Origin of the sequence: Mycobacterium sp. UM_WGJ (genome assembly GCF_000455125.1) — a bacterium.
In the GTDB taxonomy this organism is placed as follows: domain Bacteria; phylum Actinomycetota; class Actinomycetes; order Mycobacteriales; family Mycobacteriaceae; genus Mycobacterium.
Genome location: NZ_AUWR01000005.1, coordinates 1 through 48,445, shown reverse-complemented (window position 1 = coordinate 48,445; position 48,445 = coordinate 1). Strand labels below are relative to the sequence as shown.

Genomic DNA, 48,445 nt, shown 5'->3' with positions numbered 1-48,445 from the left:
CCGCGCTTGCGATCACCAAGTGTCGAAGTGCGCCACCTGCTCGGCCGGCAGTCGCTTGGCCGGCTTGAAGTCGGTGCCCAAGGTGTAGGCGATGGGGAACAGCCCGCCCTGGCTGTAGTTCTCGTACGGGATGCCGAGCACCTCGGCGGCCTGCTGCTCGCCGTCCCCGAGCAGGTGCAGGGTCGTCCAGCAGGAACCAAGTCCGCGGTTGCGCAACGCCAGGCAGTAGCTCCACGCAGCCGGGAACAACGACGCCCAGAACGATGCGCCGAACCCCAGCGACCCGGTCTCGGGCTTGCCTTCCAGGCACGGGATCATCAGCACCGGCACGTCCTGCAGGTTCTCGGCCAGATACCTGGCTGAGCCGCTGATGAACTCCATCCGCTCACTGCGCACGTCGCCCTCGCCGTAGTCAGGCTTCATCCGGTTCAGGTACGGCAGGGCGTTCGTGCGGTAGATGTCGGCGAGCGCCTGCTTCTTGACCGGGTCGGTGACGAACATCCACTGCCAGCCCTGAGCGTTGGATCCGGTGGGTGCCTGCAGGGCGATCTCAAGGCACTCCATCAGCACCTCGCGGGGAACAGCCTTGTCAAGATCGAGGCGTTTGCGGACCGATCGCGTGGTGGTCAGGACTTCGTCGGCGGACAAGTTGAGGGTCATGGATGGAGGTTACCGTCGGGCTTGCTGCGGCGGTCCAGCTTCGGCTCTCCTGCGCCGAGCCCCCGCTGACCGCCGGGGTACTACCGAAAATCGCGGGATCGCGAACTCACCGCCAGCTCAAGGGCGCCCAACCGATCGGCCAGCACGGTGATGGCCCCACTGGCGTTCTGCACCCGCCCGCGGATCAGCAACGCTGTCGCCGTCTGCGCCAGCCGGCGATGCCGCGTCCACACCCCGGGCGTACACAGCACATTGACCATCCCGGTCTCGTCTTCGATGTTGACGAACGTCACCCCGCGGGCAGTGGACGGCCGCTGCCGGTGGGTGACCGCCCCGGCCACCAGCACCCGGGTGCCGTCGGGAACCGCGGTCAGCCGCACCGCCGGAATCACCCCGAGCGCATCGAGATCGGCACGCAGGAACTGGGTCGGGAAGCTGTCGCAGGACACCCCGGTAGCCCATACATCGGCCGCCGACAACTCGATCTCACTCATCCCGGGCAACACCGGAGTATGCGTCGCAACCCCCACCCCCGGCAGCCGGTCCGGCCGCTGCCCCGCCGCAGCCCCGGCCGTCCACAGCGCCTCCCGGCGTGACACCCCGAAACCGGCGAATGCGCCGGCGGTTGCCAACGCCTCAGTCTGGGGAACTGAAAGCTTTACCCGCGCAGTCAGATCCAGCATCGAAGCAAATGGTCCGTAGGCCTCACGGTCGGCCACCAACCGCTCGGCGAGGTCGGTACCGATGCCACGTACAGCGCCCAGCCCCAGCCGGACCTGCGTGCCGACTTCGGCCAGTGTGGCGTGCGCCAGGCTGGCGTTGACGTCCGGCCGGTGCACCACAACCCCGTGCCGGCGGGCGTCGGCGACCAGTGACTGCGGCGAATAGAAGCCCATCGGCTGGGCGCGGAGCAGCGCGGCGCAGAACGCCGCCGGGTAGTGCAGCTTGAACCAGGCCGAGTAGAACACCAGCGACGCGAAACTCATCGCGTGACTCTCCGGAAATCCGTAGTTGGCAAAGGCTTCCAGCTTCTCGTAGATCCGGTCCGCCACCTCGCCGGTGATGCCGTGGCACTCCGCCATGCCGCTGTAGAACCGGTCACGCAATCGGCGCATCCGCTCCGGTGATCGTTTGGAGCCCATCGCGCGTCGCAACTGGTCGGCTTCGCCCGCGGTGAATCCGGCGCAGTCCACCGCCAGCGTCATCAGCTGTTCTTGAAACAGCGGGATTCCCAAGGTTTTCTCCAGCGCCCTCGCCATGCACGGATGCTCATAGGTCACCGGATCGATACCGTTGCGGCGGCGGATGTAGGGATGCACCGATCCGCCCTGGATCGGCCCGGGGCGGATCAGCGCCACCTCCACCACCAGGTCGTAGAACACCCGGGGGCGCAGCCGCGGCAGGGTGGCCATCTGCGCGCGCGACTCCACCTGGAACACTCCGACCGTGTCGGCGCGGGCCAGCATCTCGTACACCGCCGGCTCGGACAGATCGATCGCGGCCAAATCCACTTCGATGCCGCAATGCTGCGCCACCAGATCGATCGCGTAGTGCAATGCCGACAGCATTCCCAGCCCCAGCAGGTCGAACTTCACCAAACCTATTGCCGCGCAGTCGTCCTTGTCCCACTGCAGCACGCTTCGTCCAGGCATCCGGGCCCATTCCACCGGGCATACGTCGGCGATCGGGCGGTCACAGATCACCATGCCTCCGGAGTGGATGCCCAGATGCCGCGGCAGGTCGGCGACCTGGTCGGCCAGCTCGATCACCTGTTCGGGGATGCCGTGCAGATCGGAGTCCTCCCGGCCAGGCCGGCCCCATCGGCTCAGCTGCTTGCTCCAGGCGTCCTGTTGCCCCGGCGAATAGCCCAGCGCGCGGGCCATGTCCCGCACGGCGCTGCGACCCCGGTAGGTGATGACGTTGGCCACCTGGGCGGCGTGGTCTCGGCCGTATTTGTCGTAGACGTACTGGATCACCTTTTCCCGCTCATCCGATTCGATGTCGATATCGATGTCGGGTGGGCCATCGCGAGCCGGCGACAGAAAGCGTTCGAACAGCAGCCCGTTGGCCACCGGGTCCACCGCGGTGATCCCGAGGGCGTAGCAGACCGCGGAGTTGGCAGCCGATCCCCTGCCCTGACACAAGATGTCGCTGCGCCGACAGAACTGGGTGATGTCGTGCACCACCAGGAAATATCCGGAAAAACCCAGTTGAGCAATGACTTCCAGCTCGCGTTCGATCTGGGCGGAGGCATCCGGCATGCGCTCGGGCGGGCCGTAGCGCCCGACCGCGCCGGCCAGGGTGAGCTGCCGCAGCCAACTGTCCTCGGTGTGACCGTCTGGAACGGCAAACGGCGGCAGCCGGGGGGCGATCAGCGTCAACGGAAAAGCGCACCGCTCACCGAGTTCGGCCGCCCCCGGCACCGCCGTCGGATGTGCCGCGAACAATCGGGCCATCTCTGCGCCGGAGCGCAGATGCGAGCCGCCCAGCGGAGCCAGCCGGGCGGCGGCGGCGTCCAGTGACTGTCGGGCCCGCACCGCGCCCAGCGCCATTGCCAGCCGCCCCCGGTCCGGCCGGGCGAAATGCGCGCCGGTGGTGGCTACCAGCCCCACCCCGAACCGGGGCGCCAGGCCGGCCAGCGCCGCATTGCGTTCGTCGTCGCACGGATCGGAGTGCCGGGTCAGCTCCACGCTGACCCGCGCGGCCCCGAACCGGTCCACCAGGTCGGCCAGCGCGGCGGCGGCCGCATCCGGGCCCCCGGTGGCCAGCGCCTGGCGAACGTGGCCCTTACGGCAGCCGGTCAGGATGTGCCAGTGCCCGCCCGCCGCCTCGGTCAGCGCATCCAGATCGAAACGCGGCTTGCCCTTCTCGCCGGCCAGGTGCGCGGCGGCGATCTGCCGCGACAACCGCCGATAACCCTCCGGGCCGCGGGCCAGCACCAGTAGGTGCGGACCTGGTGGGTCCGGGTCATCAGTGCGCGCCACCCTCCCCAGCGACAACTCGGCGCCGAACACCGTGGCCATATCCAACTCGGCGGCCGCCTCGGCGAAGCGCACCACTCCGTACAGACCGTCGTGATCGGTCAGCGCGATCGCCCGCAGGCCCAGCCGGGCAGCCTCGGCAACCAGCTCCTGTGGGCTGCTGGCCCCGTCCAGAAAGCTGTACGCCGAGTGTGCGTGCAACTCGGCGTAGGGCACTACCCGCCCGGCTGGCCGGAGCGGCTCGACCTGCGGGGCCGGCGGGCCGTGCTCAGCAGACATACCGGCAGGAATACCGGTGTGACGAGGCTTACCATCGAGCACCCGCTCCATTTCCGCCCAGCTCGGCGGCCCGTTACCCCAGCCCATACCCTCCAATGTATCGAACATATGTGCGATAAAACCCTGGGTGGGTGCGAAAAAGAAGTTTGATGCACTAATCTGTGTCAGATTCCGGCACGATGCGAAAGGCCACTGCTTTCATGTTCGGCGCTGTCAGACGTGCGTGGTTGCCCCTACTCATCATCGCCGTTCTCGTGGTAGGGGGGTTCACGGTGCAGCGAGTCCGCGGTTTCTTCGGAGCCGACGACAGCGGCTCAGGGTCCACCCCGTTCGAGGACACCAAGCCGTTCCACCCCAAAGTCGTGGTCTACGACATCTTCAGCCCCGACGGCACCTACGCCGACATCAACTACCTGGACCTCGATGCCACGCCACAGCGGGTCGACGGCGCCGGCCTGCCGTGGTCGCTGACCCTGTCGACCACCAACCCGGCGGTGAGCCCCAACATCGTCGCCCAAGGTGACGGCACCACCATCGGCTGTCGGGTCACCATCGACGGCGAAGTCAAAGACGAACGCATCTCCAGCAGCCCCGTCAGCGCCCAGACCTTCTGCATTGTGAAATCCGCATGAGCAACCACACCAGCCACGACACCCCCACCGACACGCTGCCTGCCGCGCAACCACCCAAGCGCACCGGTATCCCGGCCTGGATCCGGCGGCTCGCTGTGCCCATCATCCTGGCCTGGGTGGCGCTCACGGTCCTGGTGAACGTCATCGTGCCGCAGCTCGATGAAGTCGGAAAGATGCGCGCGGTGTCGATGGCCCCCCGCGACGCTCCGTCGATGATCGCGATGATGCGCATCGGAAAGGTGTTCGACGAGTTCAAGTCGGACAGCTCGGGCATGGTCGTGATCGAAGGCGACCAGCCCCTGGGCGACGACGCGCACAAGTACTACGACCAGTTGGTCGCCAAGATGGAGGCCGACCCCACCCATATCGAGCACGTCCAGGACTTCTGGAGCGACCCGCTGACCGCAGCCGGATCCCAGAGCCCGGACGGCAAGGCCGCCTATGTTCAGGTGTATCTGGCCGGCAACATGGGCGAGACCCTGGCCAACGAGTCGGTCGAGGCCGTCCAGCAGATCATCGCCGACACCCCGGCCCCCGAGGGCGTACACGCCTACGTCACCGGCGGGGCCGCCCTCAACGCCGATCAGCACATCGCCGGGGACAAAAGTCTGAAACTCATCACCGCGCTGACGTTCGTGGTGATCATCACGATGCTGCTGAGTATCTACCGGTCCGTCGGCACCGTGCTGTTGGTGCTGGGCATGGTGGTCTTCTCGCTGAGCGCTGCCCGCGGCGTGGTGGCCGTGCTGGCCTACTACAACATCATCGGCCTGTCGACGTTCGCGGTGAACCTGCTGGTGACACTGGCTATCGCCGCCTCGACGGACTATGCGATCTTCCTGCTCGGCCGCTACCAGGAGGCCCGATCACTCGGCGAGGACAAGGAATCGGCCTTCCACACCATGTATCACGGCACCGCGCACGTGATCCTGGGTTCCGGGCTGACCATCGCCGGGGCGACCTTCTGCCTGCACTTCACCCGACTGCCCTATTTCCAGTCGCTGGGCGTCCCGCTGGCGATCGGCATGTTGGTCATTGTGGTGGCCGCTCTCACCTTCGGTTCCGCGGTGGTCACGGTGGCCAGCCGCTTCGGCATGCTGGAGCCCAAGCGTGCGATGCGGATCCGCACCTGGCGGCGCATCGGCACGCTGATCGTGCGCTGGCCGGGGCCGGTGCTGGTGGCCACCACAGCGGTCTGCCTGGTCGGGCTGCTCACGCTGCCTGGGTACCAGACCAACTACAACGACCGGGAGTACCTGCCGGACTACGTGCCGGCCAACATCGGCTACGCCGCCGCCGACCGGCACTTCTCCCAGGCCCGGATGAGCCCGGAACTGCTGATGATCGAGACCGACCACGACCTGCGCAACCCGGCCGACTTCCTGGTGATCAACCGGATCGCCAAGCGGGTGTTCGAGGTCCCCGGCGTCGGGCGGGTGCAGACCATCACCCGGCCACTGGGCACGCCGATCGAACACACCACGATCCCGTTCGCGATCAGCATGCAGGGCACCACCCAGCAACTGAACATGAAGTACCAGCTCGACAGCATGCGCAACATGCTCAAGATGGGCGAGGACATGCAGGTCTCGATCGACAGCATGAAGCAGATGCTCGAAGTCACCCGCGCGATGTCGGAGACCACGCACAGCATGGACCTCAAGATGCACCACATGCTCGACGACATCCAGAAGATGCGCGACTCGATCGCGGACTTCGACGACATGTGGCGCCCGATGCGCAGCTACTTCTACTGGGAGCCGCACTGCTTCGACATCCCGATCTGCTGGTCGATCCGGTCGATCTTCGACGTGATGGATGGCCTCGACCAGATGACCGAGGATTTCGAAAAGGTGCTGCCCGACATCGACAACCTCGACCGGCTGATGCCCCGGATGCTCGAGATCATGCCGCCGATGATCGAGACGATGGAAAACATGCGGACCACCCAGCTGAAGATGCAGTCCACCATGGAGGGCCTGCAGCTTCAGATGGAGAAGATGATGGAAGGCCAGAACGCCATGGGCAAGGCGTTCGACGAGTCCAAGAACGACGACTCGTTCTATCTACCGCCCGAGGCATTCGACAACCCCGACTTCAAGCGCGGCATGAAGATGTTCCTGTCCCCCGACGGACACTCGGTGCGGTTCATCATCTCCCACGAGGGCGACCCGATGTCCGAAGAAGGCATCTCACACGTCACGCCGATCAAGCACGCCGTGCACGAAGCGCTCAAAGGCACCCCGCTGGAGGGCTCGAAGGTCTATCTCGGCGGCACCGCAGCCATGTTCAAGGACATGAAAGATGGCTCGCACTATGACCTGATCATCGCCGGCATCGCCTCACTGTGCCTGATCTTCATCATCATGCTGCTGATCACCCGCGCGGTGGTGGCCTCGGCGGTGATCGTCGGGACGGTGCTGCTCTCACTGGGCACCTCGTTCGGGCTCTCGGTGCTGATCTGGCAGCACATCATCGGCCTGCACCTGCACTGGATGGTGCTGGCGATGTCGGTGATCATCCTGCTGGCGGTCGGCTCGGACTACAACCTGCTGCTGGTCTCCCGAATGAAGGAAGAGCTGCACGGTGGGCTGAAGACCGGCATCATCCGCGCCATGGGTGGCAGTGGCTCCGTGGTCACCTCAGCGGGCCTGGTGTTCGCGTTCACGATGATGTCGATGATCGTCTCCGACCTGAAGGTGATCGGTCAGGTGGGCTCCACCATCGGCCTGGGCCTGCTCATCGACACCCTGGTGATCCGCTCCTTCATGACACCGTCGATCGCCGCGCTGCTGGGTCGCTGGTTCTGGTGGCCGCAGCGGGTGCCGTTGCGGCCGACGCCGGCGGCGCAGCAGGTCGCCACGCTGCGGTCGTCGTCCGAGCCGGTATCGGTCGGCTGACGCCGTCGTCAGGTCGGTCGGACCACGGCGACCGGCGCGTGCGCCGACTGCACCACTGCCTGGCTGACCGAACCCAGCAGCATGCCGGTGAAGCCGCCGCGGCCGTGGCTGCCCACCACCAGTAGCTGAGCCTCCTGCGATTGATCGACGAGTTGGTCGGCCGGCCGGTCATCGACCACCACGCGGCGTACCGTGACGTCGGGGTAGCGCTCCCGCCAGCCCGCCAGTCTTTCGGCCAGGGCCAGTTCGCCTTCGGATGCCATCGCCGCCGTGTCGATGCCGGGAAAGTCCAGCAGTCCGGTGTCGTGCCAGGCATACACCGCGACCAGTTCCACCCCGCGCAACGAAGCCTCTTCGAACGCCAGCGCGGTTGCGGCCTCCGACACCGGAGAGCCGTCGATACCGACCACCACCGGTGCGGTGTCGCGACGCAGATGGTCTTCGTGGATGACCACGACCGCGCAGTGCGCGTGCCGCACCAGCGACGAGCTGACCGAGCCGAGCAGCAGCCGGCGCATCCGCCCGTGCCCGCGCGATCCGACCACCAGGCGGGCGGCCTCGCGACTCATGTCCACCAGCATCGGCACCGTGGAGCCCACGACGGTCTCGGCTGCGACCTGCGTCGCGCCGGCCGCCTCGGCGATCTCAACGGCCTCGCGCAGGTAGCGTTCGCCCTGGTCACGCTGCCACTCGGTGTAGCCGGACGGCATCGGGGTCTCGGGAAACGTCATCACCACCGGGGAGGCCAGCACGTGGACCAGGGTGAGCGGCAGGTTGTGCAGCGCGGCGTCACGCGCCGCCCAGTCGACCGCCGCTACCGACGACGGCGATCCGTCGACACCGACCAGGATTCCGGGAGTGGACGACACGGGGCTCTCCTTGTGTTCGGGGAACTCTCTAGACCCCTACCACGCTAGTAGGACCGCGGCTGTGGCACCGTGGTGGACATGGTTGGCATGTCGGTCACAATCGACCCGCGCCGGCATGACGCGGTGCTGTTGCGGCTCGACGGTGGCGCCGACACGACAGCACTGACCGAACGGCTGCGACAGGCCGGCGTGCGGGTGGCCGCGGTGGCCCCCGATGACTCCGACGGTTCAGGCGCCGAACTGGTGGCTGCCGCCGCCGGACTGGCGATACGGCCGGGCCGCTGCGTGGTGCTCACCGACTCCGAATCGCAGGTAATCGCCGCTCGCAGTGCCGGATTCGCCCTGGTGATCGGCGTGGGGTGCGACGGCGGCGACGCGGTGGTGGCTGACCCGAGCGCGGTGCACGTGCGTACCGGCGACCGGCCGATGTCAGCCTTGCCCGATGCGATGACGGCCTTGACCGTCGGAGCGTTGCGTGACCTCGATCACCCGGCGGTGTTCTTCGACTTCGACGGGACCCTCTCGGAGATCGTCGACGATCCCGACGCGGCGCGGCCGGTGGCCGGCGCGGTGGAGGCGTTGGCCGCGTTGGCCGCCCGATGTCCGGTCGCGGTGCTGTCCGGTCGCGATCTGGCCGACGTGCGGACCCGGGTGGGGCTGGCCGGGATCTGGTATGCGGGCAGTCACGGCTTCGAGCTGATCGGGCCGGACGGCGCCCACCACCAGAACGACACCGCCGTCGATGCGGTGTCGGTGCTGGCCGACGCGGCCGGTTCACTGAACGATCAACTCGGCGCGATCCCGGGAATCATGGTGGAACACAAGCGTTTCGCCGTCGCCGTGCACTACCGAAACGCCGCCCGGGATCGGGTCGGCGAGGTACTGGCAGCGGTGCGCGAGACCGGTCGGCGCCGCGGACTGCGGGTCACGACCGGGCGCGAGGTGATCGAACTGCGCCCCGAGATCGACTGGGACAAGGGCCGTACGCTGCACTGGCTGCTGGATCGAATGGCCGGGGTGAGCACACCACTGTTTCTCGGCGATGACATCACCGACGAGGACGCGTTCGATGCGGTCGCCGAACTGTCGGGTGCCGGAATTGTGGTGCGCCACAATGACGACGGCGACCGTGCAACCGCCGCCCGTTACGGGTTGGACAGCCCGGCGCAAGCCGCCGAGTTCACCGAACGGCTGGCGCAGCGCCTGGCCCCCTGAGCACAGCGCCGGGATGCGTTACGGCCCGAAGATCGGGCCCGGCCCCCACAACGGCCCGGGCCCGCCGATCGGCCCCGGGCCACCCGAAAGCAGGCTGACCAGCACGATGACACCCAAGACCGCCCCGCCGGCCAGTAACCACGGCCGCAAGCCGGCCGCGTCGTCGTGGTCTGCGCGGCGGTGGGCACCCAGCCAGTAGGCCAGGGCGGCCACCGCCGCGAGCAACAGCACCATCACCATCACCAGGTCAGCGCGGCGGTCCCGGCGGTGCCACGGGCCCGCCAGGAGGTGGTGGTGGGCCCCACCCCGGAGACGGCGGCGCTCCTGGCCCGGGAGGTTGCGGCGCTCCCCCCTCCGGGGGCTGCGGCACTCCTCGCCCGGGGTGTGTCGGCGCTCCCCACGCCGGAGGCGGTGGTCCCCACGCCGGAGGCGGCGGTCCCCACGCCTGCGGAGGCGGCGGCGGCCCCGGCGGCAACGGCGGAGGTGGCGGCGCCGGCCAAAGCGGGGCTGGGGCAGCGAGCGGGATTGGGGCAGAGGCCAATCGGCCAGGACCGCCCACGCCCAGCAGCCCCGCAGAGCCCGCGACGACAAGGCCACCGACGATCAGGCCGCCGAGACCGGCGACGGCCGGGGCGAACCATGGGCGATTGGTCACCCGCCGCCCCGGCTTGCCGAGAGTGGGCGTCTGGTTAGGTGTCGCGGTAGCACTGGGCACTTCGATGTGTTCCGGCGCTTCGATGTGTTCCGATTCAGTCATGGTGTCCTCCGTGAGTCGCGCACCACTGCAATGCCAAGGTTTGTACTGCGCCACCAACGTTGCGGCGCAATGCTGAAGCCCAGCTGAAAACATGGGCCAGGACCCCGTTTGCTCAGCTCTGCTTCAGCGACCGAGCGGTCACAATGGCAAGGTGCACAACAACAGCGCACCCCGGGTGCTGGTGATTGAGGACTCCGACGCGATCCGCGAGACCGTGGTGGCGGCGCTCGCCGACGCCGGATTCGTCAGCGGTGGACGAGCCGACGGCCGCGGCCTGGAGGACGTATTGCCCGCGTTCCGCCCGGACTTGGTGGTGCTCGACGTGATGCTGCCAGGCCGGGACGGGTTCGCTCTGATCGATGTGGTGCGCGGCTACGGCGACACCGGAATCATCTTGCTCACCGCCAAAGACGCGCTCGAGGATCGCCTGCGCGGGCTGGACACCGGCGCCGACGACTATGTGGTCAAGCCGTTCGAATTGGCAGAGCTGGTCTCCCGTATCGCAGCGGTGCTGCGACGGCGCGGTCGGGTGGCGTCTGCGATACAGATCGGCGACTTGGTGGTCGACATGGAGGCCGGGGTGGTGAGCCGTGCGGGTGCCGTGATTGAGCTGACGGGCACCGAACTCAAGCTGCTCGGCTACCTCGCCGAGCAGCGCGGCCGGACAATGAGCAAGGATCGGATCCTGACGGCGGTCTGGGGCTACGACGCCTACGACGCCAACCTCGTCGAGGTTTATGTCAGCGGACTGCGCCGCAAGCTGGAGGCCCACGGACCGCGGATGCTGCACACCGTCCGCGGTGTCGGCTACCGACTGGCGGCAGCCCGCCCATGAGCACACCCACACCATCGCTGCGCCGGCGAGCGACCGTGGGCACGGTTGGCGTGATCGCAGCACTGTTGGTCGTGCTGGGTGTGGCCGGCGACCAGCTGGTCGGCGCACAACTCAACCGGGACCTACGGGCCAGGCTCGACAACACCGCCGTCCGTGCCGCCAATCTGGTCGACGCCGGGGTGAGTCCAGCCGCCCTCGTCACCCAATTGCAGGGCCAAGATATCCGGGTACAAATAGTCGCTCCGGATGGCACCGCCTACGGCGACCTGGCCCTTAGGCCCGCCCCACCACCACCACCACCGCCGCCGCCACCACCGCGCCACCACCGGCACCCGCACCCGCCCGGCGGACCGCCACCACCGCCGCCACCACCACCTCCCGGCGAGTGGACCAGCACCACAGTGACCCGCCTGCTGCCGGACGGTTCAACACTGACCCTGGTGGCCGACACCTCGGCGATCAGCGCCCGCCATTCGGAACTGCGGTACGACCTGCTCGTCGGCGGCGCGATCGGGCTCGGGTTGGTCGCGTTGCTCGTCGGCCTCGCCGCCGCTCGGGCACTTGCCCCCTTGCAGCGAATGACCACGACTGCGCAGCTGATCGCCCACGGCGACCGGGGCCGTCGACTCCGCCCGGATCGGCCGCACACCGAGCTCGGGCAGGCCGCTGCCGCGTTCGACAGCATGCTCGACGCCCTGGAGACCGCCGAACGCGAAGCACGCCAAGCCGCAGATTCCGCGCAGCGAGCCGAGGCCAATACCCGCCGTTTCCTCTCCGACGCCGCACACGAGCTGCGCACTCCGATCGCCGGGATCCAGGCCCTGGCACAGCAACTCGCCGCCAACACCGGAAATGCCGCTCGCAGAGGTCGATTCGCGACATTACTCGCGGGCGAAACCCGCCGCGCCGCTCGGCTGGTCGCCGACCTTCTCGATATCGCGCGCATCGACGCCGGGGCGGCACTGCGCTGTGAGGACGTCGACTTGGTCGAGATCGCGGCCGCCGAAGTCGACCGTGCCGCGATGTTGGCCCCCAACCTGACTGTGCGCCTTACCGGGGACGGTCAGACATTGCCGGTGCACGCCGACCCGCAACGCATCGCGCAGATCCTGACCAACCTGCTGGACAACGCCTGTCGGCACACCCCGCAGGGCGGCGAGATCACCGTGCACACCAGCCGTCGCGAACCCAACGCCGAAGTAACGGTCACCGATACCGGTCCGGGGGTCCCGGACTCCGACCGCGAGCGGGTGTTCGACCGGCTGGTCCGCCTCGACGACGCCCGTAACCGCGACTCCGGGGGCGCCGGTCTGGGCCTGCCGATCGCCAGGGCACTGGCGCAGGCGCATCACGGCAACCTCGAGTGTCTGCCGCGGCAAACCGGTGCGGCATTCCGGCTCAGCGTGCCGCTGGCACGCGAGAAGGACCAGCAGAATGGCTAGAAATTCCTAATCGCCTACGGATCTTCGTCGTCTTCCTCGTCGCCGGAATCGTTGTTGCTCAGTAATTTTTCCGGATGGTGATAGTGGTTGATCCGGGGTTGACCGTGGTCTAGATGCGGTGGGGACAGGGTTTCGGTGGTGCCGTCGTGACGCTTGCGGGTTTTCCAGCCGCCTGAGGTGATGAGTTGGTGGTGCGGGCCGCAGCGCAGGGTGAGGTCGGTGATGTCGGTGCGGCGGGTTTTGGCGTAGTCGTTGTCGTGGTGGACTTCGCAGTGGTAGCCGGATGTGGGGCAGTTGGGGTGACTGCATCCGCGTTCTTTGGCGTACAGCACGATGCGTTGGGCGGGGTTGGCGAGGCGTTTGGTGTGGAAGAGGGCGAGTTCTTCGGCGCCTTGGTAGATGCGTAGGTAGTGGTGGGCGTGGCCGGCTAGGGCGATGACGTCGCGGATGGGTAGCCAGGTGCCGCCGCCGGTGTGGGCTTTGCCGGTGCCGGATTCCAGGTCGGCCAATGTGGTGGAGACGATGATGGTGGCGGGTAACCCGTTGTGCTGGCCGAGGTTTCCTGAGGCGAGTAGGGCGCGGCCCATGGCGGTCAGGGCGTCGTGATTGCGTTGCGCAGCAGTGCGGGTGTCGGTGTCGATCTGGGTTTGCGAGGGTGTGCCGCCGGTGCAAGGGATCTCGTCGTGGGGGTTGCACATGCCGGGGGCGGCCCAGCGGGCCAGTACGGCATCGAGGGTGGCGCGGGCTTGGGGGTCGAGATAGCCCTTGATCGGGCTCATGCCGTCACGGTCTTGGGGGCCGAGCACAATCCCGCGGCGTTTGGCTCGTTGTTCGTCGCTGTAGTTGCCGTCGGGATGTAGATGATCGGCCAGCCGTTGGGCGAGTTTGGCGAGTTCGTCGGGGCGACAATCCGTACTCAATGCGGTGAGGTGCTGTTCGGCCTGGGTCAAGGTGCCGGCATCTATAGCCTCGGGCAGGTAGGTGAAGAAGGAGCGAATTACCGCGATGTGCGCGGCGCTGATCTGCCCCTCCCGCTGCGCGGCAGCCACCTCAGGCCGCACGGGTTCCAACGGTTCGCCGGTCATGGCGCGGCGCGGCCCGAGTTCGGCGGCCTCCGCCAGACGCCGCCCAGCCTCACCGCGGGTCAGATGCAACTCGTCGGCGAGCACCCAGCGCGGTTTCCCCCCGATCTCGGCAGGCTCGGCGGTCGCGAACTGGTTGACCAGCGGATGCTCCACCGCCGGAAGCCTGCGCCGCAACTTCTCGCAGCGCTGCAAGATCGCCAGGCACTCCCGCGGCGTCAACGTCTCGAAGTCCAGCTCGAGCGCCCGATCCAGATCAGCCGAAAGTGCGTCGAAGACTTCGACGACCTCTTCGCGACTGTTCGAACGCATGTGCTAATACTAGCGCCGGCCCCCGACAAACCGCCAAAACTGTCCACAGCCTAAAACCACTGTGACACAAGTGATCACAGTGGCAAACAGGCCAAAAAAGTCTCAGTCCCGGTATTCCACCGCGCCGTCGTCGAGCACCACCCGCCGGTTGGCGCCGTCGGGACCGGCGGCCTCGGTGCGGAACACCGCCTTGCCCGGCTCGGTCCGCCAGATCGAGGTGGTCAGCGTCTCCCCCGGGAACACCGGGTCGGTGAACCGTGCCGAGATGGCGCTGACCCGGCTGGCGTCGCCGCCGCCGAGTTCGGCAACCAGCGCCCGACCGGCGAAACCGTAGGTGCACAGCCCGTGCAGGATCGGCTTGGGGAAACCGGCCAGGGTGGTGGCGAACCACGGATCGCTGTGCAGCGGGTTGCGGTCGCCGGAGAGCCGGTAGAGCAGCGCCTGGTCCTCGCGGGTCGCATATGCGACGCGGGAATCCGGTTCGGTGTCGGGGATCTGGGGGGCGACCGCCCGTTGCCCGGGTTCCCCGCCGAAGCCGCCGGCCTTGCGGATGACCAGGGTGGTCAGCGTCTCGACGACCAGCTCGGAAGTCTTCGAATCGGTGCCGCGCGCCCGCAGCATCACGACGGCGTTCTTGCCCTCGCCCTTGTCCTGGATGTCGGCGACCTCGGCCACCACCTGCAGGCTTCCGGCGGGCGGCAGCGGCGCGAACAGTCGCACCTCTTGGGAGCCGTGCAGCAGCAGCGCCGGGTTGAACGTGCCGATCTTGGCGACGGCCGCAAAGCCCATGCAGCAGATGACGGCGTAGGTGGGCAACACCTGCTGCGGGGTGTCGTGGCTGTTCTCGGTGGTGAACGCCAGATCGGCTGTTCCGGCGCCGACCCCGAGCGCATAGAGCATGGTGTCGCGCTCGGTCCAGGCGAACGGCATCGGGTCTGCGGTCGCGCCAATGGCCGTCGGGTCCAGTGCCACGGATTCTCCTTCACCTCGGACGAATTGGCCCCCACCATTTCAGCAGAACCGGTCCCGTCGGCGCCATCCACACGGCAGGCTGTCGGACATGGGGAAGCGCATCTGGAACCACACCGGCACCGCGTTCGCACTGTTGGCCGCGGCGCTGGCCGCAGCCCTGATGCTCAGCGGCTGTTCGGGGACACCGCACCCGCGCAACATCACCCTGACGCTCGTCCGGCACGCGGAATCGGAAGCCAACGCCGCCGGAATCCTCGACACGTCGGTACCCGGTCCGGGACTGACCGAGAAGGGCCGCGTCCAGGCCCAGGAAATCGCAGATCAGCTCTCCCGCGGCCACCACGATGGTGTCTACGCCTCCTCGATGGTGCGCACCCAGCAGACCGCCGCCCCGCTGGCCCGCGAACTCGGCCGTCAGGTGCAGATCCTGCCCGGGCTGCGCGAGATCAACGCCGGCTGGTTCGCCGACAAGCCCCGAGATGTTGCCAATTCGGCATATTGGCTTGCCCCGCAGGCCTGGCTGCACGGTGACCGGACCGCGGCCATCCCCGGCTCGATCGACGGCAACCAGTTCAACGACGACTTCGGCGCCGCGGTCCAGCAGATCTACGACTCCGGCGACACCAACCCGGTGGCGTTCGCCCACGGGGCGTCGATCGCGACGTGGACCCTGATGAATGTCAAGAACCCCCGCGATGAGCTGTTGATCAACCATCCACTGCCCAACCTCGGCAAGGTGGTGATCACCGGCAACCCGGCCACCGGCTGGAAACTGGTGGACTGGGACGGAATTCGCGGATTCTGAGCGCAGCGGCGCCCAGCATCGGACGGCGAGACTCAACTCACCATTGACGTAGCCGATCCGAGCGACCACCATGACCGCATGCGTTATGTCGTTACCGGCGGTACCGGGTTTATTGGGCGGCGGGCGGTGGCCCGAATTCTGAAGCACAGTCCCGATGCGCAGGTGTGGGTGCTGGTGCGCCGCACCTCGCTGGGCCGCTTCGAGGCCCTGGCAGCTCAGCACGGTCAGGCATGGGGCGAGCGGGTGAATCCGCTGGTCGGCGACCTGACGGAAGAGAATCTGGGGTTGACCGACTCGGCACTCACCGAACTGGGCGACATCGATCACGTGCTGCACTGTGCGGCCATCTACGACATCACCGCCGGCGCGGCCGAACAGCAGGCCGCCAACGTCGAAGGCACTCGCGCGGTGATCGGGCTGGCGAAGCGGCTCGACGCCACCTTGTCGCACGTGTCGTCGATCGCGGTGGCCGGCAACTACGCCGGTGAGTTCACCGAAGACGACTTCGACATCGGCCAGGAACTGCCGACCCCGTATCACCAGACCAAATTCGAGGCCGAAGCACTGGTGCGCTCGACGCCGGGACTGCGCTACCGGGTGTACCGGCCGGCGGTGGTGGTGGGCGATTCCCACACCGGCGAGATGGACAAGGTCGACGGGCCGTACTACTTCTTTCCGCTGTTGGCCAAGCTGGCGGCACTGCCCCGGCTCACCCCGATGGCGGTGCCGGACACCGGACGCACCAACGTGGTTCCGGTCGACTACGTCGTCGATGCGCTGATCGAGTTGATGCACGCCGACGGGTATGACGGGCGCACCTTCCACCTCACCGCGCCACGCTCGATCGGGCTGCCCGGCATCTACCGCGCCGTCGCGCGAGAGGCCGGGCTTCCGCCGCTACGCGCCACGCTGCCCGGCGCCGTCGCGGCCCCGGTGCTCAACGTCGGTGGGCGGGCCCGGGTGTGGCGCAACATGGTGGCCACCCAGCTGGGCCTGCCCGCCGAGGTGCTCGACCTGGTGAACCTGCGGCCGACGTTCGTCGCCGACGCCACCCGCACGGCGCTGGGAGACCGCGTCCGGCTGCCCGAGTTCGCCGACTACGCGCCGGGGCTGTGGCGGTACTGGGCGCAGCATCTGGATCCCGACCGCGCCCGCCGTGACGATCCGGCCGGGCCCCTGGTCGGCCGGCACGTCATCATCACCGGGGCGTCCAGCGGCATCGGCCGGGCTTCGGCGATCGCCGTCGCCGAGCGCGGCGGCACGGTCTTCGCGCTGGCCCGCAACGGCTCGGCACTCGACGATCTGGTGGCCGAGATCCGGGCCGGGGGTGGGCAGGCGCACGCGTTCACCTGCGACGTCACCGATTCGGCGTCGGTGGAGCACACCGTCAAGGACATCCTGGGCCGGTTCGGGCACGTCGACTACCTGGTGAACAACGCCGGCCGGTCGATACGCCGATCGGTGGTCAACGCATGCGATCGGATGCACGACTACGAGCGCACGATGGCGGTCAACTACTTCGGTGCGGTGCGCATGACGCTGGCGTTGCTGCCGCACTGGCGGGAACGACGGTTCGGCCACGTCGTCAACGTCTCCAGCGAAGGGGTGCTGGCGCACAGCCCCAAGTACAGCGCGTACGTGCCCACCAAGGCGGCACTGGATGCATTCGCCGACGTGATCTCGACCGAAACCCTCTCGGATCACATCACATTCACCACCATTCACATGCCACTGGTGGCCACCCCGATGATCGCGCCGACGGGGAAACTGCTCCCGGTCGGGGCGATCAGCGCCGAGCATGCGGCGGCCATGGTGGTGCGCGGGCTGATCGAGAAGCCGGACCGGATCGACACCCCGCTGGGAACTCTGGCCGAGGCGGGCAACTACGTCACCCCCAGGCTGGCGCGACGGGTCCTACACCAGCTGTACCTGGGCTACCCGGACTCGGCCGCAGCACGCGGCGTGGCGCCCCCAGAAACCACCGAAGCCGTTGCACCCGCTGCGGACCCGACTCGACGGCGCCCGAAGCGGCCGTCGCGGGCGATCCCCCGGGTACGGACGCCCCGCCCGGTCAAGCGGGCGGTGCGGTTGGTTCCGGGCGTGCACTGGTGAGCCCGCGCTCGTGACGCTGCCCGTCTTCGCCGACTTCGATACCGGCGTCGACGACGCGGTCGCGCTGGTGTACCTGTTGGCCAGCCCGGATGCCGAGCTTGTCGGGATCGCCGCCACCGGCGGAAACGTTGCGGTGCAGCAGGTCTGCCGCAACAACCTGGCCCTGTTGGAGTTGTGCGGGGCGACCGGAGTCCCGGTGTCGCGGGGCGCCGACAGGCTGGCCCACACCGCAGAGAACAGCCACGGGCCGCAAGGGCTGGGGTACGCCGAGTTGCCGCCCGGCACCGGACAGCTCACCGGATACGACGCTGCTGCAGCCTGGGTCGCCGCCGCCCGGGAACATCCGGGGCAGCTGATCGGTCTGGCCACCGGCCCGCTGACCAACCTGGCATTGGCGCTGCGGACCGAACCCGCACTGCCCACGCTGCTGCGTCGACTGGTGATCATGGGCGGCACGTTCTCCGGCGAACGGTCCGGCTGGGCCGAGTTCAACATCGGATTCGATCCAGAGGCTGCCGCTGAGGTGTTCACGGCATGGGGAGCGGTTGCGCCGCAACGGCTCCCGATCGTGTGCGGCCTGGATCTGACCCGGCACATCGCGATCACGCCGGCCATCCTGGCGCGGCTGGCCGACAACCGCATTAATCCGGTGGTCCGGATGCTCAACGACGCGCTGCGGTTCTATTTCGAGGCACACGAAGCACGCAGCCACGGCTACCTGGCGTATCTGCACGATCCGCTGGCCGCGGCGGTCGCACTGGACCCCACACTGGTGACGACTCGCCCGGCTGCGGTGCGGGTCGAGCTTGCGCCCGGCGATGCGCGCGGGCGGACGATCCCCGACTGGGATGCCGCACAGCCCAACGCACTGATCGGGGTGAGCGTCGACCCGGCGGTGTTCTTCGACCGATTTGTGCAGCGGGTCAGCGTATTCGCCGGCTCCCTTCCACCGAACGTGCGTTGAGGGTGATTCCGGAGCGGGGCGAATTCTCGTCCTGAGTACATGTTCGGTGTGGGCGCCGATCGGGACACTTGCCGGGGTTCACTCATACACCCCCTCCAGATACCACCGCCGCAGCCGGTAACACAGCAGCAGTGCCTGCCCGGGCGCCGCGCTTCCCGGCGAGTCCTCCAACAGCGCCTGGACTCGGGCGGTGCGCCCGGATCCCGGCCCCTGCCGCTGCGGATCCCACCACCGTTCGTCGACCGGCCAGGGACCGGCCCACCAGCGCAGCCGGTCTTCCCGGTCCCGGGCGACCAGCCACGCCGGGTCGGCCGAGAAGAGCCCCCGACCCGTCACCCGGATCGGATTACGTTCGGCGTCAAGCAGTTCCACCGGGTCGTCGAGCAGCACCGACGGCGAGGGTTCGGGGAGCCGGCCGGGCCACGGCTGGCGCGGGTCGGCCAGCGGCACCGGCTCGTCCCCCAGTGGGGTCAAGGTGATGCGCTCGGCGGGACCACGACCGCCGGAGAGCACCGGCACCCGCACCGCTTCGGGGCCGAGCAGGCCCTGCACCCGCACCAGGGCGCGGCGGGCACGCAACCGGTCCTCCTCTCCGAGCCCGCCCCACAGCGGTAACTGCAGCGCCTCGGTCGCCGATGCCACCTCCACCGGCTCCAGCCGCAACAGCGTCACCGGACCGGTGGGCCGATCTCGGGCGACGCGACTGTTCAACCAGCCGTCGAGCTGCCAGCGCACCCGATCCGCGGTGGCGTCCTCGGTCAACGGCTCGGCGCATCGCCACACCCGGGTCAGCTCTTCCCCGGTGTCGGTGACGGCGTGAATGGCCAGCCGGGTGCAGCCGACCCCGGCAGCCATCAGCGTCCGGTGCAGTACACCGGCCAGTGAGCGCCCGGCGAACGCCGCGGCGTCGACCCGGTCGAGCGGCGGATCGCAGTGCAGCACCGCCTCGAGATCGGGCGTGGGCTCCCGCCCGGACGGCCCGCGTTCCGGCTCGGCGCGAGCGAACCGGTGCGCGGTGAGCGCGTCGGGCCCGAACCGCGAGGTGACATCCGGGCGGGGCAGCGCAGCGAATTGCCCGATGGTTCGAATTCCCAAGCGCCACAACAGGTCGATCAGGCCGTCCCGCCCGGGCCCGGACAGGCTGGGCTCGGCGGCCAGCTGCCGGATCGACAGCGCCGACAGGAATCGGGCGTCTCCCCCGGGTGGCACCACAGCGCCGGTACGTGCGGCGAGCACCGCGGTGGAGAGCCCGTCGGCGATCCCGACCTGACATTCGACATCGGTCGCGGCCACCGCGTCGACGAGGCGTTCGGCGGCCTGCTCCTCGGAGCCGAAGGCCCGCACCGCACCACGCACCGACACCACCAGCAGCCCGGGCCGCAACACCTCAGCAGCCGGCATCAGTTCGTCGACCGCAGCCAGGACCGGCTCGAACAGCCGGGCATCACGATCGGTGTCGGCGGCCACCACATGCAGCGCCGGACAGCGGGCCGCCGCTTCTCGGCGTCGCAGCCCACGCCGCACCCCCGCCGCACGGGCGCCCGCCGAACAGGCGATCACCCGGTTGGCCAGGGTGACCGCAATCGGCGCGGTGGCCGGCAGCCCCGCCGCGGCCGCCGCGGCGACCGCGGGCCAGTCCATGCACCACAGCGCCAGTACTCGAGAGTCGGCCATGGGAAGGCTCGCTACCCGGCCCTGGTCCGCCCGGCCGCGCGTCCGGCGGCCCGCACCTCGAGCCGCACCGCGCCGATCCGCCCGAAGCCGGAGATGGCGCCACAGCCCGTCATCTTGTCGCCTACGGTCTCATAGCCGCTCACCCGGGCGTCCAACTGCAGCGCCGCGCCTTGCCAGGTGCCGCCGGAGACCAGCAGGGCGCAGCCCCGGTGACGCGCGCGGGCCAGCACCACCCGGGTGCGCGCCGGCGGTACCGATCGGCCGCCCAGCCCGAGCACCACCAGATCCATGCCGTCCATCAGCACCGTGGCCACCTCCACCGGGTCGTTGCCGGGGTCGGGGATCACCGCGAGCCGGCTCAGGTCGGCGCCCATCTCGGAGGCGGCCAGCAACCCGAGATCCGGCTGACCGACGATGGCTGCGTTGCCGCCGGCCGCCGTCACCGTGGCCACCATGCTCAGCATCAGCGAGCGGGCCCCCGAGAGCACCACCACCGTGCCGCGCGGCAGTCCGGCGGGCAACACCCCGGCCAGCAGCGACGGGACCGGCAGCACCGCGTCGGCGGCCGGGGCCGCTGCAGCCGACAGTCCGGCCCCCCGCCGGCCCGCACCCACCTTGCCCGACACCGCCGCCATCTGCCGACGCAGCTGTTCCAGCTGTTCGGCGCGATTTTCTCCGGCACCATGGCGTTGCCCCACGTCCACCGCCGCCGTCATGATCGCCTCCGGAAACACTCGAATATGTTCGAAACTATGTTCGATTGACCCGAGTGAACACTCCCCCACCGACAACCGTCAAGCCGGATCCTTCGGCGGCGCATCAACGGCCTCTCACGCCCCATCAGCACCGCGCCCCAGGCCATCGGCCGTCGACGATTGGTACATAGTTCAAAATATGTAACACTGTTCCGCATGACCCAATCCGTGGAGTCCGACGCGGCTACCGATGCGCTGCCCTTGGGACCGCAGTCCCTGGTGTGGCGCTACTTCGGCGACAACCGGATGTTCTTGATCGGGCCGCGGCCCGCGGTGCTGCAGAACATGCTCGCCGAGCTCGGCCAGGGCGTGCTGGACCACTCGGTGTTCTTCACCGACACCGCCGCTCGCATCAAACGCTCGCTGCCGCCGATCTTCATGACCGTCTACGGCGCCGAGTCCGACAACCCCGGCCAGCAGGTGCGCGACTTCCACCTCAACATCAAGGGGACCATGCCGGATGGAAACCGGTACCACGCACTGGATCCCGAGACCTACTTCTGGGCCCACGCCACGTTCGTCGAGCAGGTGCTGTACTTCGCCGACACCTTCGTCAAGCGGCTGACCCCCGCCGAGAAGGAGCGGATCTACCTCGAATCGAAGACCTGGTATCGCCGCTACGGCGTCAGCGACCGGGTGATGCCGGCCGACTACGCCGAATTCGAGCGCTACTGGAATCAGATGCTGGACAAGGTTCTCGTCGACCACCCGACCGCCAAGTACGGCGTCGGCTATGTCACCAAGGGCTTCCCCTGCCCCAAGGGAGTGCCGCCGACACTGTGGCGGGCGATTTCGGTGGTCTTCAACCCGCTCGCGGCGTTTCTCACCACCGGCGGCATGCCGCCGAGCACCCGTGCCCAACTGGGCTTGCCGTGGAGTGATCGCCACGAGCGGCGCTATCAGCGGTTCGCCGCGGTCTGCCGGTCGCGGCCGGTCAACTGGGCGTGGGATCATTTGCCGATGCGACTGCGCTACAACCAATTCGCCTATGCCGGCTACACCCGGGGCTGACCCGGCGACCACCGCCATCCTCGACGCCGCGGTCGTCGAGTTCGAGCAGCACGGCTTCCGGCGGGTCGCACTGGACGACGTGGCTCGCCGCGCCGGGGTCAGTCGCACCACCATCTACCGCCGGTTCGCCGGTCGCGATGAGCTGGTTGCCGCAGTCATCGACCGGGAGAACGCCGCGCTCTACGACGACATCGCCACCGAGCTGAAAAACTCTGGCGCCCAGTCGAATTACTATGTCGAGGCGTTCACGTCGGCAATCATGCAGTTTCGCCGACATCGGGTGCTCAACCGGATGATCACCGATGAGCCGGCGCTGGCGCTGGAGCTCTCCCGGCGGCACTACAGCGCGATCCTGGACCGCATGTCCGAAGCGCTGCGGGTGATCTTCCCGGCCGGGTTCGCCGAACGCCTCGGCCCGGCGGTGGTCACCGAATTGGCCGACACCGTCCTGCGATACGCGGCGCTGGCACTGTTATTGCCGTCGCGCGAACCGCTGGATTCCGTCGAGGACATCCGCACATTCGCGACCGAGCATTTCCTGCCCAGTCTTCCCGCGGCGCTGCGTGCGGTGCCGATATAGGCTCCCCCTCATCAGAGAGCCGCACCGACTCCCATCGAGGCAACCACCTCAGGCATGTAGCTCTCCGCGAGCACAGTCGCGATGGCCTCGACTTCAGGAGCAAGCGGATACATGTGGCGATACTGCAGAACCTGTTTGCCGATCAACCCGAGCCGCTCGGTGAACGTCGGCATGCGGCCCGGATCCAGCAACGGCGTGTTGAACGGCGCGCAGTCGGAACGCTGAAACTCGAAAGCGGCACTGATCCGCGGCGCGGCGCCAAGACGGCTGCCACGCCCGCCCCAATGCAGCACCGCCTGATTCCAGGCGAACATGGTGCCCGCCGTGGCCGGCAGCGCCCGAATGTCCTGGAGATTGCGGACCACCGTGTTGTCCGGCCCGTCCCAGCGACGTTCGACGAAACGATCATCGAGATGGGCGGGCAGCATGTACATACATCCATTGAGCGGCGTGGCGTCGGTGAACGGCAGCCACACGGTCAGCGTGTGAGGCGAGTTGTCGTCATCAAGGGTGTTGATCAACTTGTCCCGGTGCGGTCCCCAGCCGACGGCGTTGTCGTTGGGATTGACGTGCCAGACCCAGAAGTCGGGCAGCGCCTGGTACCCCTCGCCCATCACGCTGGAGAGGAACTCCGACAGCCCCTGGAAAGCCAGCCACAGCTCGTCGTAGACGAACGCGAAGGCCAACGGGATTCCTTGCTGGAACAGCGTCGACACGCCCGCGCGAATGGGCGCGATGGCCGCTTCCGGCAGGGCGTCGGGGACCTGGACGTAGCCCTCGCGCTTCAAGTTGGCCAGCTGGGTATCGAGCTCGCCCACCGCAGCGGACGGGCGGGCGCCCCCGGCTTCTATCGACATTTCCGGGCACAGTTGCGTCCAGAATTCGCGACGCTGCACGTCGGCAGCGGAAAGCGCAGCAATCATGGGGCTACTCCCACTCAATAGTGCCGGGTGGTTTGCTGGTGATATCCAAGACTACGCGGTTGACCTCGCGAACCTCATTGGTTATCCGAGTCGAGATCCGCTCCAGCACCTCGTAGGGCACTCGGGTCCAGTCGGCGGTCATGGCGTCTTCACTGGACACCGGGCGCAGCACGATCGGGTGGCCGTAGGTGCGGCCGTCGCCTTGCACCCCCACCGAACGGACATCGGCCAGCAGCACCACCGGACACTGCCAGATCTGGTGGTCCAGGCCGGCGGCGGTCAACTCCTCGCGGGCTATCGCGTCGGCCTGCCGCAGCGTCGCCAGCCGCTCACCGGTGACCTCGCCGACGATCCGGATGCCCAGTCCGGGACCCGGGAACGGTTGGCGGGCAACGATCTCCTCCGGCAGTCCCAACTCGCGCCCGACCGCGCGCACCTCGTCCTTGAACAGCAGCCGCAGCGGCTCGACGAGACTGAACTTCAGGTCGTCGGGCAGCCCACCGACGTTGTGGTGGCTCTTGATGTTCGCGGTGCCGGTCCCCCCACCGGATTCCACCACGTCCGGATACAGCGTGCCCTGCACCAGGAACTCGACGCCGCCTTGAGAAGCATCGTGGTCTCCCAAGGTGTCTCGCACCGCACCCTCGAAGGCCCGGATGAACTGGCGCCCGATGATCTTGCGCTTGCCCTCGGGATCCGACACCCCCGACAGCGCATCGAGGAAGACGGCGGCGGCATCTACAGTGACCAGCTTCGCGCCGGTGGCGGCGACGAAGTCGTTCTGCACCTGCTCACGTTCACCGGCGCGCAACAGCCCGTGGTCGACGAAGACACACGTCAGGCGGTCACCGATGGCACGCTGCACCAGCGCCGCGGCAACCGCCGAATCCACCCCGCCGGACAGTCCACAGATGGCATGGCCGTCGCCGATCTGTTCGCGCACCTGCTCGATCAGCGCATCGGCGATATTGGCGGGCGTCCAGGCCGCGTCGATGCCGGCGAACTCGTGCAGGAACCGGCTGAGCACCCGCTGCCCGTAGGGGGTGTGCAGCACCTCGGGGTGGTACTGCACCCCGGCGAGCCGGCGGGCGCGGTTCTCGAACGCGGCCACCGGGGCACCCACGGTGCCGGCCACCACGGTGAACCCGTCGGGCGCAACGGTCACCGCGTCGCCGTGACTCATCCACACCGGCTGGGTGCCCGGCAGGCCCGAGTGCAGTTCTCCGCCGGTCACCGTCAGTTCGGTGCGGCCGTACTCACTGGTCCCGGTGTGCTCGACGGTGCCGCCGAGCGCCGCCGCCATGGCTTGAAAGCCGTAGCAGATGCCGAACACCGGAAGGTCGAGCTCAAACAGCGCCGGATCGAGCTGGGGCGCGCCCTCGGCGTAGACGCTGGCCGGCCCGCCGGACAGCACGATCGCCAGCGGATTGCGCGCGGCGATTTCTTCGACTGTCGCGGTGTGCGGGATGACCTCGGAGAAGACCCGCGCCTCCCGAACTCGGCGGGCGATCAATTGGGCGTACTGCGCGCCGAAGTCGACGACCAAGACGGGACGAGACGATGGTGATGACACGCACAGAGTGTAGTGGCGGCAAAAGTCAGCCGGACCAACGGCGGGCATGGTGAAGTGGAAGGACGCCGCAACGGAAGAAGGAGGACACGTGCTGGGTCTGCCCGAAACGGTGCGTGCCTGCCTGTTCGACCTCGATGGAGTCCTCACCGACACCGCCAGCGTGCATACCCGCGCCTGGAAGACCATGTTCGACACCTACCTGTCTGCGCGCGCCGAACGCACCGGCGAACCGTTCGTGCCGTTCGACCCGGAAGGTGATTACCGGCGCTTCGTCGACGGTCGCAAACGCGACGACGGAGTGCGCGCGTTTCTGGCCAGTCGCGGCATCACGCTGCCCGACGGCGCCGACGACGACCCACCCGATGCCGAGACCGTGCACGGTCTGGGCAACCGCAAGAACGCGGCGTTCCTGGTGACGCTGCAGTCCGACGGGGTGGAGGTGTTCGAGGGATCCCGTCGCTACCTGGCAGCGGTCACCGCGGCGGGCCTGGCCACCGCGGTGGTGTCGGCCAGCGCCAACGCCGGTGAGGTACTGGCGCTCACCGGTCTGGAGACGTTCATCGCGCAACGGGTCGACGGCGTGACGCTGCGCACCGAACACATCGCGGGCAAGCCCGCACCGGATTCGTTTCTGCGGGCGGCGCAGCTGCTCGGCGTGTCCCCCACGGCGGCTGCGGTATTCGAAGACGCGCTGTCGGGGGTGGCGGCCGGTCGAGCCGGCGGGTTCGGCTTCGTGGTGGGAGTCGACCGGGTGGGCCAGCGCGATGAGCTGCTCAGCCACGGCGCCGACGTCGTCGTCACCGATCTGGAAGAACTGTTGTGAAAGCGAGCCGATGATCGCGCAAGATTACTTTCCGATAGAACCGTGGCAGATCCGCGAGACCCACCTCGACCTGGATCTGCTGGGGCAGACGGAGTCCCTGTTCGCCCTGTCCAACGGGCACATCGGCCTGCGCGGCAACCTCGATGAGGGCGAACCGCATGGCCTGCCCGGAACCTACCTGAACTCGTTCTACGAGGTGCGGCCGCTGCCGCACGCCGAGTCCGGATTCGGCTACCCGCAGGCCGGGCAGACCGTGGTCGACGTGACCAACGGCAAGATAATCCGGCTGATGGTCGACGACGAACCGCTGGACGTCCGCTACGGCGAGCTGATCGAACACGAGCGGATCCTCGATCTGCGCGCGGGCACCCTGACCCGCCACATCCACTGGCGCTCACCGGCGAAGAAGCAAGTCAAGGTGCATTCGACCCGGTTGGTGTCGCTCGCGCAGCGCAGCGTCGCCGCCATCGAATACGTCGTCGAGGCGGTCGATGAATTCGTCCGTGTGACAGTGCAATCCGAGCTGGTCGCCAATGAGGACCAGCCGCCGACCTCCGACGACCCGCGGGTTGCGGCGATCCTGGAGAACCCACTGGAGGCCGTCGAACGCGAGAACACCAACACCGGTGCGGTACTGGTGCACCGCACCCGCGCCAGCGAACTGATGATGGCCGCCGCCATGGATCACGAGGTCGAGGTACCCGGGCGGGTCCAGGTCTCCACGATAGCGATCCCCGACGTGGCGGCGACCACCGTGGTGTGCGGACTGCGTCCCGGGCAGAAACTGCGCATCGTCAAATACCTGGCCTACGGCTGGTCCAGTGAGCGGTCCAGGCCCGCGCTGCGCGATCAGGCCATCGCGGCGCTGACCGGCGCCCGCTACAGCGGCTGGCAGGGGCTGGTCGACGCCCAACGTGCCTACCTCGACGAGTTCTGGGACGGTGCCGACGTCGAGGTCCACGGCGACCCGGACTGCCAGCAGGCGGTCCGCTTCGCGCTGTTCCACCTGCTACAAGCCAGCGCCCGCGCCGAACGCCGCGCCATCCCCAGTAAGGGCCTGACCGGCACCGGCTATGACGGCCATACCTTCTGGGACAGCGAGAGCTTCATCCTGCCGGTGCTGATCTACACCGCTCCGCACGCCGCGGCCGATGCGCTGCGCTGGCGGGCGACCACGCTGGATCTCGCGCGCGGGCGCGCCACCGAGTTGGGGCTGTCCGGCGCGGCTTTCCCGTGGCGGACGATCCGTGGCCAAGAATGCTCCGGGTACTGGCCGGCGGGCACCGCCGCCTGGCACATCAACGCCGATATCGCGGCGGCGTTCGAGCAGTACCGGGTGGTCACCGGCGACCCCTCGGTGGAGCAGGAGTGCGGGCTGGCGGTGCTGGTCGAGACCGCGCGGCTCTGGCGCTCGCTGGGGCACCACGACCGGCACGGGGTGTGGCACCTGTACGGGGTCACCGGTCCCGACGAATACACCGCGATCGTTCGGGACAACGTGTTCACCAACCTGATGGCCGCCCATAATCTGCGCACCGCCGCCGAGGCATGCGCCCGCCACCCCGATGCCGCCCACGAGTTGGGGGTCACCACCGAGGAAATGGCGGGCTGGCGGGACGCGGCCGACGCGGCGCACATTCCCTACGACGAGGAACTCGGGGTGCATCCGCAGTGCGACGGGTTCACCACGGCCGCGGAATGGGACTTCGACACCCGCAACACCTACCCACTGCTACTCAGCGAACCCTATGTGCGGCTGTACCCGGCCCAGGTGGTCAAGCAGGCCGATCTGCTACTGGCCATGCAGTGGCGCAGCCATGCGTTCACCGACGAGCAGAAGGCCCGCAACGTCGACTACTACGAGCGGCGCACGGTACGGGACTCGTCGCTGTCGGCGTGCACCCAGGCGGTGATGTGCGCCGAGGTGGGACACCTGGAGTTGGCCCACGACTACACCTACGAGACGGCGTTCGTCGACCTGCGCGATCTGCACGACAACACCCGCGACGGCCTGCATATGGCGGCGCTGGCCGGGACCTGGCTGTCATTGGTGGCCGGGTTCGGCGGCCTGCGCGACGACGCCGGCGTGCTGTCGCTGGATCCCGCCCTGCCGGACGGAATCTCACGGCTACGTTTCGGGTTGCGCTGGCGGGGGTTTCGGGTGACGGTCGACGCCAACCACAGCAAGGTCACCTACACGCTGCGCGATGGCCCCGATGGCCGACTGACGATCAACCATGCCGGCGAGGAGGTCGAACTGAGTACGCGGTCCCCGACGACGCTGCCGGCCCGTCGGCGCGAACCGCTGCTGCCCACTCCGACGCAGCCGCCCGGCCGCGAACCCATGCACCGCCGGGAAGTCGCGCGGTGATCGCTCAGGCGATACCGGAGGACCAGCGCAGCGCACCGAAGGCGCTGTCGGGCACCGCCGGGTTCTTCGGCGCGATCGGGTCGAGCCGCCGGTAGGCCTCGCCCTGGGTGGGCCGCAGGTCGGCCTCGCCCTTGTTGGGCCACAGCGATGCGGCCCGCTCGGCCTGCGCGGTGATCGACAGGGACGGGTTGACGCCGAGGTTGGCCGACACCGCCGCGCCGTCCATCACCGCCAGGGTCGGGTAGCCGTACACCCGCTGGTAGGGGTCGATGACGCCGTGCTCGGGGCTGTCCCCGATCGCCGCCCCGCCCAGGAAGTGTGCGGTGAGCGGAATGTTGAACAGCTCGCCCCAGGTACCGCCGGCCACGCCGTCGATCTTGGCGGCGATGCGGCGGGTGACCTCGTTGCCGACCGGAATCCAGCTCGGGTTCGGCTCGCCGTGGCCCTGCTTGCTGCTGTAGCGGCGGATGCCCAGCTTGCTGCGTTTGGTGAAGGTGGTGATCGAGTTGTCCAGATGCTGCATGACCAGGGCGATCACGGTGCGCTCACTCCAGCCCCGGGGGTTGAGCAGCCGCAAAATGTTGCGGGGGTCTTCGCCGGCTTGGTTCAGCAGCTGGCGCCACCGCGGGGTGTCGGTTCCTTGCGGACCGGAACCATCAGTCATCAGGGTCTGCAACAACCCCATGGCGTTGGAGCCCTTGCCGTAGCGGACCGGTTCGACGTGGGTGTCGGTGGTGGGGTGGATCGAGGAGGTGATCGCCACGCCGTGGGTCAGGTCCAGGTCCGGGTTGACCTTCAAGGTGGCCGCGCCCACGATCGATTCGGAGTTGGTGCGGGTCAGCACGCCCAGCTTGTCGGAGAGCCTCGGCAGCTTGCCCTTATCGCGCATCTTGAACAACAGCCGCTGGGTGTTGTAGGTGCCGGCGGCCAGGATCAGGTGCCGGGCGGTGAAGGTCTTGCGGTGCCGGCGCGCGCGCAAGCCGGTTCGTACCGTCGTCACCTGCCATAGCCCGTCGGCCCCCTGCTCGAAGGCAGTCACCGTCGTCATCGGATGCACCTGCGCTCCAGCCGATTCCGCCAGATACAGGTAGTTCTTGACCAAGGTGTTCTTGGCACCCCAGCGGCAGCCCGTCATGCATTCGCCGCACTCGATACAACCGGTGCGCTTCGGGCCCGCTCCGCCGAAGTACGGGTCGGCCACGGTCTTGCCCGGCTCCTTGGCACCGTTGGCGCCGTCCGGGCCGAAGAACACCCCGACCGGGGTGGCCACGAACGTGTCGCCGACTCCCATCTCATCGGCGACCTGCTTAACGATGCGGTCGGCGTCGGTGAAGGTCGGGTTCTGGACCACGCCGAGCATCCGCTTGGCCTGGTCGTAGTGCGGCATCAACTCGGCACGCCAGTCGGTGATATGCGCCCACTGCTTGTCGGCGAAGAACGGCTCCGGCGGGACATAGAGCGTGTTGGCGTAGTTCAACGACCCGCCGCCGACCCCGGCACCGGCCAGCACCATGACATTGTTGAGCAGGTGGATGCGCTGAATGCCGTAGCAACCCAGCTTCGGCGCCCACAAAAACTCGCGCAGATGCCAGGAGTTCTTCGCGAAATCCGCGTCGGCGTAGCGGCGGCCTGCCTCCAAAACGCCTACCCGATAACCCTTCTCGGTCAGCCGCAACGCGCTCACGCTGCCGCCGAAACCCGAGCCGATGATCAGGACGTCGTAGTCAGGCTCCATCGCATCAGTATGCCCTACCCGGTACCCGCGGTAGCAGGGTCGCCGAGGCTACATTTCGTCGCGGTTTTCGTCTCCCGGAGACAAAGACAGGGCCGAAATCAGGAACCGACGGTCAGGCCGACCTTCTGGAACTCCTTGAGGTCGCAGTAGCCGGCCTTGGCCATCGCGCGACGCAACCCGCCGACCAGGTTCAACGAGCCGAATGGGTCGTCGGAGGGGCCCTCGAGCACCTGCGCCAGACCGGGCCGCTCCCCGTAGGCGACCTGCATCAGCGCGCCACGCGGCAGGGAGGGGTGGGCGGCAGCCGACGGCCAGTACCAGCCGTCGCCCTGCGCCTCGGCCGCGCCGGCCAGCGGCGTGCCCAGCACCACCGCGTCGGCGCCGCAGGCGATCGCCTTGGCCAGATCCCCGGACGTGTGGATGTCACCGTCGGCCAGCACGTGCACGTAGCGCCCGCCGGTCTCATCGAGGTATTCGCGGCGCGCGGCGGCCGCGTCGGCGATCGCGGTGGCCATCGGCACCGAGATGCCCAGGACTTCGTCGGAGGTGGTCACCCCGGAGGTGGACCCGTAGCCGACGATCACCCCGGCCGCGCCGGTGCGCATCAGGTGCAGCGCGGTGCGGTGGTCGATCACCCCGCCGGCCACCACCGGGATGTCCAGCTCGGAGATGAAGGTCTTCAAGTTGAGCGGTTCCCCGGCTCCGTCGCGGTCCACGGCGACCCGCTCGGCGGAGATGATGGTGCCCTGGATGACCAGTAGGTCGACGCCCGCGGCCACCAGCGCCGGGGTCAACGCTGCGGCGTTCTGCGGGCTCACCCGTACCGCGGTGGTCACCCCGGCCTCGCTGATGCGCGCCACCGCGGCGCCGAGCAGTTCGGGGTTCAGCGGCGCAGCGTGCAGCTGCTGCAGCAGCCGGATCGCCGCCGAGGGCTCAGGTTCTTTGGCGGCCGCTTCGATCACCTGGGCGATCTTGGCCTGGACGTCGGCGTGGCGGCCGATCAGTCCTTCGCCGTTGAGCACCCCCAGCCCGCCGAGCCGGCCCAGTTCGATGGCGAACTCCGGGGAGACCAGCGCGTCGGTGGGATGGGCCAGGACCGGCATCTCGAACCGGTAGGCGTCCAGCTGCCAGGCGGTGGACACGTCCTTGGAGGAACGAGTACGCCGGGATGGCACGATGTTGATGTCGTCGAGTTCATAGGTCCGGCGGGCGGTGCGGCCCATGCCGATCTCAACCATGTCACGCATGACGGGTCAGCCTCGTTTCTGTTGCTCTGCTTGTCTGCGCGCAGACGCGGGGACGAACGCCTGCTCAGCGCACGTAGTAGTTGGGGGCTTCGACAGTCATGGTGATGTCGTGCGGGTGGCTTTCCTTCAGGCCCGCGGCGGTGATGCGCACGAACTGTGCCTGCTGCAGCGCCTCGATGGTGGCCGAACCGGTGTAGCCCATCGCCGCGCGCAGCCCGCCGGTGAGCTGGTGGATGACCGTGCTCAGCGGGCCCCGGAACGGCACGCGGCCTTCGATGCCCTCGGGCACCAGCTTGTCCTCGGAGAGCGCGTCGTCCTGGAAGTAGCGGTCCTTGGAGTAGGACTTGGCTCCACCGCGGCCCTGCATGGCACCCAGCGAACCCATCCCGCGGTAGCTCTTGAACTGCTTGCCGTTGACGAAGATCAGCTCGCCGGGCGATTCGGCGGTGCCGGCCAACAGCGAGCCGAGCATCGTCGTCGAGGCGCCGGCGGCCAGCGCCTTGGCGATGTCGCCGGAGTACTGCAGCCCTCCATCGGCGATCACCGGCACACCGGCCGGGGCGCAGACGGCGACGGCTTCCATGATGGCGGTGATCTGGGGGGCGCCCACCCCGGCCACCACCCGGGTGGTGCAGATCGAGCCGGGGCCCACCCCGACCTTCACCGCGTCGGCACCGGCCTCGACCAGCGCGGCGGCGCCACTTCGGGTAGCAACGTTGCCGCCGACCACGTCGACCCGCTCCCCCACTTCGGCTTTGAGCTTGCCCACCATGTCCAGCACCCCGCGGTTGTGGGCGTGTGCGGTGTCCACGATCAGCACATCCACCCCGGCGTCCACCAGCGTCATCGCCCGGACCCAGGCGTCGTCGCCAACACCCACCGCGGCGCCGACCAGCAGTCGACCGTCGCTGTCCTTGGTTGCCAGCGGGTGCTGCTCGGTCTTGACGAAATCCTTGACGGTGATCAGTCCGGTCAGCTTGCCGTGGCCGTCGACGATCGGCAGCTTCTCGATCTTGTGCCGGCGCAGCAGCCCCAGCGCGGCGTCGGCGGAGACACCCTCCTGTGCGGTGATCAGCGGCGTCTTGGTCATCACTTCGGCGACCGGCTTGTTCTGGTCGACCTCGAAGCGCATGTCCCGATTGGTGATGATGCCAACGAGTTGGCCCCGCGAGTCCACTACCGGCAGCCCGGAGATCCGGAAGCGGGCGCACAGCGCGTCCACCTCGGCCAGGGTGTTCTCCGGTGTACAGGTGACCGGGTCGGTGACCATGCCGGCCTCGGACCGCTTGACGGTCTCGACCTGGCCGGCCTGCTCGGTGACGGGCAGATTGCGGTGCAGCACGCCCATGCCACCGGCGCGGGCCATCGCGATCGCCATCCGGGCCTCGGTGACGGTGTCCATCGCGGAGCTGACCAGCGGCACCTTGAGGGCGATGTTGCGCGTGAGCCGACTCGCGGTGTCGGCGGTAGCCGGCACCACGTCGGATGCCGCCGGAAGCAGCAGGACGTCATCGAAGGTCAGCCCCAGCATCGCGATCTTGGGGGACTGTCCGTCGAGCGCGCCACCGGCATATACCGCATCGTCTTGCGGACCCATGGCACCAGTCATCGGAGCGCTGACCTCTGTTTTGGACAACCAACGGCCATCTGGGAGCCTCCACTACAAAACCGGGGTGAGAATTCCATCTTAATGGCGGCGCGCAGCCGCCTTCGCCCGCCACCACCCTTGGTCTCCGGGCGGGCCCCTTGGCCCACCGCTGGCGTTCTGTCAGGGCTACTGCGTACCCTGATGGGCGTGCGTGACCACCTGCCACCCGGTTTGCCGCCCGACCCGTTCGCCGACGATCCGCATGACCCGTCTGCCGCACTGGACGCAGTCGAACCGGGCCAGCCGCTCGACCCGCAGGAACGGACCGCAGTCGAGGCCGACCTCGCAGATCTGGCGGTCTATGAAGCGCTGCTGGCGCACAGAGGAATTCGCGGCCTGGTGGTCTGCTGCGACGACTGCCAACAGGACCACTACCACGACTGGGACATGCTGCGCGCCAACCTGCTGCAGCTGCTGATCGACGGCACCGTCCGCCCGCACGAGCCGGCCTACGACCCGGAGCCGGACAGCTACGTGACGTGGGATTACTGCCGCGGTTATGCCGATGCGTCGCTCAACGGGGCGACCTCGGAAGCCGACGGCTACCGCTGATCAGGTCGCTGCCAGTTTCCACCGCGGTGGACCACCAGCTGCGCGGCGTCGTCACGCAGGCCGCGTAACTCTGCTGCCGTGTGCGCGCCGGCGGCGTCGTTCAAATCGGCCAGCATGCACGCCAACGCCCATTGCAGGGGAATCAACCCCAGCCGGCCGGTGTGCTGCAGTGCGGCCTCGGACACGGCGCGTGCTCGGTCGAGGTTCCCCGCGCAACACAGCGCGCCGGCCAGCACCACCTGACTTTTCACCCGGTGTCGCGTCATACCGTCGCTCACCAGCTCGCACGCCTGCTCGGCATGGCGCACCGCGGCGACTCCATCGCCGGTGACCATCGCCAGTTCCGCGGTCACCCAATGCCGGCGCACCGCCAGGCGCGCCGGCGCGGTGGACGGCTCCGGTTCGGCGCGGGCCAGCAGTGCCGCCGACGCCGCGAAACGCCCCACTCCGAGGGCGTCGGCGGCCAGCCCGACCAGCGCATCGGCGCGGGCTTCAGGGTCGACTTCGCGGTCATTGAGGGCCAGCGCCAGCGCGCGGCCGTCGAAGACGCGGGCCCGATCGTGACCGCCGAGTTGGCGCAGGAACGAGCCCCGGGTGCTGTATGCCAGGGAGGCCAGCGGCCCGGCCGGCACCTCGCGCAACAACGCCGCCAGATCGGCGGCGGCACTGGCGTAGCGCCCTTGGCCTCCGGCCGCGACGGCACGCAGCCACCGCTGCCGGGGATTGGTCGCCGCCGGCAGGGGCCAGCGGCCGGGTTCGTCGCCGAACGCGGCGGCAACGAGGACTGCATTCGGGTCGTCGATCATCGCTGCGCGACGTTACGCGGTACCGCCTTCACATAACCACTCCACAGAATGCGGAATAACATCCACTCTCACGGAAACTCCACTCTTTTAGGCCAGCCTTTCTTAACCATCGCGTTGGTTTTACTTCAGATCGTTTAGTTACCGTCCCTTCGGCGCCGGAAGACAGCCGGCGCTGTTTTACGCGCACCACCCACCGCTCGACAAGCCGCATCCCCAAAGATCCGGCCCCAACAGCGTTTTGAGAGGGGTTCCCATGCCACAGGTTGAGCAATTGCCCGGCCGCAACGCGGACGTATGGGATTGGCAGCTTCGGGGAGCGTGTCGAGGGGTCGACTCATCGGTGTTCTTCCCGCCCGACGGAGAACGCGGCCGCGCCCGGGCCCAGCGCGAGCAGAACGCCAAGAAGTGGTGCCGCAATTGCCCGGTGCTGGAACAGTGCCGGACGCACGCACTCGCCGTAGGTGAGCCCTATGGCATCTGGGGCGGCATGTCTGAAACCGAGCGGCACGCCGCACTGCGCTGCAACCTGCGCCCCAGCGGCTAATCGCTTCCCGACCGGCCGCGGCGTCACATCCGCGGCTCGTGGGCACCCTGAGCAGCCCCCGGGTTTCCCGGGGGCTGTTCGCCCCACTGCACCTCCCCCGGCGAGGCGATCGTTACGTGCAGCAGCGGTGTGATCGCTGAGTTGAGCGCAGATCACTCGGTTCTGGCGATCACCGGCCACCTGCGCCATTACGCTTTCTTTCGGCAGCCCGCGGGCCTGCGGGGGAAAGAAGAGCAAGGAGTGCCCGGTGAGAAAGCACCTGCTGTTCGGAACCATCGCAGCTGGGTTCGCCGTCGGCCTCATCGGCGCACCCATCGCGAGCGCTGATGACGAGGGATTCCTCAATGAACTGCGGTCCAATGGATTCCCGGGCCTGACGCTGGGCGACCAGCAGCTGCCCGACGGCGTGGTGGTGGCCAACGGTTGGATGGCCTGCAACCGGCTGCGTCTGGGTGAGAAGCCCGAACAGACACTGGCCCAAGTGAACCCGAACGACGTCGACAAGGGACGCATGCTGATCAATGCCGCGCAGCATCACCTGTGCCCCGACACCCTCTAACAGCCCTGCCAGTCGCCCGCCCGATGACCTCGCGCCGCTGTTTCAACGAATTCTTCTGACACCGATAGGCACCAGCACGCCAGTGCTGGTGCCTATCGGTTCCGAACGTGAGATCAGCCGTGCGGCGCCTCAGATATCTTGCTCTCCGGCTTGCCCAGCGTCTTGCAGTAGGTCGATACCGACAGGCGCGTGGCCGAGATCTCCAGATTCGATGGATCGGCACCGCTCTTGTCTTTGAGCATCTTGCTGATTTCGTCGTCCTGCTTCTTCTCGTCCTGTTCGACGAAATCCTTGCACTTGGTGTCGCCGCCGGTGTTGATCACCTGCGACGCCGAGCAACCACTGGAAATGAGCACGCCCAGTGCGAGGGCGGCAAATGCAATGCTTTTCATTCTCGTCACTCCCTACGCCTCGCGCCCGAATAGGCGCACCAGCCAAAGCAGGATGATCGCGCCCAATATTGCGGTGAACAGGGTGAACCACCAGCCGCCGCTCGCCGTATCCACGACGAAGCTGAGCAGGAACCCGCCGATCAACGCTCCGACTACGCCCACGATTACGTCGGTGAACAGGCCATATTTGGTCTTCATGGCCATACCCGCGATCCAGCCGGCGATAGCGCCGATCACGATGTAGCCGATCCACCCCACACTGGTCAACGTTGTGGAACGGGCCAAGAATTCGGTGGCCGCCACTGCGTTCATGGTGATCTCCTTTTCGACACCTTTAGCGCCGTTGAGGTCAACGCCGCGGAGGATTCATACCCGTTTCACGCGGAGACTAATCACCTCTCGCGCGCTCTTCACAGTTGAACCGGAAATGAATTGATAACCGATGCAAATGCATTCGCCCGCTCCGAGTTATGTCGCACCCTTCGGCAGGTGGCAGGCGAACCGCTTCGGCCAGCCAAAGTCAGCTCGCGCCCGCCGCGATCACGTCGTTGACCTCGACGGCGCGCGCGGCCATCTCGGCATGAGCCCGGTCCAGGGATTCAGCTTGATCCTCATCGGCCTTCATCAACGCCTCGATGTCGAAACCGGCCATGTCGAGCACACCCATGTCTCGGAATGCCTTCTGCACCTTGGTGCCCCACAGCCCGATGTCCTTGACGATCGGCACGATGCGGCTGAACAGGTGCGAACGGAACTGGATCATCAACGGTGACGAGTCGACCCATTCCGCGCACTCTTTGACGTTCATGCCAAGGGTCTCAAAGACCTCCTCCCCACGGAATCGGTCGCGCATCAGGTAGCAGGCGTCTACGACGAACTCTTCACGTTCATCGCGTTCGGCCTCGGTGAGCGCGGAGTAGTAGTCCTTCAACGAGATTCGGCCGAAGGCGACATGGCGAGCCTCGTCCTGCATGACGTAGGCCAGTACCTTCTTGGCCAGGGAATCCGGTGCTGACATGTCCCGCAGTACCCCGAAGGCGGCCAACGCGAGCCCCTCGATGAGGACCTGCATCCCCAGGTAGGGCATGTCCCAACGCGAGTCGCGCAGGGTATCGCCCAGCAGTGCGGTCAGGTGTTTGTTGATCGGGTAGACCATCTCGGCCTTGTCCTGCAGGAACCGCGAAAACGCCTCGACATGGCGGGCTTCGTCCATGGTCTGGGTGGCCGCGTAGAACTTCGCGTCCAGATCCGGGACCACTTCGACGATCTTGGCCGCGCACACCATCGCGCCCTGTTCCCCGTGCAGGAACTGGGAGAACTGCCAGGACTGGAAGTGCTGGCGCATCTCGGCGCGACGCGCGTCGTCGGCGGCGTCCCACATCGGGCTGCCAAACAGGGGGTGGAACTCGTCGGGCAGACCGATCGGGTTCATCGGGTCGACGTCTTGGGACCAGTCGATGCGCGACTGGGCGTCCCACTGCTTGTCCTTCCCCTTCTGATACAGCGATAGCAGGCGGCCCCGCCCGTCGTCGTACTCCCAGGTGAAGCGCGCGTCTCCGGCGCTGGCGACCTCCCACGAGTAGGGGTCGGGCACGGTCGTGTACTTGTCCCTTGTGGTCATGCGCTGCCGCCTTTACCGGGTGTGACCAGTGGTCTTATGACGTGTATCACACTGCGCCGCCGGCCGCGGCGCGTCAAGCATGTCGGGGCGGGAAACCGAACGTACGAAAACGCCCGGCCCATCAGGACCAGGGGCGTTCTCGAGCGAACTGGCTTCAACCGTCCGCCACAAAATCAAGGCGCGCAAGTACCGCGGATTCGGCTCTGTCAGCCGTTCAGCTGGTCGTCGGTGACGCGTGCACCGGACTGCTTCGGAACGATCCACCCGTCGAGGTCGAACCCCTGCCGAGTCGCCTCAGCCAGGTAGGCCTCCCGCGTCGCAGGGTCGATCACCGGCTCGCGGGCCAGGAGCCACAGGTTCTTGCGGTTAGGGGTGCCGACGAGAGCAACTGAGTATTCGTCGTCGATCTTCAGCACCCAGTAGTCACCCTTCGTGAACGGTATCCAACGCAGCAGTTCCGGCAGGAACGTAACCTGCAACCGGCCCGGTTGGCCGTCGACCGGCGTCGCCCAGCCGATCGCCTGCGACGGCTTGCCGTTCTCGTCGATGCACCGATTGTCGACACGCAGGCTGCCATCGTCGTGGCGCGTGTAGTTCGCGGTGATGTCGGTGGACTCGGGGGCTTCCCACCGGAGCGGAAGCCGTCCGATCTCGTACCACAGCCCGAGGTAGCGGTCCAAGTCCAGCGAGCTGACCGACGTGACTTCAGATGGTCGGCCCGTGACGGACCCCTCTCTGGCCGCGCGCCCGTGGCACCTGCGACCGTTCCGAAGGTGACTTCTCGTCACCCTGCTGCTTCAGCACGTGACTGGCGCTACTAACGCTCCGGGTGAAAGCGTACTGCGTCCGCGCTCTGCTCCTACAGGGCCGAAAGTCCGCGTCTCCATCGCTCTGCGCTGATACGCAGAAGCGAATGAAAACGCCCCCGACCCGAATGGCCGGGGGCGCTTCGACTTTCAATTCCTAATGGTGGTGATGCCCGTGACCGTGGCCGTGGTCCTCCGGCTCAGCCGGCTTGTCGACCACAGCGGTCTCGGTAGTCAGCACCATCCGCGCCACCGACGCGGCGTTGAGCACCGCTGAGCGGGTCACCTTGACCGGGTCGATGACACCGTCGGCAGCCAGGTCGCCGTAGGACAGCGTGGCGGCGTTGAAGCCCTGCCCGACCGGCAACTCGGCGACCTTGCTGGTCACCACGGCACCGTCCACCCCGGCATTGGTGGCGATCCAATACAGCGGCGCGCTCAGCGCAGCGGCGAACACCTGCACGCCCTGCTTCTCGTCGCCGGTCAGCGAGGCCGCCAGCTCCGACAACGCCGCGCGGGCCTGCACCAGCGCCGCGCCGCCACCGGTGACGATGCCCTCCTCCACCGCAGCCTTGGCCGCCGCGACCGCGTCTTCGACGCGGTGCTTGCGCTCCTTGAGTGCGGTCTCGGTGGCTGCGCCGACCTTGATCACGGCCACGCCGCCGGCCAGCTTGGCCAGCCGCTCTTCGAGCTTCTCGCGGTCCCAGTCGGAGTCGGTCGCCTCGATCTCAGCGCGCAGCTGCTTGACCCGTCCCGCGATGGCCTCGGCGCTCCCGGCACCGTCGACGATCACGGTGTCGTCCTTGCTGACCACCACCCGCCGTGCCGTGCCCAGCACGTCCAGACCGGCCTCCCGCAGCGTCAGGCCCACGTCGGGGTTGATCACCTGGGCGCCGGTGACGATCGCGAGGTCCTCCAGGAACTCCTTGCGGCGGTCACCGAAGTAGGGCGCCTTGACGGCAACGGCCTTGAGCGTCTTGCGGATTGCGTTGACCACCAGAGTCGACAGTGGCTCGCCCTCGACGTCCTCGGCGATGATCAGCAGTGGCTTGCCCGCCTCGGCGACCTTCTCCAGCAGCGGCAGCAGGTCCGGCAGCGAGCTGATCCTGTCGCGGTGCAGCAGGATCAGCGCGTCTTCGAGGACGGCTTCCTGCGAGTCGAAGTCGGTGACGAAGTACGCCGACAGAAAACCCTTGTCAAAGCCGACACCGTCGGTGATCTCCAGCTCGGTAGACAGCGTCGAGGACTCCTCTACGCTGACCACGCCGTCGCTGCCGACCTTGGTCATCGCCTCGCCGACCAGCTCACCGATCTCCTCGTCACGCGAGGACACGTTGGCCACCTGCGCGATCGATTCCTTGCCGGAGACCGGGATGGCCGCGGCCAGCAGCGCTTCAGACACCGCGTCGGCGGCCTTGGCGATACCGGCGCCCAGCGGGATCGGGTTGGCGCCGGCCGCAACGTTGCGCAGCCCGCCGGAGATGATGGCCTGGGCCAGCACGGTGGCGGTGGTGGTGCCGTCGCCGGCCACGTCGTTGGTCTTAGTGGCGACCGACTTGACCAGCTGGGCACCGAGGTTCTCGAACGGGTCTTCCAGGTCCACGTCGCGGGCCACGGTGACGCCGTCCATGGTCACCGTCGGGCCGCCGAAGGACTTGGCCAGCACCACCGTGCGGCCGCGCGGCCCCAGCGTCACCCGGACCGCGTCGGCGAGCTTGTTGACGCCGGCTTCCATCGCCCGGCGCGCGGCCTCGTTGAACTCAATCTGCTTGCTCATAGCTGTTTAAGCCCTTTTCTCTACGCGTGCCGCCCCGGACATCACCCGTAAAACGGGGATCTCCGGGGCGGGCACGGTGGTTGCTTCGTGGCTACTTGCCGACGATGGCCAGCACGTCGCGCGCGGACAGGATCAGGTACTCCTGGCCGCCGTACTTGATCTCGGTGCCGCCGTACTTGCTGTAGATGACGACATCGCCTTCCTTGACGTCCAGCGGGATCCGCTTGTCGCCATCCTCGTCCCAGCGGCCGGGGCCGACGGCGACGACAGTGCCTTCCTGCGGCTTCTCCTTGGCAGTGTCCGGAATGACCAGACCGGAAGCGGTCGTGGTCTCGGCCTCGTTGGCCTGAACGAGGATCTTGTCCTCGAGTGGCTTGATGTTCACGCTCGCCACGATTGGAGCCCTCCACATTGTCTGGATGCGACCCGGCCGATGCCGAGCCCATCGGAACGTACTTACTTAAGGTGTTCGGCATTCGTGCGAACCCTCGCGTCGTCGTCGCGGGTGCCGAGCGAGAATCGACCGACTGCCACCTAGCACTCTATACATGAGAGTGCTAGCACTCAAGGTGACCCCGGTGCCGAGATCATTTCCCAGGTAGCGTCCGGCAACCGAACCGATCGCACGTTGCCGTCGCCGGCACCTACACCTGGCCCTGCACCACCGGCAGGCCCGGGTTGGTGGCCACGTCCAGCGGCGACGGTGGAGCGCCCGCCGCGATCAGTTGCGCCGCGAACGACGCGATCATCGCCCCGTTGTCGGTGCATAACCGTAGCGGCGGGATGCGCAGCGTCACTGCCGCTGCCGCGCAGCGTTGTTCGGCGAGCTCCCGCAGGCGGGAGTTGGCGGCTACCCCGCCGGCGATCAGCAGAGTGCTGACCCCGAGGTCGGTGGCCGCACGGACCGCCTTGGCGGTCAGCACGTCGGCGACCGATTCCTGGAAACCGGCAGCCACGTCGGCGGGGACGAAATCGGGGTTGCGCTCCACATAGCGGGCCACCGCGGTCTTGAGCCCGGAGAAGCTGAACACGTAGGGGTCGTCGCGCGGGCCGGTCATCCCGCGCGGGAAGACCACCGCATCCCGGTCGCCGGTGCGGGCCAGTTCATCGAGCACCCGCCCCCCCGGGTAGCCCAGCCCGAGCAGGCGGGCCACCTTGTCGTAGGCCTCCCCCGCGGCGTCGTCGACGGTGCTGCCCAGCTCGACGATCGGCTCCCCCAGCGACCGCACATGCAGCAGGTGGGTATGGCCGCCAGACACCAGCAGAGCCACGCACTCCGGCAGTGGTCCATGGGCGTAGACGTCGGCGGCCAGGTGGCCGCCCAAGTGGTTGACGGCGTAAAACGGCACGCCCCAGGCCGCCGCATAGGCCTTGGCCGCGGCCGCACCCACCAGCAGCGCCCCGGCCAGTCCCGGCCCGATGGTGGTCGCGACCACGTCAGGCTTGTCCACCCCTGCCGTCGCCAGCGCCCGGCGCATGGTCGGCCCCAACGCCTCCAGGTGTGCCCGCGACGCGACCTCGGGCACCACCCCGCCGAATCGGGTGTGCTCCTCCACGCTGGAGGCCACCTCGTCGGCCAGCAACGTCAGGGTGCCATCGGCTTCCAAGCGGGTGATGCCGACACCTGTTTCGTCGCAAGAGGATTCGATGGCCAGCACTACTGTCATGCCGGGGGCTCCCGTCGCATCGTGTAGGCGTCGGCACCATTGCGGTAGTAGCGCTTACGCAGTCCGGTCTCGACGAAGCCGACGTCGCGGTAGAGCGCGATCGCCGGAGCGTTGTCGGTCCGGACCTCCAGGTACACGACGCCCCCGTCGGCGTAGTCCAGCAGGTCGGTGAGTAGCCGCCGCCCGATGCCGCGGCCCTGATGGGCCTTGTCCACCCCGATGGTGTGCACTTCGTATTCGAACGGTGCGGTGCGCCCCAACCGCGCGATTCCGCCGTAGCCCACCACGGCATCGCCGATCCGGGCGGCGACGTAATGGTTGTCTCCCGCAGCGATCGCCCGGCTGAACGCTTCGGCCGGCCATGGGTCGTCGTCGCCGAACAGTTGGGCTTCCAATTCGGCGCAGCGCACCGCATCGCTGTCCTCCAGTGCGCCCAGCGTCACCGGCACCGCGGCCGTCGCCGCCGGTTTGGCGTCGGGGCGGCGCAGGTACAGCGGGACCAGCGATTCCGGCGTCGTATTCCAATCCCGCACTGCGGCAACCAGTCCGGCCGGAGTCGGGTAGGTGATGTCGAGAACCGGCAGGTCGAACAGCTCGGTATGCGCGGGCGAGCCGGCGACCGCGACGGCATCCGCGGGGTCGACGTCGGCCGGCGAACATACCGCGGGGCCCGCGACCCGGGCACCGTCGCGGTAGCGCGCCCAGTAGACCTCCCGACGGCGGGCGTCGGTGACCACCAGGACCGGCCCCGTGGTGCGCACGCCGATCGCGTCCAGGCTGCACACGCCGTAGACCGGAATGCCCAGGGCGTGTCCGTAGGCGGCAGCGCTGGCCATCCCGACCCGTAGACCGGTGAACGGTCCCGGCCCGCACCCCACCACAACCGCGGTCAACTCGGCCATGCTCAGGCCGGCGTCAGCCAGGGCGTCCAGCACATTGGGGGTCAGTCGTTCGGCGTGCGCCCGGGCGTCGGGGGTGGCCCGTTCGGCCAACACGGCCGGCCGGCCGGCCTCATCTAGGACCACCACACCCGCGGTAACGGCGGGGGTGGCGGTGTCGATGGTCAGAATCGCTCGGGTCACGGCGCGTGCCACCGCCAGCTCACGGTGCGCGTCTCGGAGTCCGCGGCGCGGTCCAACCGGATGTCGAGGTGCCGTTCGGAGAGCCGCTCGGCCAGTCCTTCGCCCCACTCGACCACCACGACCGCGTCGTCGAGTTCGGTGTCAAGGTCTAGAGAGTCCAGCTCGGCCAACAGGTCCAGGCCCGACTCGTCGAGCAGCCGGTAGAGGTCGACGTGAATCATCGCCGGGCTGCCGGGCCGGCGAGCCCGATGCTCGCGGGCCAGCACGTACGTCGGCGAGGTGACTGGGCCGTCGACATCGAGTGCCGTGGCGATCCCCTTGGCCAACACGGTTTTACCGGCACCCAACGGTCCGGACAAAACCACCACGTCGCCAGCACGCAGCTGTTCACCCAGCCGAGCTCCCAGCGCAACAGTGTCCTCGGCGGTGGCCAAGGTCGCCTCCTGCGGATCAGCCACTGCGCCCGGCCTTCCCACGTAACCGGTGCGTCAGCATGCCACGGCGCGGAGTGGCCCGCTCCACCAGTCGCACCAGCGCCTCGTCGATGACATCGGGTTCCTCCAACTGCACCAGATGCCCGGCCCCGGGCACGATCACCAGCTCACAATCCCACAACGTGGCCGCCATCGCTCGCGAGTACCCCGGCGGGGTGAGCAGGTCCTGGTCGCCACAGGCGACCAGGGTAGGGATCTTGGCCAGCGTCGTTAGCGCCGCACTCTCGTCATGCACTTCCAGGGCGTGCAAGAAGCCCACCATGGTGGCGACCGGGGTGGAGTGCATCATCTCCTCTGAGTACGCCACCACACTCGGGCTGATCTGGTCGGTGCCATAGGAGGCGGCCCGCAGAATCGGTGCGATCACCCCCCGCACCGCGCCGCGGCCGCGGTGCACCAACTTCGGCGCGTAGCGCACACTGAACTGCACGGCCTCCAGCGCCGGGTTGCGCAGGATCTGGCCCAGCGGGGACCGCGAAACACCTTTGGCGGCCGACGATATCAATGCCGCACCGACGATCCGCCTGCCGTAGCGCCGGGGGAACTGCCGAGCATGCGCCAACACGGTCATGCCGCCCATCGAATGCCCGACCAGCACTATCGGGCCGCGCGGCACGGCCGCGGTCAGCACTGCCTCCAGATCCTGGCCGAGTCGCGGCACGGTGTAGGTCCCCGGAGGCGCGACACTGGAATCGCCGTGACCGCGCTGGTCATAGAAGACCATGCGCACCTGATCGCCCCACTCGGCCGCCAGTCGCGCCCGCTGAAAGTGGAAAGACCCCATCCGCAGGCAGAATCCGTGCGCGAACACCACGGTCAACGGTGCGTTACGCGGACCGGTGTCGCGCACCGCCAGTTCGACACCGTCATCGGTGACCACCACCGAGCTGTGGTCGTGGTCGAAGATCTCGAAATCCTCGTCGGCGTAAGCGTCTTCGGCAGTGGTGCGGCGTGTTACCGACCGCGCGACAGTGCTTCCGGCGAGGGTGCCGACGGCGGCCAGGCCGGCCATCCCCGCGAGCCAACCGCCGGCCCGCCGTGACCCGCGCCGATTATCGGCCATCGGTGCCCCGATACGTCCTGGCGACCCGTCCACGGGGACTGTTCACCACCTCGTAGTGGATGGTGCCCAACGCGTCGGCCCAGTCCTGGGCCAGCGGTTCGCCGTCTGCTCCGGACCCGAACAGGACGACTTCGTCACCTTCGGCGACGTCGACCGGGCCGGGGCCCAGATCGACGACGAACTGGTCCATACACACCCGGCCCACGCTGGGCCGACGCCGGCCGTTGATCAACACGTCGAACCGTCCGCTCAGCGGCCGGAACACTCCGTCGGCGTAGCCCATCGGTACCAGCGCCACGGTGGTGTCTACCGGGGCGACCCAGGTCTGGCCATAGGAGACCGCCTCCCCGGCTTTGATCGGACGAACCAGCACCACAAGAGATTTCAGCGTCATCGCCGGAATCAGACCCATGTCACCACGTTCGGGGATCGGACTCAGGCCGTACATGGCTATCCCGGGCCGAACCATGTCGAACGCCAGATCGGGGCGGGTCATGGCCCCGGCCGAGTTGGCCAGGTGGGCGACCGGGAACCTCAGCCCCTGCTCGCGGGCCACGCTCAGCAGATCGGAAAAGCGTTGGGCTTGAACGTCGTTGATCGGGTTGGCAGTCTCATCGGCGCAGGCCAGATGGGACATCAGGCCGCGAACCCGGATCGCGTCGTCGGCGACGGCTCGCTGCAGCGCGGTCACCAGTTCCGGAAAGTCGGCGGCGCCTACCCCGTTGCGGTTCATGCCGGTGTCGGCCTTGACCGTGACGGTCGCGGTCCGGCCGGTACGTCGCACCGCGTCGAGCAGCTCGCCCAGCTGGGACACCGACGACACGGCGATCTGTACGTCGGCGGCCAGGGCGGGAGCGAAGTCGGTGTGCGGCCCGTGCAGCCATGCCAGCACGGGTGCGGTGACGCCGGCCGCCCGCAACGTCAGAGCCTCGTCGACGGTGGCGACGCCGAGTTCGGCCGCGCCGGCGGCCAGCGCGGCACGTGCCACCGGGACCGCGCCGTGGCCGTAACCGTCGGCCTTGACCACAGCCATCACCCCGGCGGCGCCGGCGTGTTCATCCAGCACCCGCACGTTGTGAGCAATGGCGTCCAGGTCCACCAGCGCTTGCGCGAGCAGACCGGACGTTCGGGATACGGCAGTCATGTCAGCGTCGATTGTCCCAGAACCTGCCAAACCGGCCCGCCGGATCATCCAGGGTGGGGTTTGATCGGCTCAGCGGCCGTTTTGCGACCGAGAACACACCCTCGGCGGCGGCCGGTGAATCAGCGGCGGCACCGCGACCCGCCCGCGTGCCAGCCTGCTGACATGCGAACCCGGCAGGGGCCATTTCGGGCGTCCGAGGCGCTGGCCGTCGGCGCGGTGACCCGTGCCCAACTGCGGCGCGACTACACCGCCGTCTACCCCGGCGTTTGGGTGCCGCGCGAGGCAGCGCTCTCGGCGACGCAGCGGGCCCGGGCCGCCTGGCTCTGGTCGCGTCGGCGGGGCGTGCTCGCCGGGTTGTCGGCATCGGCGATGCTCGGCGCTAAGTGGATCGACTCCGACAAACCCGCGGAACTCGTCCACAGCAACCGGCGGGCACCACCGCTGCTCACCGTGCACACCGACACACTGCTGGCCGGCGAAGTTCGAGTAGTGAGCGGACTTCCGGTGACCACGGCCGCGCGCACCGCGTTCGACCTGGGAAGGCGCCTGGCTCTCAGCGAGGGCGTTCAGCGTATCGACGCCCTGATGAACGCCACTGATCTCAAGATCGTCGATGTGGAGGCGGTGGCCGACGCTCACCGCGGTGCGCGGGGCCTGCGGCAACTCGACGAAACGCTGCCGCTTGTCGACGGCGGCGCCGAGTCACCATACGAATCGCTCACGCGGTTGATCCTCATGCAGGCCGGTTTTCCGCGGCCCCAGACCCAGATTCCGGTGTATGGCGACTACGGCCAACTCGTCGCCGTAGTCGACATGGGCTGGAAGGAGTACTTGGTAGGCGTGGACTTCGAGGGCGCCCACCATTGGACCGATCCCAAGCAGCGGGAGCGTGACGCCGAGCGCTACAACGCCCTTCTCGAACTCGGCTGGGTCGACATGAAGCTGACGAGTCGCACGCTGCATGTGGCTCCTGGCCGGTTCCTGGACCGAGTCGGGGCGGCTCTGGTCGGCCGCGGCTGCCCGAAAACCTGGTGACCCCGCATCGAGTGTGTGGTTTAGTCGGGCCACGGGTCATTTTCCCGACCAAACCACACACTCGGCGGGAAGGCTCAGTGCGAAAAGTGCTGCTGATCGTCGTAATGGCCCGCCGGCTTGAGCCTGTCCAGGGCGGTCACCGATTTCATGATGTCGTCGAAGAGCGCGCGGGCAAGGTCCGCCGACAGCCCCTCGCGGACCACGACGCGCAACACCGCGACGTCCTCGGCCCCCTCCGGCATGGTGTAGGCCGGCACCTGCCAGCCGAACGTGCGCAACTCGTGGGACACGTCGAACTCGGTGTAGCCGTGCTCACCGGCCAGCCGGCAGCTCACCACCGGGATCGCCGAGCCGTCGCTGATCACCTCGAAGTGCTCCGAAGCGGCCAACTGATGGCTCAGCCAGCGGGCGGTGTCGGACAGGGTCCGCATCACCTCGGTGTAGCCGGCGCGGCCCAGCCGCAGGAAGTTGTAGTACTGGCCGACGACCTGGTTGCCCGGCCGGGAGAAGTTCAGCGTGAACGTCGGCATATCGCCGCCCAGGTAGTTGACCCGGAACACCAGCTCCTCGGGCAGATAGTCGGCGTTGCGCCACACCACGAAGCCGATGCCCGGATAGGTCAGGCCGTACTTGTGGCCGCTGACGTTGATCGAGACCACCCGCGGCAGCCGGAAATCCCACTTAAGGTCTGGGTGCAAGAAGGGCACCACGAAGCCCCCGCTGGCCGCGTCCACGTGCACCGGCACGTCCGGCCCGCCGCCGGCGGCAAGGGTGTCCAGTGCCGCACAGATCTGCTCGATGGGTTCGAGCTCGCCGGTGTAGGTGGTGCCCAGGATGCCCACCACCCCGATGGTGTTCTCGTCGACGGCGTCGATCACCTGCTCGGGCGTGATCACGTAGCGGTCTTCGGCCATCGGCAGGTAACGGGGTTCGACGTCGAAGTAGCGGCAGAACTTCTCCCACACCACCTGGACATTGGAGCCCATCACGAGGTTGGGCGTGCGACCCTGCCAATCGGCGACCCTGGCCCGCCAGCGCCACTTCATCGCCAGCCCGCCCAGCATCACCGCCTCACTGGACCCGACGGTGGACACCCCGATCGCGCTGGCGGGGTCATCGTCGCGCAGGTTCTCGGCGTGGAACAGATCGGCGACCATGGACACGCAGCGCTGCTCAATGGCCGCGGTGGCCGGGTATTCGTCCTTGTCGATCATGTTCTTGTCGAACGACTCCGCCATCAGCGTCGACGCCTCGGGATCCATCCAGGTGGTGACGAACGTGGCCAGATTCAGCCGGGAACTGCCGTCGAGCATCAACTCGTCGTGGATGAAGCGGTAGGCGGTCTGCGGGTCCATCGGGTCGTCGGGCAACCGCAACGCCGGGACCGGCGAGGTGAACATCCGGCCGGTGTAGGCGGGAGCGATGGCATGCGCCGGCACGGACGGGTGCGAATGGGTCACTGAGACTCTCCTCTATAGCTGGGCCAGGGCGGTACGGATGTGGGCCAGGATGCGCGAGGCCGACGTCGGGGTGTCACCGGGTCCGGGGTCGGCGGCCGAGGCGGCGGCGGCGCGGGTGTGCACGAACGCGGCGGCGGCAGCGGCCTGAGCGGGAGGCAGCCCCGAAGCCAACAGCGCGCCGATCATCCCGGACAGCACATCACCGGAACCTGCGGTGGCCGCCCAGGATCCGCCGGCCGGGTTGAGATAAACCGGGCCGCCCTGATGCGCCGGTCCCAGCTTCGCC

At 68.0% G+C, this 48,445-nt stretch carries 43 protein-coding genes; 16 read left to right on the top strand and 27 right to left on the bottom strand.

The window, feature by feature from the left end; genetic code table 11:
* Window positions 1-12 precede the first annotated feature (12 nt).
* Together N416_RS0101500 and N416_RS0101495 are read right to left on the bottom strand one after the other, a co-directional pair.
* Window positions 13-660 carry a nitroreductase family protein gene (locus N416_RS0101500; protein WP_024440370.1) on the bottom strand — a complete coding sequence of 216 codons (648 nt, stop codon included), beginning with the start codon at window positions 658-660 and terminating at the stop codon, window positions 13-15.
* A gap of 80 nt (window positions 661-740) precedes the next feature.
* Window positions 741-4,007 carry an error-prone DNA polymerase gene (locus N416_RS0101495; protein ID WP_024440369.1) on the bottom strand — a complete coding sequence of 1,089 codons (3,267 nt, stop codon included), beginning with the start codon at window positions 4,005-4,007 and terminating at the stop codon, window positions 741-743.
* A gap of 113 nt (window positions 4,008-4,120) precedes the next feature.
* Here N416_RS0101495 and N416_RS0101490 point away from each other — a divergent pair, with 113 nt between their 5' ends.
* Both N416_RS0101490 and N416_RS0101485 read left to right on the top strand, forming a co-directional pair.
* A complete protein-coding gene (locus tag N416_RS0101490; protein WP_024440368.1) occupies window positions 4,121-4,552 on the top strand; it encodes an MmpS family protein in 432 nt (143 codons plus the stop codon).
* Window positions 4,549-7,452, top strand: a complete 2,904-nt coding sequence (locus tag N416_RS0101485; RefSeq protein WP_024440367.1) for an RND family transporter — start codon at window positions 4,549-4,551, stop codon at window positions 7,450-7,452. Before N416_RS0101490 ends, N416_RS0101485 begins: the two co-directional genes overlap by 4 nt.
* Window positions 7,453-7,460: 8 nt before the next feature.
* Here the strand turns inward: N416_RS0101485 and N416_RS0101480 are convergent, their stop codons facing one another.
* Window positions 7,461-8,321, bottom strand: a complete 861-nt coding sequence (locus N416_RS0101480) for a universal stress protein (protein WP_024440366.1) — start codon at window positions 8,319-8,321, stop codon at window positions 7,461-7,463.
* A gap of 87 nt (window positions 8,322-8,408) precedes the next feature.
* On the opposite strand from N416_RS0101480, the gene otsB reads away from it, so the two are divergent.
* On the top strand, window positions 8,409-9,536 hold the full coding sequence (gene otsB, locus N416_RS0101475) for a trehalose-phosphatase (protein WP_024440365.1): 1,128 nt from the start codon (window positions 8,409-8,411) through the stop codon (window positions 9,534-9,536).
* Between the two features lie 18 nt (window positions 9,537-9,554).
* Here otsB and N416_RS0101470 read toward each other — a convergent pair whose 3' ends face one another.
* Window positions 9,555-9,770: a hypothetical protein gene (locus tag N416_RS0101470; RefSeq protein WP_155943299.1), complete on the bottom strand. Its 216-nt coding sequence runs from the start codon at window positions 9,768-9,770 to the stop codon at window positions 9,555-9,557.
* Window positions 9,771-10,384: 614 nt separating this feature from the next.
* Here N416_RS0101470 and N416_RS0101465 point away from each other — a divergent pair.
* Together N416_RS0101465 and N416_RS0101460 are read left to right on the top strand one after the other, a co-directional pair.
* Entirely contained in the window at window positions 10,385-11,128 is a 744-nt protein-coding gene (locus N416_RS0101465; RefSeq protein ID WP_081654421.1) for a response regulator transcription factor, read from the top strand.
* On the top strand, window positions 11,125-12,570 hold the full coding sequence (locus tag N416_RS0101460) for a cell wall metabolism sensor histidine kinase WalK (RefSeq protein ID WP_024440362.1): 1,446 nt from the start codon (window positions 11,125-11,127) through the stop codon (window positions 12,568-12,570). The genes N416_RS0101465 and N416_RS0101460 overlap by 4 nt, the downstream gene beginning before the upstream one ends.
* Before the next feature lie 14 nt (window positions 12,571-12,584).
* Here the strand turns inward: N416_RS0101460 and N416_RS0101455 are convergent, their stop codons facing one another.
* Complete coding sequence (locus N416_RS0101455) at window positions 12,585-13,964, bottom strand: HNH endonuclease signature motif containing protein (RefSeq protein WP_024440361.1); 1,380 nt, start codon at window positions 13,962-13,964, stop codon at window positions 12,585-12,587.
* 102 nt (window positions 13,965-14,066) lie between these two features.
* Window positions 14,067-14,936: a MaoC/PaaZ C-terminal domain-containing protein gene (locus N416_RS0101450; protein ID WP_024440360.1), complete on the bottom strand. Its 870-nt coding sequence runs from the start codon at window positions 14,934-14,936 to the stop codon at window positions 14,067-14,069.
* A gap of 88 nt (window positions 14,937-15,024) precedes the next feature.
* Here N416_RS0101450 and N416_RS0101445 point away from each other — a divergent pair, with 88 nt between their 5' ends.
* The 3 genes from N416_RS0101445 (at window position 15,025) to N416_RS0101435 (ending at window position 18,817) form a co-directional block, all read left to right on the top strand.
* Entirely contained in the window at window positions 15,025-15,741 is a 717-nt protein-coding gene (locus N416_RS0101445; RefSeq protein ID WP_024440359.1) for a histidine phosphatase family protein, read from the top strand.
* A 78-nt stretch (window positions 15,742-15,819) separates the two neighbouring features.
* Window positions 15,820-17,853, top strand: coding sequence for an SDR family oxidoreductase (locus N416_RS0101440; protein WP_024440358.1), 2,034 nt, complete (start codon window positions 15,820-15,822; stop codon window positions 17,851-17,853).
* Between the two features lie 10 nt (window positions 17,854-17,863).
* Window positions 17,864-18,817, top strand: a complete 954-nt coding sequence (locus N416_RS0101435; RefSeq protein WP_024440357.1) for a nucleoside hydrolase — start codon at window positions 17,864-17,866, stop codon at window positions 18,815-18,817.
* 78 nt (window positions 18,818-18,895) lie between these two features.
* Here N416_RS0101435 and N416_RS0101430 read toward each other — a convergent pair whose 3' ends face one another.
* On the bottom strand, window positions 18,896-20,491 hold the full coding sequence (locus tag N416_RS0101430; protein WP_024440356.1) for a DNA polymerase Y family protein: 1,596 nt from the start codon (window positions 20,489-20,491) through the stop codon (window positions 18,896-18,898).
* Between the two features lie 11 nt (window positions 20,492-20,502).
* Window positions 20,503-21,207: a hypothetical protein gene (locus tag N416_RS0101425; RefSeq protein ID WP_024440355.1), complete on the bottom strand. Its 705-nt coding sequence runs from the start codon at window positions 21,205-21,207 to the stop codon at window positions 20,503-20,505.
* A gap of 195 nt (window positions 21,208-21,402) precedes the next feature.
* Here N416_RS0101425 and N416_RS0101420 point away from each other — a divergent pair, with 195 nt between their 5' ends.
* Entirely contained in the window at window positions 21,403-22,257 is an 855-nt protein-coding gene (locus tag N416_RS0101420; RefSeq protein ID WP_024440354.1) for an oxygenase MpaB family protein, read from the top strand.
* On the top strand, window positions 22,235-22,837 hold the full coding sequence (locus N416_RS0101415) for a TetR/AcrR family transcriptional regulator (protein WP_024440353.1): 603 nt from the start codon (window positions 22,235-22,237) through the stop codon (window positions 22,835-22,837). The genes N416_RS0101420 and N416_RS0101415 overlap by 23 nt, the downstream gene beginning before the upstream one ends.
* Window positions 22,838-22,848: 11 nt before the next feature.
* On the opposite strand, the gene N416_RS0101410 is transcribed toward N416_RS0101415, so the two are convergent.
* Together N416_RS0101410 and guaA are read right to left on the bottom strand one after the other, a co-directional pair.
* Window positions 22,849-23,760: a phytanoyl-CoA dioxygenase family protein gene (locus N416_RS0101410; RefSeq protein ID WP_024440352.1), complete on the bottom strand. Its 912-nt coding sequence runs from the start codon at window positions 23,758-23,760 to the stop codon at window positions 22,849-22,851.
* 4 nt (window positions 23,761-23,764) lie between these two features.
* Window positions 23,765-25,381 (bottom strand): glutamine-hydrolyzing GMP synthase, encoded by a 1,617-nt coding sequence (gene guaA, locus N416_RS0101405; RefSeq protein ID WP_369797558.1) that lies wholly within the window; start codon window positions 25,379-25,381, stop codon window positions 23,765-23,767.
* Here guaA and N416_RS0101400 point away from each other — a divergent pair.
* Together N416_RS0101400 and N416_RS0101395 are read left to right on the top strand one after the other, a co-directional pair.
* Window positions 25,380-26,156 (top strand): beta-phosphoglucomutase family hydrolase, encoded by a 777-nt coding sequence (locus N416_RS0101400; RefSeq protein WP_024440350.1) that lies wholly within the window; start codon window positions 25,380-25,382, stop codon window positions 26,154-26,156. The genes guaA and N416_RS0101400 overlap by 2 nt on opposite strands.
* A gap of 10 nt (window positions 26,157-26,166) precedes the next feature.
* Window positions 26,167-28,527, top strand: coding sequence for a glycoside hydrolase family 65 protein (locus N416_RS0101395; RefSeq protein ID WP_024440349.1), 2,361 nt, complete (start codon window positions 26,167-26,169; stop codon window positions 28,525-28,527).
* Between the two features lie 4 nt (window positions 28,528-28,531).
* Here N416_RS0101395 and N416_RS0101390 read toward each other — a convergent pair whose 3' ends face one another.
* From N416_RS0101390 to guaB, 3 genes are all read right to left on the bottom strand, one after another.
* Window positions 28,532-30,262, bottom strand: a complete 1,731-nt coding sequence (locus N416_RS0101390) for a GMC oxidoreductase (protein WP_024440348.1) — start codon at window positions 30,260-30,262, stop codon at window positions 28,532-28,534.
* A gap of 98 nt (window positions 30,263-30,360) precedes the next feature.
* Complete coding sequence (locus tag N416_RS0101385) at window positions 30,361-31,500, bottom strand: GuaB3 family IMP dehydrogenase-related protein (protein ID WP_192830945.1); 1,140 nt, start codon at window positions 31,498-31,500, stop codon at window positions 30,361-30,363.
* Between the two features lie 73 nt (window positions 31,501-31,573).
* The gene (gene guaB / locus N416_RS0101380; RefSeq protein WP_051190144.1) at window positions 31,574-33,106 is read right to left on the bottom strand and encodes an IMP dehydrogenase; all 1,533 of its coding nucleotides are present in this window, start codon (window positions 33,104-33,106) and stop codon (window positions 31,574-31,576) included.
* Between the two features lie 198 nt (window positions 33,107-33,304).
* Here guaB and N416_RS0101375 point away from each other — a divergent pair, with 198 nt between their 5' ends.
* A complete protein-coding gene (locus N416_RS0101375; RefSeq protein WP_024440345.1) occupies window positions 33,305-33,709 on the top strand; it encodes a DUF5319 domain-containing protein in 405 nt (134 codons plus the stop codon).
* Here the strand turns inward: N416_RS0101375 and N416_RS0101370 are convergent.
* Window positions 33,700-34,515, bottom strand: coding sequence for a hypothetical protein (locus tag N416_RS0101370; protein WP_024440344.1), 816 nt, complete (start codon window positions 34,513-34,515; stop codon window positions 33,700-33,702). The genes N416_RS0101375 and N416_RS0101370 overlap by 10 nt on opposite strands.
* 253 nt (window positions 34,516-34,768) lie before the next feature.
* Between N416_RS0101370 and N416_RS0101365 the strand changes: the two genes are divergently transcribed.
* The gene (locus N416_RS0101365) at window positions 34,769-35,059 is read left to right on the top strand and encodes a WhiB family transcriptional regulator (RefSeq protein ID WP_024440343.1); all 291 of its coding nucleotides are present in this window, start codon (window positions 34,769-34,771) and stop codon (window positions 35,057-35,059) included.
* A gap of 247 nt (window positions 35,060-35,306) precedes the next feature.
* Window positions 35,307-35,618 carry a DUF732 domain-containing protein gene (locus tag N416_RS0101360; RefSeq protein ID WP_024440342.1) on the top strand — a complete coding sequence of 104 codons (312 nt, stop codon included), beginning with the start codon at window positions 35,307-35,309 and terminating at the stop codon, window positions 35,616-35,618.
* A 113-nt stretch (window positions 35,619-35,731) separates the two neighbouring features.
* Here N416_RS0101360 and N416_RS0101355 read toward each other — a convergent pair whose 3' ends face one another.
* The 11 genes from N416_RS0101355 to alr form a co-directional block, all read right to left on the bottom strand.
* On the bottom strand, window positions 35,732-36,010 hold the full coding sequence (locus N416_RS0101355; RefSeq protein WP_024440341.1) for a hypothetical protein: 279 nt from the start codon (window positions 36,008-36,010) through the stop codon (window positions 35,732-35,734).
* A gap of 12 nt (window positions 36,011-36,022) precedes the next feature.
* A complete protein-coding gene (locus N416_RS0101350) occupies window positions 36,023-36,322 on the bottom strand; it encodes a GlsB/YeaQ/YmgE family stress response membrane protein (RefSeq protein WP_024440340.1) in 300 nt (99 codons plus the stop codon).
* Window positions 36,323-36,530: 208 nt separating this feature from the next.
* Window positions 36,531-37,631 carry a ferritin-like domain-containing protein gene (locus N416_RS0101345; RefSeq protein WP_024440339.1) on the bottom strand — a complete coding sequence of 367 codons (1,101 nt, stop codon included), beginning with the start codon at window positions 37,629-37,631 and terminating at the stop codon, window positions 36,531-36,533.
* A 206-nt stretch (window positions 37,632-37,837) separates the two neighbouring features.
* Entirely contained in the window at window positions 37,838-38,311 is a 474-nt protein-coding gene (locus N416_RS0101340; protein ID WP_231383952.1) for a lipocalin family protein, read from the bottom strand.
* Window positions 38,312-38,594: 283 nt separating this feature from the next.
* Window positions 38,595-40,214 (bottom strand): chaperonin GroEL, encoded by a 1,620-nt coding sequence (gene groL / locus N416_RS0101335; RefSeq protein ID WP_024440337.1) that lies wholly within the window; start codon window positions 40,212-40,214, stop codon window positions 38,595-38,597.
* A 91-nt stretch (window positions 40,215-40,305) separates the two neighbouring features.
* Complete coding sequence (gene groES / locus N416_RS0101330) at window positions 40,306-40,608, bottom strand: co-chaperone GroES (RefSeq protein WP_024440336.1); 303 nt, start codon at window positions 40,606-40,608, stop codon at window positions 40,306-40,308.
* 250 nt (window positions 40,609-40,858) lie between these two features.
* The gene (tsaD, locus tag N416_RS0101325) at window positions 40,859-41,881 is read right to left on the bottom strand and encodes a tRNA (adenosine(37)-N6)-threonylcarbamoyltransferase complex transferase subunit TsaD (protein ID WP_024440335.1); all 1,023 of its coding nucleotides are present in this window, start codon (window positions 41,879-41,881) and stop codon (window positions 40,859-40,861) included.
* On the bottom strand, window positions 41,878-42,963 hold the full coding sequence (locus N416_RS0101320) for a bifunctional tRNA (adenosine(37)-N6)-threonylcarbamoyltransferase complex dimerization subunit type 1 TsaB/ribosomal protein alanine acetyltransferase RimI (RefSeq protein ID WP_024440334.1): 1,086 nt from the start codon (window positions 42,961-42,963) through the stop codon (window positions 41,878-41,880). The genes tsaD and N416_RS0101320 overlap by 4 nt, the downstream gene beginning before the upstream one ends.
* Window positions 42,960-43,439: a tRNA (adenosine(37)-N6)-threonylcarbamoyltransferase complex ATPase subunit type 1 TsaE gene (gene tsaE / locus N416_RS0101315; RefSeq protein WP_231383951.1), complete on the bottom strand. Its 480-nt coding sequence runs from the start codon at window positions 43,437-43,439 to the stop codon at window positions 42,960-42,962. Before tsaE ends, N416_RS0101320 begins: the two co-directional genes overlap by 4 nt.
* Complete coding sequence (locus N416_RS0101310; protein ID WP_024440332.1) at window positions 43,414-44,520, bottom strand: alpha/beta fold hydrolase; 1,107 nt, start codon at window positions 44,518-44,520, stop codon at window positions 43,414-43,416. The genes tsaE and N416_RS0101310 overlap by 26 nt, the downstream gene beginning before the upstream one ends.
* Entirely contained in the window at window positions 44,510-45,664 is a 1,155-nt protein-coding gene (alr, locus tag N416_RS0101305; protein WP_024440331.1) for an alanine racemase, read from the bottom strand. Before alr ends, N416_RS0101310 begins: the two co-directional genes overlap by 11 nt.
* Before the next feature lie 162 nt (window positions 45,665-45,826).
* Between alr and N416_RS0101300 the strand changes: the two genes are divergently transcribed.
* Window positions 45,827-46,699 (top strand): hypothetical protein, encoded by an 873-nt coding sequence (locus N416_RS0101300; RefSeq protein ID WP_024440330.1) that lies wholly within the window; start codon window positions 45,827-45,829, stop codon window positions 46,697-46,699.
* A gap of 74 nt (window positions 46,700-46,773) precedes the next feature.
* On the opposite strand, the gene N416_RS0101295 is transcribed toward N416_RS0101300, so the two are convergent.
* Window positions 46,774-48,159, bottom strand: coding sequence for a glutamate decarboxylase (locus tag N416_RS0101295; RefSeq protein WP_024440329.1), 1,386 nt, complete (start codon window positions 48,157-48,159; stop codon window positions 46,774-46,776).
* A gap of 12 nt (window positions 48,160-48,171) precedes the next feature.
* The coding region (locus tag N416_RS21200) for an NAD(P)H-hydrate dehydratase (RefSeq protein ID WP_036456958.1) at window positions 48,172-48,445 on the bottom strand (274 nt) is incomplete at its 5' end.

Bases quoted from the DNA above. Each gene is read 5' to 3' on its own strand.
- N416_RS0101395 (WP_024440349.1), top strand. From the start codon at position 26,167: ATGATCGCGCAAGATTACTTTCCGATAGAACCGTGGCAGATCCGCGAG.
- N416_RS0101490 (WP_024440368.1), top strand. From the start codon at position 4,121: ATGTTCGGCGCTGTCAGACGTGCGTGGTTGCCCCTACTCATCATCGCC.
- guaA (WP_369797558.1), bottom strand. From the start codon at position 25,381: ATGCCCGCCGTTGGTCCGGCTGACTTTTGCCGCCACTACACTCTGTGC.
- N416_RS0101470 (WP_155943299.1), bottom strand. From the start codon at position 9,770: ATGGTGCTGTTGCTCGCGGCGGTGGCCGCCCTGGCCTACTGGCTGGGT.
- alr (WP_024440331.1), bottom strand. From the start codon at position 45,664: ATGACTGCCGTATCCCGAACGTCCGGTCTGCTCGCGCAAGCGCTGGTG.
- N416_RS0101455 (WP_024440361.1), bottom strand. From the start codon at position 13,964: ATGCGTTCGAACAGTCGCGAAGAGGTCGTCGAAGTCTTCGACGCACTT.
- tsaD (WP_024440335.1), bottom strand. From the start codon at position 41,881: ATGACAGTAGTGCTGGCCATCGAATCCTCTTGCGACGAAACAGGTGTC.
- N416_RS0101415 (WP_024440353.1), top strand. From the start codon at position 22,235: ATGCCGGCTACACCCGGGGCTGACCCGGCGACCACCGCCATCCTCGAC.
- N416_RS0101300 (WP_024440330.1), top strand. From the start codon at position 45,827: ATGCGAACCCGGCAGGGGCCATTTCGGGCGTCCGAGGCGCTGGCCGTC.
- N416_RS0101310 (WP_024440332.1), bottom strand. From the start codon at position 44,520: ATGGCCGATAATCGGCGCGGGTCACGGCGGGCCGGCGGTTGGCTCGCG.
- N416_RS0101420 (WP_024440354.1), top strand. From the start codon at position 21,403: ATGACCCAATCCGTGGAGTCCGACGCGGCTACCGATGCGCTGCCCTTG.
- N416_RS0101410 (WP_024440352.1), bottom strand. From the start codon at position 23,760: ATGATTGCTGCGCTTTCCGCTGCCGACGTGCAGCGTCGCGAATTCTGG.
- N416_RS0101385 (WP_192830945.1), bottom strand. From the start codon at position 31,500: ATGGTTGAGATCGGCATGGGCCGCACCGCCCGCCGGACCTATGAACTC.
- guaB (WP_051190144.1), bottom strand. From the start codon at position 33,106: ATGGGTCCGCAAGACGATGCGGTATATGCCGGTGGCGCGCTCGACGGA.
- N416_RS0101430 (WP_024440356.1), bottom strand. From the start codon at position 20,491: ATGGCCGACTCTCGAGTACTGGCGCTGTGGTGCATGGACTGGCCCGCG.
- otsB (WP_024440365.1), top strand. From the start codon at position 8,409: ATGTCGGTCACAATCGACCCGCGCCGGCATGACGCGGTGCTGTTGCGG.
- N416_RS0101495 (WP_024440369.1), bottom strand. From the start codon at position 4,007: ATGGGCTGGGGTAACGGGCCGCCGAGCTGGGCGGAAATGGAGCGGGTG.
- N416_RS0101365 (WP_024440343.1), top strand. From the start codon at position 34,769: ATGCCACAGGTTGAGCAATTGCCCGGCCGCAACGCGGACGTATGGGAT.
- N416_RS0101370 (WP_024440344.1), bottom strand. From the start codon at position 34,515: ATGATCGACGACCCGAATGCAGTCCTCGTTGCCGCCGCGTTCGGCGAC.
- N416_RS0101345 (WP_024440339.1), bottom strand. From the start codon at position 37,631: ATGACCACAAGGGACAAGTACACGACCGTGCCCGACCCCTACTCGTGG.
- N416_RS0101460 (WP_024440362.1), top strand. From the start codon at position 11,125: ATGAGCACACCCACACCATCGCTGCGCCGGCGAGCGACCGTGGGCACG.
- N416_RS0101500 (WP_024440370.1), bottom strand. From the start codon at position 660: ATGACCCTCAACTTGTCCGCCGACGAAGTCCTGACCACCACGCGATCG.
- N416_RS0101445 (WP_024440359.1), top strand. From the start codon at position 15,025: ATGGGGAAGCGCATCTGGAACCACACCGGCACCGCGTTCGCACTGTTG.
- N416_RS0101350 (WP_024440340.1), bottom strand. From the start codon at position 36,322: ATGAACGCAGTGGCGGCCACCGAATTCTTGGCCCGTTCCACAACGTTG.
- N416_RS0101355 (WP_024440341.1), bottom strand. From the start codon at position 36,010: ATGAAAAGCATTGCATTTGCCGCCCTCGCACTGGGCGTGCTCATTTCC.
- N416_RS0101440 (WP_024440358.1), top strand. From the start codon at position 15,820: ATGCGTTATGTCGTTACCGGCGGTACCGGGTTTATTGGGCGGCGGGCG.
- N416_RS0101465 (WP_081654421.1), top strand. From the start codon at position 10,385: ATGGGCCAGGACCCCGTTTGCTCAGCTCTGCTTCAGCGACCGAGCGGT.
- N416_RS0101425 (WP_024440355.1), bottom strand. From the start codon at position 21,207: ATGACGGCGGCGGTGGACGTGGGGCAACGCCATGGTGCCGGAGAAAAT.
- N416_RS0101390 (WP_024440348.1), bottom strand. From the start codon at position 30,262: ATGGAGCCTGACTACGACGTCCTGATCATCGGCTCGGGTTTCGGCGGC.
- N416_RS0101400 (WP_024440350.1), top strand. From the start codon at position 25,380: ATGGTGAAGTGGAAGGACGCCGCAACGGAAGAAGGAGGACACGTGCTG.
- groL (WP_024440337.1), bottom strand. From the start codon at position 40,214: ATGAGCAAGCAGATTGAGTTCAACGAGGCCGCGCGCCGGGCGATGGAA.
- N416_RS0101485 (WP_024440367.1), top strand. From the start codon at position 4,549: ATGAGCAACCACACCAGCCACGACACCCCCACCGACACGCTGCCTGCC.